The following is a 52782-nucleotide window of genomic DNA, read 5'->3' as shown; positions in this document are numbered from 1 at the left end:
CAACTACTGAACGCCCCAGCCCATACTGTTCGCGCATGGCGGTAAGTGCAGCCGCGGTACTGATACCTCCACCGTTGCGCGCCTGATATTCGAAGTTCGCATGCAGCAGTTGCTCAATGTCACTGGAGGTCGGCGCGCGGGTTTGTTCTCCGGTCTCCGTATCGACCCAGGGCGGGGCAATAGTGGGAGCCATTGGTGCCGCGGACTGCGAGAGAGGGTCACTCGGCTCTTGGGAAGGATCTCCGACGGATGCTTGGCCAGCATTCGGAGTGCGCGCCTCGGCCGTGAGATTCGCGGCCTCGGATAGGCTCCCTGGCGCTGCATTCGGGAACGGAACGGTAGCTTTCGGCCGGGAAGCGACTAATGCCTGTTGGTTAAAGCTATCGGAACCTGCACGTACCCCAGGCACCGCGTTGGGATTGGGCACCGGCGCGGACGGTTCTCCGATCACGCGGGGATCCAAGCCTCTCTGCTCAGGAGTGAGGACCGTTCCACCTGGCGTGACTATGTTCACCCCGTAAGCCGGCTCCCCATTCGACGGCGGCAGCGCCAGCTGCTGTGGCGGCAGTTCAGGTGGCGGCATCGCTGGTGGTTGCGGTCTCGGCGCAATACGGGATTGATGACTAGTAATCACGCCTCCCGTCGCCATGCCACCGCCCATCACCGCGCCCAACGCGGCGCCGGTGCCAGCGGCCTCCGGCACCCCCGCCCACGTTGCCTGGTTCGGATCAACCTGCTGCTGGCCGATGTTGCTTGAGAACTGCGAGCCACCTTCTTGGATGGTTTCTTCGATCGTTTCGCGCGCGGCACCCTGCAAAACCGCCAAGGGCTTTCGGACGAGTCCACGGGTAAAGATATCGGCTTCAAACGGTGCCGCGAAACGCCCAGCTGCTGCTGCGATAGGGGCAGTGATGGCCTGGGCTTGCATCGATGCGCCGCGCGCGATCGTTTCTTTTGCTGTGCTATCCGCTGTACCGGCAGCGATCATCCGCCGGTACTCAGGATTTGCGTCCCATACAGCCTGCGGCTGATCAATGGCCTGCTGATAAGTTTGCTGACCTGCGGCACCGGTCTCCATCAGGGTTGTGAGTCCTGTGGCTGTGGCAATTGCTGCTTTCCGCCCTGCAGCGCTCGCCGCGGCGCTGGCAGCCTCTTCACCCAAACCCTTGGCTACAGCGCCAGCCAACGCACGCTGCCCAGCCCGCGCTGCGGCCAACCGGGTGCCGCCACCCATGGTGACCAGATTCGGTACCTGCTCAGCAACGAAGTTTCCGAGCAGCGCCGGGGAGGTCAGGACCTTCTTGGCACTACCGAAGAAGCCTTCGGTCTGAGCCAACTCCTGCTTTTCATTCTTCAGTGCATCCGACTGTTTGCTCCCAATCCAGTCGCTGGCAGCTTTAACTCCAGCAGACACGGCTGCGTTTTCGGTGCCAGCCGCGTGGCCGAGCATGGCTTCGCTCGGCGTGCGCGGAATTTTCGCCGCCAGATCGTTCATACCAGCGACGCCGAGACGGTCCAGCACGCGCAGACCTTGCCTGGCAAGATTGTCGGGCCGCGTGGATGCTTTCATTTCAACCACGCCACCGATGATGTTTGCAGCGCCGCTTGCCACACCCAAAGCCGAGTCGCCAGCGACTTGGCCCCAGGAGCGCTCGGGACGCTTTGCGACAGGAAAACTTGGAGCGGCAGCCGATGGCTGCGGGCGCGCCGCATACTGGATGAAAGGATTAGTCGACCGCGCGGAAGAGCCAGGCGGTGGGGTGCCTGCGTTCTCTCTGTACTTATCGAACATGTTGTCGGCCATGTGTTACTGCCTCAGATAGCGAGCGGCTGCGCCTTGGCCAAACACTTCATCGAACTGCTGGCTGGCATTGGGGTTAGCACGGAGCGCAGACACGGCTTCTGCCGGCGGCGCGGGAGGCTGATTGGCGCCTCTGAGGCTGGAATAGAGCGGATCCGCATCGAGTGCGGCAACTGAGGCAGCCTTCGCTTCCGCGTCAGAGCTGGGGTCATTAACGATCGCGTTGTATCGATCGGTGTAGGACTTCAGGCGCTCGCCATCCGTCAGCTCGCCGGTCTGACGTGGCGCCTGCGGAGCTCGCACCGGCGCGCCGTCGGCGCCCGTCACCGGCCGCCACCCGCCATCAGGCCCGATGATCCCCATACTTCCATCGGCCGACACACTCACCTCGGGCCGGCGCGCAAGGCGGGAGATCTCCAGACTGGTATCGCGGCCAGCAGCGTTGTCCGCCAGCTGGGCGTTGACCTTGGATGCTTCCAGCTGCCTGTTGGCGGCGTTCTCCGCGCTCACAGCATTCGCTTGCAGCGAGGTGAGATCAGCCTGATCCTGCGTCCGCAGCGTCTGCATCCGCTCATCACGCTGCGCACCAGCCTCGCCCAGGATTGCTTGCGCAACAGCTGCACGGCTGCTTGGGCTGCCCTTCAGGCTGGCGCTGCCCATCGCTCGCGTCAGCTTGTCCACCAGCGTGTCGTTCGGATTCTGGATGACGGCGCCCTGCCGCCCGCGGATTGCTTGGGAAGCTGCAGGCCGAGGGGCAACGACTGTGGCAGCGGGACTCGCCACAGTGGCAGCTGCAGGCCTGGGAGCTGTCATGGTGGTAGCCGCCGGCGCAGCAGCCGGCGTTGCCTGGCCGCCGCCCACCATTGAGCCAACCCCAACGCGGCGATCGCCGCCGGTACCGAAACCAGCGTCAGCCAGCTGCACACCTTGCGCAAGCCCTTCTGCGGTGTCGCTGTAGACCGAATTGCCGGCAGCATCGACAGTGCGCTGAATGCCCGCTGGCGCCGCAGCAGCTGCAGCGGCCGGCCGAGACGCACCTGTCAAAACCCGGCTCGTCACGTCTTGGAAATCTTGCCCACGCCCCGATTGCCTGAGGGCCCCGTCAGGGATCCGCGCTCCATTTTCGATCATTGTCACCGCCGGCACTGAGGCAGCAGCAGGGCTCGGCGCCGCCGCCCGCGCGGGTGATGGGGCGACAGGGCCAGGCGTTCCAGTGTCCAACGATGGAATGCTGACGGGCTGCCCGGCGTTGGGCAAAGGCTGTTCGCCAGTGAACGCCCGACCTGCGTCGCGCACGAATCCCAACGAGGCCCTAATCGGTGCCGTTCCCGCCGATACCGCGGATCCAACCACGTTCGCCGCCCTTCGCTGGCCAGCACCCAATGCAGCGCGCGCGCCATTGAAACCCGAGCGCATAACCGTGCCGACGACGGTCCCCGGCGCAGGCCGAGCAGGCACAGTCGCGGGCGATGCGGCAGGAGAGGCAGCCACAGGCGCGACCCTGGCAGGCGCAGGAGCACTTCGTTGCAGCGATGCCATCCCCGCCCCTATTCCGTTCCAGGAAGAGCCTGGTACAGGGTCCTGCAACGGCCCTGACGGCAAGCTCGAAAGACCGGACGTCAACGCTGGCGTCGCAGACTGACTTGGCCTCGGGAAGCTGGTCATGACCGGTCCGGCGGATGCTGGTGGGCGCGGAGCGACAGCACCTGCTGCGCCCAGCCGGGCGAACCCCGGACGACTCGCTGTAGTTGCAGCCGGGGTTATGCCAGGCGTAGCACTTCGAGCAACTTCTTTTCGTGCACTCTCAAGATCGTCGGTAATGGCCATTGCCTTCTCCCCAAAAAGAAAGGACCGCCGGGGCGGTCCTGTGTGTATGTGGCGCGGCTTATTGGCCGCATGCTTGAGTGGTGTGCTTCATATCTGTCCAGAAGCACTTTTCAGGTTCTGGTTCGGGGGGGACGTCGCTCAGGTCATAAACGACACTGATGTTTGAAAGCGAAAGGTCAATTCGCGCACCTGTTCCTAAATCAGGCTGCGCTTCTATCGAAAACACGGTGCTCCATTCCTCAAGCGGGCCGTACGCTGGGTTGTCGAAATGGTCCTGAACGAGAATGTCGAAGTCGTAGCTGCGACTTTCCTCGGCTGAAATACTCCCCAATTCCACGAAGAAGTAAGGTGACACACCGAGTCTGAGCTGCACCAAGCCTGCCGTATCCGCAGACGCGACTGCAGTAAACGAACCCCGCATCCGCGTGATAAACACTCCCTGGGGCAACTCGGTGTTCAGAGCACCTTGATCCCGATAGCGGAAGTAGTCCCGCATCCCGTAGCCGGTCAACGAGGTATCGGGCATATCGATCGGGTTTGTGATCCAAGCGGTCATGCGTCGGATGTCTCCCCATTGAAGTTGAAACTTTGGCTGCAACTCGAGCTCTGGCCAACTGATGCCGAGACACCTGCGCTGTAGTTGACCGCTGACCAGCTGGCGGCAGTCAACTGGGCAGCCACCTTCAACTTGGTGTCATTCACCGACAGCAGCTGATCGGTCAAGAACTTCGCTTGCTGGAGCATCAGTTCGGCATTCTTGCCGCCGGCGTCCATCCTTGCCCGGCTTCTGGCGAGGCCCAATTCGAAGCTCCGATCGCTGGCAGCGGATGCCGCCTGTTCCACAGAAGCGGAAGCCGAATAGAGGCGTGCCTTGGCATCGACCAACGAGGACACAGCAGCCAAGCGCGAGCGCTCTGCACTGAGCTCGCTCTCCCGCTTTGCTATCAGCGCTTGCCATGCACTCAGCTGCTGGCCGAACTGCTGCGTGCGCAACCGCTCATGCTCCAGCTTCAGATTCTCCGACGTCGCCCAGGCATCCACACGCTTGGACTGAACATCCATCTGAGTGCGGTAGATGTCCGCCCGCTTGCCCTCGCCCTCGACGCTGGCGATGTAGCCCTGCCACTCGGAAACGTGCGCCTTCCAGCGGCTATCGAATCCATCTACTGCGGTCTTGTAGCGATCAAACACAAGTCGCTGTACGTCCGCCTTCGCCTTTACCGCCTCCACCTGGGTCCGGTAAAAGTCAGCCATCAAACCCACGGCACGGATCTGCTCGGCGTACAGGCGTACGCGCTGCTCGTTCACCTCTCCGCGCAGACGTTCGCCATCGAGCTGTGCCTTGAAGATCTCCACCTTGGCCAGCTCTGCTTGAATGCGGTCACGCATGACCTGGGCTTCGATCTGATAGCCCTGCATCCGGGTCTGGTAGACCGACAACCGGTACTGCAGCACCGTCATGGTCGCTTCGCGAGCGAACCGCGCGGCCTCCAGCGCAAAGCGCTGCTCCTCAACGTGCAGGTTGATATAGACCCCCTCCAGCGCAGCGCCCTGCGCGAGGGCCAAGCGCAGGTTCTGCAGGGTCTCTTCGTACTGCTTGATCACCGCCTCACGGTTGAAGTCGGCAATCCGGTCCTGCCCCCGCTGGCGGATCTCTCGCACCTGCGCAGTGAGTGTCCCGTTGGGCACGTTCCAGCCTCGCGAGCCAAACTCGGTGATCGCTTGCTCCACCTCCCTGCCGGTCTCAACCTCCTGGCGGCTCCGCCCCTTCTGGAAGATCGCCGCCTCGATCACCTCGGGGAGCGCAGGCTTTGACTGCAGCATCCGCTCGATCGTCCCGAAGAGCTGGTCCTTAAGCCTGCTGACATAGGCCTCCGGCTGGAAGGTCCAGTTGTCATCAAAGGGCGGCTCGACCAGCTGGGGCAGCTGCCCATTGAACTCAGGCAGGTCGATGTCCGGCAGGGTCGGCAGGTTCAGCTGCTCGAAGGTCGGCAGCTGGGGCAGCGGCGCGTCGGGGGCGACCGGCATAACCAGCGGTTCTGGGTCATCGGGCATCCTGGGAGCCACGATGTCTGGCCGAGTCGGCCTTGCACCAAAGGAGAGCGTGGGCATCTCCGCTGTGAACTCAGGGGCCGGCGCCCCCTCCACCGCTCCCGGAACAAAGACCGGCGGCAGCGCCACCTCGGCCGGCAACCGCATCTCAAAAGCTGCAGCGTCCAAAGTCGGCGCCAAGGGCCGCGTGAACGGCGTCAGCTGCCCTTCAAAGTCGAAGTTGACGTTGAACTCAATTGGGGAGATCCCAACGTCGTCCATATCCGTCAGCCCGTCGACCACCAACTTGTAGAGCTCGTCCCCCTTGTTGGTGAATTTCGTGTGGGCGTCGCCCACCAGGTTGTACGCCCCCGAGTTTGGAGGGAGGCACCATGTCGAGGCCATTTGTTGCTCCTATTACCCGCGCGTGCGGCGGCTCATTTGCGTCGGGTAGAACTGAATGGTCTGCAGATCAAAATCAGCGCCATCCACATTCTCTATTTCAAAATCCCAATCGACGGCTTTCATGCCCTTGCCGATCTTGGCGCGGGTCTCGCGCGAAACGGCAGCAGGCCTGGCCAGCACCTTGTAGATCGCCATATTCTTCTCGCCCGAGCGCTTGTCCACGAATATCGTTTTCAGCAGCATCTGGCCATCAGCTGCCATCCCGAAGAAGACATCGGAGAAGGATTTCTCCAATCGATCACCGAGATCGGACATTCCGAGCCGCAACCGAGCGCGAATCGGTTCACCCATATCGTCCCTGCCACCGAGGCGCGCTATGCCGCCGGCGTGAGCGCCGTAATACCGTCCCCCGATCTTGGCGAAGCTATTGAACGGATATTGGGAGTATGTGGACAGCGCCCGACTTTCTGTATTCATGACCCATGCCAGGAACTCGCCGGTGTCAAACGACAGCGCCATGCCCAATCCCAGACAATCAGCGATCTGGGCAGCGAGCTCGGCTTGATGAGTAGGCCGGGAGCCCAATGCGAACCCATCCCGCAGCAGCACCGTCAGGGTGTAGCTACCGCTGGTTTGTGCCGCAATCGTCAGACGCTCAAGCACCCGCGTAAACGCGGTATATAGCTGCTCCACCTTGTCGGTGACCTGCAGCGAATCAACCGCCTCTGCCAGGCGCAGCCACTCCGTCACTTCTCCAAGTACCACGGCGCTGGCGACCACCTGCAGTGCCTCGCCATAGTTGCTCGCTTCGCCACTGAGCACCACCCTAGCCAACGCCCTACCGAGCAGCGTGTGCTGACCGCTCAGCAACGTCGCAAAGGTGATGCCTTCTTCTGCCAAGGCATGGCGCACCACAGTAAGGCGCGCGCCAAACGCGAGGATGTCCTCCGACACGCCGGTGCCGTTAAAGGTCCCATTGGTGCCGGAGCCCAGACCGATGGGAGACCGACTCACTGCGGCATACAGCCGGGCAGCGCGCGCGTCCAATTGAATATCTTCCCGCGCAATTCCGAACCATTGGTCGCCGTAGGACGAAACCTCCGGCGGCTGCGCGACAAGCATTGCATAGCCTGTATTGCCAGCGCCCTGCAAACCAAAGGCCTTCACTCGCAGCCAACTGCGGCCGCTGATGGTGCCCGGCTTGCCAGCGAAGCCGCGGTGACTCAAGCGCAACAGCGCGGTGCCATTGGCCATGCCATGAGACACGGCCTCACCTTTCGCCCCGAGACGAAGCGTGTGCAAACAAGACAAGGGCGGCTGTGGAGTCGCCACCACCAGACTCGCACTCGCCGTGCCAGTGGCTCGAAGGCGCAATCGAGCACGTCCGAACACACCCGGCTCGGTGTACCCGTAGGCGCGGAGTTTCAGTCTGGCCACGCCATCTGCATGACGTGGCGCGCCGACAAGCTCCTCAAACGTGATGGTCACGTATCACCCCCGCCAGAGCTGCCAGGCAGGAGCTTTATCGTGCCCACGCGCTTCATGTTGATGTAACCCTCGTCGCCACTGTAAACACCAATTTTGTAGCCCCGCGTTTCGTCGAAAACTGCATCGAGCTCCTGCGTCGAGAGCTGCATCTCTTCGTAATTGATCACCGGCGACGGGCTCCACCAAAGTGGGTCCGTCGCCATGCCGCGCACTGCGACCGTTGTCACCCCATCGGCCGTAGACGGGGTAATGGGAAACTCCAGTTCCTCCACCCCCTCAAACTCCCCCACCGGCCAGTGCTCTTCGAAGATTGCATAGAACCGCTTTGGCTGTGGCGGCGGAATGCTCAGCGTGAGGTTTGTTGAAAACTCAAATGTTGCATTGATGGCGCTTGATGTCTTGAGCACGTTGGCAACAACACGGAGACCCTCACTTTCAAAAGCAGCCGCCATTTTCCCGATGGACTTCCTATCCCGGACATTCCCGGAGTTATTGTCAACATCGCCCGGCGTCATCGAGTAGTAGCGGGTGTCGCCAAGAACTTCTGTATCGTCTTCGATATTGAGATAAATAAGGGCAGATATCCCACTCGAAATACCATGGCCATAGGTAACCAGCAGGCGCCCCCCGTACAAGCTTTCGGCCAAAGCCGGGAACGGGAACGCCGCCCCCTGAATCGTCAGCACCAGTTGTTTCGCTGACTCTGCGCACATCCCTGTTTCCAGCGTCCCAATGGTAGCCAGCACTCCATCGCCCAGACTGTATGCCGCAGCGCCACCGCAGGAGTTTTCAGTCTCCAGTTGATAGCTTGCACCTGGCAAATCGAGCAAGTTAACCACCACAGGATCAGCAAAATCGGGCACTTGTAGACCCACGTCGGCGGCTATAAACGATGCTTCGAAACTGCCATCATCGCCGCCGTAGTAGATGACCGCACCAGCACCCGCAGGCTCTGGCGCAGCGCTATACGCGCCGATGGCATCGCTGGAGGCATAGAGAGCTGCGCCCACATGGATCGCGCCAACGGACGCCACCCGGCTGGTATATACCCGCCGAGATCCATGCAAGTAAGTAACTTCGCCACTAGCGCGCTGGATCTTGAACTGGTCGCCCCTTGCGTAGTTGGTGTCTGGAGTTTTCGCCTTTCCCGACTCGACCACCTGAAATTTTCCGCCGTGGAAATAGAGCGCATGAGTAAGGCGCGCTGGCAAAGACACGTCCTCAAGATCCGCCGTGAAGCCACACATCGCACCCGTTGGGTGGTCCATGTCGAAAGAGCAAACGCAGTCCCCGTCATGGGATGCCACGCTGTTTGCTCCGGCGTTCCAGCCGAGCAGCACGGATGTTTCGACCCGCGCAGGTCGACCAGATACCGCTGGCACATACTGCTGCTCTGGGTAAGTGGTGCAGTAAGTCGCACCGGGCGGGCCATCGACCACCCACGCCGTAGTACACACCCTGATGTACATGTCGACCACTTTGACCTCGCCGGTCACCGGATCGATTGCGCCGTTGGGATGACGCACCACCACGATCTCCCCGCCCGGCGGTATCAGCACGCCGCCGTTAACCGGGATTTCTATCCTGGAGCACTTCTTTTCCCAGTGCCCCGGCGCCGGCTCCTGCTGGCAAACGGTGAACTGCGCCCGATAAGGCACCTCCGGCGTGCTCTCGACCCCGGGGACAAGGGTGCGCTGGAAGTCCTTGGTGAGCATCAGCTCGCGTCCATGGCCACAACGAAGGTATCCAACGCCAACGTGTTTGCACCGTTGTCGGTCTGGTCGCCGCACGGTAGATCGGTCAGCGGACCGCCTGCGCTCCCCTGCAGGCGCGCCCCTGTGGCGATGTCGCGGCAGTCGTCGCCAGCGGCACCAAACCGCCAGAACGTCGGAGTGAGGGTCGTCATTGCGGCCTGGGCGCCATCGAAGGCAATCGTTGCTTCCCACGCCTCGGCGGGGTTCTTCACCATGCCCGGACCGGACGCCGGCGAGAAGGTCAGTCCCGTAGCGCCATCGTCCCCGACAGTGAACTCGGCAATTTGGGTGTGTGACGCGCCCAGGTCGAGGGCATCATCAGCGTCACTCGGTACCGGGCCGGCGAACAGATACAGGCGGCCTCCATCGAGGGTGCCCTTGATTGCGGTCAGCGCCAGTGCGGCGGTGGTATCGGAAATGGACATATTGGGGCTCCGTTACAGTGGGGGCAGAAGGAACCACCACGACGAAATGATGATCGACGTGGATGGCGTGATAGCCAGGAGGGGAAGGCGCATTTGGAAGTCACCAAGCGATTCATCGCCCAGGCCAATTGCGAAGTCGATGTACGAACCGTCGTCGACAGCTCTACGCAAGCGCGCCCAGCCTGCTTCGCCAACCGCCAAACCAGAAAGCGTCCACAACTGCGTCGCCTTGTTGGTCGCGTAGTGCTGGTGGCGGGTGAACTGCAGACCGCCTGGCGCTCCAATTTCAGCCAGCAAGGTACCGGTTGCCGGGGCGTCAGCGCTGGCCGGCTGCAGACCGCTGAATACTTGGATCTTCCCGCCGTTGAAAATTGACTCGAACGAGCTCGGGCCGAGAATGTGCTCTCGAAACTTGGTTGAGCAAAGCGTTGCCATCAGGCTTTCTCTCGTTCCTTGGGTTGGTCGGGGTGAGGCTTGCCGAGCGGCGAGAAGTACGGCTCGGCAAACACACCGCCAGTAAGGTCGGTCACATCGCCGCGTGTGAGGTAGGTGTTGTTGTCGTACTGCGCATCCGCCCGGTGGGCCGCGATCGAGTGTTTGGAGCCGATCGCGTTGGCGTATACCAGCACCACGTATCCGCTCGGGTCGTACACCGGATCCACAGTTGGCTGGCCGGAAGGGCCAGGCTGCCGACCAAAATAGGCAGTGGTCATCCAATACCGGTCTTGCCCAGGGAGCGAAGGCTCACCCCCGATGCTCAGGCCCCCAGCGGTATGCCCAGAGATCCCGTATCGGAGCTGCAAGGCAGTGAGCCAGCCCAGCCTGGCTACACCCTCCGAAAGGAAACCGGAGGTCTGGTAATAGACCCAGCCGCACACTGCATGGCAGGCCTTTGCGATACCTGACCCACTGGCCGTCACGTCGCCTAGCAGCTTCGTCAGAAGCTGATGGCTTGAGCAAGCAGCCTTGTCGCCCGCCGGAGACGTAGAGAACTCCGTTTCAACGCCCGCTTCCAATGCAGTGAGCCAGGCTCGATGGTCGCCCGTGAAGTTACCGCCCGCTGTGCGTGTAGCTTGGCGAATCGTGCTCAGGACATAGCAATCGTCGACGGGTGAGCCGTAGAGGATCGCGCAGTACGTTACTTCGGTCTCGGAGAGCCGGAGCGCTGGAAAGCGACGCGCCGGCGTCACATAGTCGAGCGCTGCTGGGCCCACAACTTCCAGCCGGATCTGCGCCCCACCCTCCTCGAAGATCACTTCGCCGGCTTCTTCCGTACTCACGCCGTGGAGGCCTACCCGGAAGATCACCTCCCCGGCACCCAGCGGCTCCACCAGCTCCGCGTTCTTGTAGAGCAACACGGGTTGGCGCGGGAGTTGAACGCTGACGAACTCGCCTGCCGCGTCGTCAAAGGTCCATCGGTTGTAGCCACGCACCAGCGACCCCGCCCACACCAGCTCCTCGCTGTCGTAGTCAGCCTCGTAGTAGTAGTGGAAGCTGGCCGGATCGACCTTTGTCTTCAGCTTGTACCGCACCAACGCAGTCCGATGGCCCAGATCGCTGTAGAGCTTGGACGCCCAGGCGTCAGCTTCCTGCAGGGGGGCCGCTGGCCGCACTGGATACTCCAAAGCATCGAGATCGGCCAGGAGCACAAGAAGGTGGCCGTCATGGATCGCCGCGGCCATCACCCGGTTGTACGTGCTTGCCTGGCCGCCAGCGTCGAACATCGAGAAGACCTGCATACCCAGCGCATACACGGTGATGCTGTAGGCCTTGCTGGGATGCCGCGCCTGCGGCCCGATGAAGATTGCAGCTGACCACCAGGACGTAACCAGCCCATCCTTGTTCCTGTGAAAGCAGTTCCCCCCGAAAAGCCGCTTGTTGTTGTCCATAACCTGCGGAAACACATCGAGGTAGGTCCCAGCATCGGCGAAGTAGCCCGGGGCCTTGGACGATGCGAAGTACGACCGCCACCGCATCTCTTCGTCGTGACTGAGGATCACCGGGGGCAGCACCCGATCGCCGGCCTGGTTGAACTCGTCGGCCCCGGCACACGTCAGGATGTCGTCAAAGACCCGGACGGGCCGTTTACCGCCGGGGCGCGGTGGCGGCACGATAGTGACCCGGTTGATGTCGCCAATCTTCTCGGCGACCACCACAGTGCCGTCGCGAGACCTGCGCTCCAGCTTGTGCGTGCCAAGCGAGTTGAAGGCGGCTTGTTCGAGCACCTCCCCCATCAAGCCTCGGGCAGTGGAAACGTGGGCCTGCGCCGCTTCACGGTCCCCGATGACTCGCACCATCAGCTCGCCGGCGTACCGCCCGGCCATCAGACGTCGCCTTCGTCCACTGCCGACAGGTCGTATTGAAGGGCGAGCTTGCTACCACCGCCCATGCCCGTCAGGTCGTCGGCAAAGCGACTGGCGGCGAACAGCCTACCGGTAGTGCTGCCCTTCCCTGAGGTGGTCAACAGGCCTACGCCGCGGATCGCGTAAGGCCCACCAGCGTTGAAGGTGAGCGTAGCCGCCCCCAGCGCTGCGGCGTTGGTCACCTGCGGGGTCACCGCCGCCACCGTCGTCCACGGCACGCGCGTGGCATTTGTGTACTGCGTGAACTCGGTGGCCACAGCCGGGAAGGTGCTGCCCTTCCAGCCAGCGGCGACGGCTACGTCACCACTAAATGGTGCAAGGTAGTGGGCAGCGCCGGCCGCGTGGTTGGCGATCAGGTTCAGGGTTTGAATCAACCCCTCATCGACCACTTTGTTCGCACCCAACGTGGCGGGGCCCAGCGAGCCGTCTTCGTTCACCGGGAAAGCGGTGAAGTGCCCGAATGTGACCATATTCGCGCCAGGCACATAGATACCGGCAGGGGTAAATTCGGCGGTGCGGTTCTTGATGGCGCGCATCGCATCGCGCGCCAAGGCTTCGTTTACACGTTCACGGTTCATGGGCTGCTCCTGGTGATTACCATTTGCCCGCTGGGCATGTAGACCCAGCGAGTTTTGTTTTGCCCACAAGTACGCAACCGCACTTGGAGCAGAAGATCTTTCGGTTTTTGCCGCCTGAGGCGAACGGGCACGCCTGACAAATGGCCATGCGCTCTGCCGCGACCTGCGAATCAGCGATCAATGTGGATGACATGAGCCACCGCCCTGTCGGTTACGGCCAGGCCTTGGTGCCTCGGAGCCTTCAGCGTGGTGATCACCTGCTGCATACCGTCGCGCTGCGCGAACAACGAAGCGCCCCGCTCAGCGTCGTGGATGGCAGCGCGGCCAGCATTGATGCTCTGAACAGAGCCGCCGGGCATGCCAATGACGTACGAGCCCCGCCGCGATAGCCAGATCGTGTAGTCGGCATCGTCAGGCATCCCGATAGCCTGACCAGGCACTCGCACGCTCGTGCCCGGCACCGCCCCCGCTGCATGCGCGTCCACCGGACTGAAATTGCTGGGGTCAGCACCAGCAAGCCAGTACGTTCTCTTGCCGGCGGCGATGAAGAGTCCAACGGCTGGCGTGCCCGCCCCAACCGGTTCAAGTAGGTCGATCCGATCGTCAAACCGAATCAGGTTGTGAGCCAAGTCCGTCATCCCAAAGCGAAGCGAGGGCGACCAGCGGAGCGTGCGACCGTCGGCCACCCAATGGCGGCCGTTGTGGATCCTTGTGATCTGGCCAGGTGGCAGCGGATCCAGCAGCTGCGTTGCAATCTTCACGCCCTCGGCAGCGGTGCCGATCAGCCAGGAGGCAGTGCCCGCCGGAACCCGGGCGGCTAGACGCAGCACCTGGTCGTCTGGCCCGCTCAAGTAGATCCCAACCTGCCCGCCTGCCGGCAGGCCCTGCAGCAAGATCCCCTGCAGGTCTGCCACTCGAATCTGCCGCGCCAGCTCGGCACCGGACTCTCTCCCGAGAGCATCCGTAACGGTGATTGCGAGCTGGTAGAGACCTGCAGGCAGCGCGTATCCGTCGACCAGCTCAACTGCGGGGACTGCTGGCGTTTCCGGCGCACCCCATCCATGAACGGATCGATCCAGAGCCATCAGCATTCCGCAGACGCTTGTATTGCTGAAGAACACTCGCTCGCCAACAGCGGCATAGCTCATCGGCAGGTTGCCGACGGTCTGGCCAAGCGGAGACACGCTTTCGTCAGCATCCAACGTGTGAAGCTGTCCGGCATCCACAAACAACCCGAACCCGAGCTCGTCGTGCGCCCAGAGGGAATGGGTGAGGACGCCGGTGAAACAGCTCTCGCTCCCCTGGCGGCGCTTGCCGTAGCCCGCTGTGGTCAGGTCGACGTTGTCTGCTTCGCGCAGCACGGTCGGCCGCCCGTTCTCATCAGTGGGCAGCCTCCCTTCTGGGGCAAGATTGTTCACGCCCGCGGGCCATGGCCCTGCCCGCGGCAACTCTTCCTCACGGATCTTCATGGGTTAAAACCAGTTCGGCTGAGTGCCGGTTACAGGGTCGATCGACAGCTCCTGCAGCGCGCGAGCTGTCGGGCGCGGGCCGAAATACTCCTCAAAGACGCCCATCTGCATGGCGGCCTCCTGCGGGCTGGATCGCTCTACGTCCTTCTTCATGAAGGCGCGGCCGCACGCCCAGTGCACCAGCTTGCGGTGGTGAATGGCGTCGATGACCGGCTCATCGTCATCACCCTCCATGACTTCGTCTGCCGCCGGCACGCGCCAGACGGTGAGCATCAGCTCAGAGGGCTCGCTCGGGATCGGTGACAGCGTGAGCGTCCTGCTCTGACGATCGCGCACCAGGTACTCAGGGCGCCCGGCTTCGGAGCGCCAATCACGACAAACGCCGTCCAGCGCTGCGGATGTCGTGCGCACCAGTGGCTTTCCCTGCGCATCGCCGAGTACCACCCGCCGAATCACGATGATCGAGGGGTGAAGCAGGTACTCCGCCTGCCCCGCCTTCAGCGCTATGCGGCAAATATCAGCCCGGCTGCTCTCCACAAGCAGCCGGGCCCGGATACACGCTTCCTCGACTGCCTCATTGAGGTGCTTGGTCAGGAGCTCATCGGACCAGAGGAAGGGCCCGACTTCATCGTCGAGGTCCTCGCGACAGTCCTCGATCAGCTGCCGGAGCGTGCGAGCTTCCATGTCATGCCTCGAGCGCGGCCAGAAGGAACTTCAGCGTGGTAGCACGCTGGTCAGCCTCGGGCTTGGCCTGCTCGATCTCCAGGGCGATTTTGATAACGGCCTTGTCGATGCCGCCCTTCTTCAGCTGGCCCTGCAGAGCCTGCCAGCTCAGGCCGTTCAATGCCTCGCCCTGCTCCTGCAGCTCCTTCGGCGGCGGAACTTGGCTATTGGCATCGCCGTTGGCTTCGCCGGTCGGATCATTTGCCGGCGGGAGGCTGCCGGTTCCCAGATCACCGCCTTCGCCGGTACCGGACGTTGCCGGCTGCGAGCCGGACACTGCCGCCACGGGCTTGGCCACGGTCGGCGGCAGCTCGGTCACGGCGATGTAGTACGCCTCGGGGATCTGCAGGAGGCGCTGAATGTGGTTGTTGTCCTCCACCACCGCGACGTGCTCGGAATCCGCGTTTGCCGGATCCACGGGCTTGAAGAAATAGACCTTGTCGCCCAAGTCGACAGGGGCGTTGGGGCGCTTGAAACGGCATGCGATCAACATTGTTGGTACTCCGAAAGCAGAAGGGCCCGCGAGTGCGGGCCCTTCTGTGGGTTGACGGACGGTGCTATCAGCCGGTGAACGTGGCCAGGCGCAGGATCAACTCGCCCTGACCAGTTGCCGGGGCGGTGCCCAGCTTGATGTAGACCGGACGGTTGACCGGACGGGAACCGATCGCCTCGCTCACCAGATGGCTAGTCAGCGGTACGAACGCGGCAGTGTCCGCCACGACTGCGGTAGCAGCGAGGATGGTGTTGTCGGCCGTTGCCGCACCATCGGGAGCATCCGGGACATAGATGCTGACGTTCTGTGCTGCCAGCTTGCCGCCGGCATCCAGCTTGGCGAACAGGCCGCTGCCCTGGGTGTGCAGTTTGTGGAAGGCCGGCAGCTCGCCGACAAGGACCAGGTCATTGTTCGCGCCAGCTTCGACCGGCCAGCTGAAGTCGTTGACTACCAGCTGGCCAGCGGCCGGCGCAGTGGCGCCGCTGTTGCGGCCAATCGCGAGTTTCGTTGCCATGTTGCTTCTCCTTCAGAGAACAGGATCCACCGCCGCCCGTCCATGGGCAGCGAATGGAAAGGGGTTAGACCGGGTTCGGGTTCGCCGCGGCGGTATCCAGGGCGATCGTGCCGAAGTCCTTGCCGTTGAAGCGGGTCTTCTTGATGCCGAAGATCGCGCCGGCGCAGATCTCGATGTCGTTGCCGTGATCCAACGGCACCTCGGACCAGTCGAAACGCAGGCCGTTGCCGGGCGAGCCAAACGCCAGCACCATCGCCTGGCGGCCCAGGAACAGCGCACGGGCCGCTGCCACGTTGTTGCCCGCGCCGAAGTCGTTGAAGCGCACCACCGACTTGTGCTTGTGCAGGATCGTGTTACCGATCATGCCCAGGTTGTCCTTGAAAATCGGGTTGCTCGCACCTTCAGCCGCGGCTGCAGCCTTCTGGATGTCGAGCCAGTTGCCCGCGTCAGTGGACGTCTTCAGGTCATGCGCCTGGAACGGGTGCATCACCACCACGAAGTGCTCACCGCCGGCGATGGTGATCGGCTGGATCTCCGCCACCTGCGTCGAACCACCGCCCTGCGACGCGGCCTTGGTGTTGGCGCGCTCGATCAACACGCGGCTCATCTTGCCCGCACTGGTCAACGAGGCCTTGCTGCTGCCATCGCCAAACAGGATGTGATCGGTATCGGGCGCTTCGAAGTTGTTGCCTGCACGCCCGGCGTAGTTCAGCGGGACGTTGTAGTCCTCATTGATGCCGCGGGAGCCGGAGCCGTACATGAAGAACAGCTCGTCGTAGAAGCGCGCCCAGAACTCGGTGAGGCGGTTGCGGCCGACCTTACGCAGGTCGTGGACGGTGCGCTTGCGGCTCATGCGGCCGCCGCAGCTCACGGGCTTACGCGCCTGGTCGATGAAGACCTTGTCGGTGAAGAAGTCGAGCTTCTCGCCCTTGCCCTCCGCCTTGGCGTCGCCTTCGATCACACCGCCGGACAGCTGGACCGACAGGTCGTAGCTGATGGTGTCGCCGGCTTCCTGCTCCAGATCGGTCTGCAGCATGACCGGCAAGGAGGTCTCCGACCCCTTGCCCATCATCTTGCGAGTCCAGTACGAGCTCTTGGAAACCGAAACCATCAGGTCTGCGGACCACAACTTCCGGGCTTTCGGGTCGTTCAGACCCACAATCGTCTGTGCCATGTTGCTTCTCCTTGGGAGATCACGGCACTTCTGCGCCTTCGTCGTTGACCCGCACTGCTGCGCAGGTATTCAGAAATTTCAGGCCCTGTTGGGCATAGGTCGTCTTGGCACCAGCCGCTCTGGTGACTGCTGCGCTGGGGCGTTGCTGGCTCTCGTCACGGTCACCGGCTCGTTCGATTCGACGATCACACGCGACCGCCGTCCGCTCTTCTCGATGAAGGTAATCGCGGCCCCGGATCCTGCCGGTATCAGCAGGACGTCACCTGGCTCGAGCGTGGTGTGCAGCTTGGGCATTGGCGCCTCAGTCGTCCGCGAACTGGCCCGGCAGATCCTTCAGGATCCGGTCGCGCTCTGCTTCGGACTTACCGGCCAGATACCCCTCGAGGTCCTCGATGCCCTGCTCAGCGGCAGCATCGACTGTGGCACGGGAAGACGGATCCGCAGCAGCCGGTACCGAGCTCAGCGTCTGCGGCACCTGATGGATCGGTGCGGCGCGATTGGGCTTGTCGGGCACCGGTGCCGGCGGCTGGTTCACCGCAGCTGCCGCGCCCAACATCCCCGCCTTTACCAGCTCCTCGCGCGCCTTCGTCAGGACATCCCAGTCCGTCAGCTGGACGTTGGCCACCGCCGCATCGTTCACTACCACTTCCATGGCGGTTGCCCACGCGGAGAACAGCAGCGGACTGGCAGCGATCACCGCGTTCTGGGGATCGCTGAGGAACTGGCGCTGCAGGTACGCCCAAGACTGATCCGAGTTCTGCTGGTTCAGCTGGGCCGTAATCTCGGCTCGGTCCTGGGCGCGCTCGAGCACGCTTCGCTGATCGCGCAGCTGTTCGTACAGATCTTCGTACTGGTCGTCCTCGACGTCGCCAGCCTTGTACTTCGCTTTGAGCCTAGTCAGCTGCTGGTTGATGCCTGAGATCTCGGTGTTGAAGTCGCGCGATTCCGGAGTGTAGGTCGGAACGAAGTGGGCCGGTGCCGCAGCAGCGGCCGGCGGCGACTGCACAGCCGCCGGCTCTGGGTTTGCTGCAGCAGCAGCGGCTGCTGGATCGACGGCAGCTGCAGTGCCATCGGTCGGCGCGGCGCCAGCATTGCCAGCACCACCGTCAACGGCGCCGGCAGCGGCCGGTGCGCCCTCGGCAACCGCGGCCCCGGTACCGGCCTGCGCAGCTTCGGCAGCTGCAGCAGTTGCAGCCTCATCGAGCAACTGGCGCTCGGCGTCGGTAGGCTCAAACTCGTTTGCGGCCAGAGCCGCGTTCTGATCAGGCTGCGACATGCGCGTTTTCCTCTTGGGATTGGGTGCTCATCAGGCGGTCAGCCGCCGGAGCAAGGGGGAGTAAAATTTCGAGGAGCTCGGCGAGATTGAGCGCGTCGCCCTTCGACTTGAGCTGCAGATTCTTGACCTTGGCCATGAGTTCCTCGCGCTTGGCTTCGTCCAGGCCAACCTTGGCCATGCGCTCGCGCAGCGCCACGTCCCGCTCTTGCTGCTCGGCCTGGTTGCGAGCGATCGCTTCTGGGCTGTTCGGGTCAATCTCGTCCTCGGTCTGACCGGTGATCTTGCGGATCCGCTTGACCACCTCGTCCTTGCCCGGCATATCGATCATGTCGAATGCGAGGTCGAGCAGCTGGATGGACATATCCGGCGGCAGCTTGCCCAGCATGTCGAAGAACTGCTCGGCGAAGGCCTGACGCATCGTCTCGCGGAAGTCCTGCTGGTCGACAACGAAGTCGGCGTGATTGCGGCTGATGTCGTTGTCGACCACCCAGACGTTGTTCAGCGTGTCCAAGCGCAGCTTGTTGATCGCCCGCCAGTCCACGCCCTTCTGCTCGCCCACAATGCGGAACTGCCGCTCTTCGGTCATGAATTGTTCGGTCAGCGACAACTGCTTCTCGCCGCTGATCTGGATGCCCAGGCGGTAATTGTCGAACAGCTCGGCCGTCGAAACCGCACCTTCTTGCTGCTTGGCCAAGATGGCCCGGCCGCTTGCGGCGTTGGTCTCCCGGCCCAGCATCTCCCGATTCACGCCCATGCCGTCATGGATGTGAGCTGCGTCGAGCTCCAGCAGCTTGATCTGGGCCTCGGCGACGTCCAGGTTGCGCTCGACTTTGATTCGCTGCAGGCCGCCGGACTGCAGCGGAATCACGCCGTTCGGCTTGGCCAGCTCGCGCTTGACCTCTTCGATACGGTCCTCGTCGATCGAGCCTGCCTCGTAGAACAGCTGATTGGTGCTGAGCGCCCACAGGAGCTTGCTCATGCGCTTGTTCAGATCTTCCTGCGAGTCACGGACGCCCCGGACCAAGCCGTACTCCATACCATCGCGATTTCGGCGATAGCACCAGTACGGGGTGTACGGGAAGTTGCCGTGGGCGAAGGGGCTGCGCTTGAGCTGCAAGAGCCCCTCTTCCGTGAAGATGGCGCACCACATTTCTTCGACCACCGCGTCCGTGATCGAGTAGATCTCCGAGCTCGATGCGGCCATCTCGGCTTGGGCAGCGGCGTGCTGCTGGTCGGCAGGGTCGAACCGCTCCCCTCGAAAGTCGCCCCCCCAGATCCGCCGGTGCGTAACGGGCTTGCGGAACCAGCATTCAAGCAGCCGCACGCGCAAGCGACTGCGCGTATCAAGCGACGTGCGGCCAGTGATCCTTCGCCCACTGACTTCGTGGCCACGGCTGTCATATCGCCGAAAGACCTGCGGCAGATCGATCTCGTCTTCCCACCCGGCGTCGTCGCCATCGAAATGATCGCGCGCCGCGCGGTTCACGATCTCGACCCGCTCCGGGAACATCGCCTCGGCGTAGTCTAGGTCCGCAAACTTCTCCCGGATTACGAACCTGCAATCCTTCAGATCAAGCGCGCGGCTGCACGGATCTCGCCGCATCTGCCGCCACGGTACGTGATTGACCATCACCGGCTCGTCTGAGCGGTCTGTGCGGATCGACTCTTCAGTCCAGCCACAACCGGCGATCGCGGCGTCCTTGAACGCCAACGAGCGCTCCCACGGCACGCGGTTGGTGTCGCTCAGGTACTTGAGCAACTCGCCCTTGACGGTGGCCAGCTCGACGTCGTCCTCCGAGCGCGGGTGCACCACCCCATCGATGCGGGTCCGACGCTCGGTGCCGATAACCCAGTCCAGGGCCATCTTGATCTTGTTGTAGGTCAGCGGCGCCTGGTGGCGCGCGGCCAGAACCTGCCGATCGGCGTCAGACCATTGGATATGGTCATAGAAATCGTAGTCGAGCATCTGCTCGATCCGATTGTCCAGGTGCGCGTCCAGAGCCGAGTAGTAGTAGTCCAATACCTTGGCGTGCACCTGCCTTGACTCACGAGAGTCGAGGAAATGCTCCGGAGCCTCCGGCGGCGCAACCGATGCGAAGTCAGCCATCCCCGGCACGTGAGCCGGCTGGCTGCGGACGTTCTCGATGGTCTGCATCAGTTCACCGCCTGTCCGTTGATCTTGACGGTCATGCCGAGCCGGCTCATCTCGGCCAGCCACTGCTCGCGGGTCTTCTCTTCCGGCGGACGCAGGTTCTTCACGTCTTCGCAGAACTCAAGGATCGCGTCGTGGATCCGGTGCCGATAGGGCGCGGCATCGATGCCATAGAGCGCAGCCGAAGCGTTGGCCAGGCGCGAGGTCATGTCTTCGATCCTGTGCATGCCACCGCGATCGCGGTCCTCGGGTCGGAACACCCAGAAGTCCCTGAACGGCACCACATAAGCCGGGCAGCCGGTGGCAGGACCTCCTGTGACGGGGTCCTCGGTGGCGATGCGGCGGTTCTCGTTGCGGATATACAGCGCCGCGTCGTCATCTCCGTCGCGGGTGATGTGGGTGAGATACAGCGACAGGTCTCCCTTCTTGCCGCACCACACAAAGCCCTCAGGCGCTAGCTGCAAGCTCATGCGCGCGCACCCAGCAGCTGCAAGGCAGCATCAAGCTCTTCACGCACAGCTGCAGCGGCCTCATCGGCCGAGAGCACATGATCCTCGACCACGGTGCCGTGCTTTTCCCCGCCGGGCAGGTAGCGGGTGTATGAACGCGCCTGCTGGATATGCAGGGTGAGCTGCTCGTCCTGCATCAGTGGCGCTCCCGCATGAGGTCCGCGTGGATCCGCTGCGCGATCAACGGGTCGGTGAAGCGAACCTCCTGGGCGATCCGTTCCCGCACCGTGCGCGTGGCCAGCTCGGTGAACTCTTGGCAGCCGCGGTAATCGACCATCGTTTCGTCCGGCCCGCGCCGCAACATGAAAGTCAGGCTTACAAGCTGGCCCTCTTCGGCAGCAGCCAGCAGCATGCCCAGCAGCTCCTCGAGCTCCTCTTTGGTGGGGTGATTACGCTCGCGCGCTGAAACGGTCATGCGGTTCTCCAGTTGTCGTTGTTCAGCGCTCGGCTCTCGCCAACTCGGCGCCCCGTACTGCTGACGTATCCCTGGGCGGCCTGACGGAAGCCGTCGGCCGGATTCGATGCCCAGTCATGCTTGGGCATGTCCGAGAAGGTCTCGGTCTTTTCGTTCCATGCCTTGTGGTACCGGCGCAGGCCCTCGAGGCCACCTCGTCCGTTCCCTGCCTTGGGCGGGCCGCAGCGCGTCTTGTCGAAGCGGCACCGAGGCAGCATGTTGCGCACCATGTCGATGCCCTCGGTGATGTCATCAATCCGCGGCACCACGATGATTGGCTTGATGCCCAGTTTGTTTGCCACCTGGACCCGGTTCTCGTTGGCCGACCAGTCCTCATTGGCGCCATCGTGTGGCCAGTAGTGCTTGCCGTACAGGTAGCCGCGCTCCTTCAGCACCTTGGCGTAGTGCGAGACACCAAAACCGGAATTTTCGTAGTAGTCCACGAAGTCCAGCCACGGGCCGTTTTCCTGCATGAACCAGATGACCGTGGTGTCGCTGCGGCCGATGTCCCAGAAAGTGTGGATCGGCACTGCCGGGTTGATCGGCAGCGAGGTGATCCGCCCTTCGTTTGTGGCCGCGGCCATCTCCTTACCGTAGTAAGCGCCCTCGGTTGACGCCTCGAAGGCCTCCTCCGGTGTCGACGGGTGCTCGCGCTTCATCTTGTCGCGCTGATCACCCGCCTTCTTGACGTACCAAGCCTTCTGACGGTCAGAGAGCTTGTAGTTCATCTCCGCCTCGACCTTGGCGAAGTAGAGCTCGTCTTCCGCACCGAGCTGAACCCCCTCAGGGTCCAGTTCGTTGATCGGGTCCCTGAACCACGGATAGAAATGGAACTTGTAGTCCATCACCGTGAGCTTCGCGGTGCCGGCGCGAACCTGTCTGTCCAGCTCCATCGCTGTCTGGCAACGATCGTAGAAATCGCCCGACGCGCCGTAGGCGGTCGATTCGATGATCACGATATTGCCAGGCGCGATCGCGTTCAATGCGCCGGACGACACTTCCTGCGCTGCCTCTGGCCGCTGTGCACACAGCGGGCCGTACTCGGAGATGTGCAGGAAGGTCAGCGTGCCGCCGCGATGCGACACCGAAACTTCGATGCTCGACCCGTTGGCAAGCTCCAGCACGCCGTCGCGCATGTCGCGGCGAACAGCTGGTCGAACAGCCTTCAACCAGTCCGGCAAGTTGTCATAGGCATACAGCACCTTCTTGCGAAAGAACTTGGCAGCGTCGCCGGCCGTGTGAGCTACCACGCCCGCCTGCGTGTTCTTCTTGAACAGCGCCATGTCCAGGGCGCGTATGCATGCCAAGGTGGTGATGCCGTGCTGTCGAGACTTCAGCACAAGGTTGAGCGTGTGCAGGTTGTCATCGAGGTCGGCCTGCACCTCGTTCACCTTGAACAGCACCTTCCGACCGTACTTGTCGGTGATGTAGTACAGGTTGTTGAGGCGCCACCAGCGGTCAGACAGCTTTTCGAGGAAGCGGCTCGCCTCCTGGTCCGTCAGCTCGGTCACCGATTACCGTCCCCGAGAGCTGGCAGGGCCTGTACCGGTGTCGGATCCATCCATTGCCTCGAGCAAGTTGCCCAACTGCTGGTGTACGGGAATGGGACCGCCGCCCGGCCCGCTGTGCTCCACCTTCTTTGAGAACATGCCGAAGTGCTGGCCGAGGGTCTTCACCGCGTCCAATCTGCTCACCAGCTTGATCTTGCGGGTCACGCCGACGAACTGACGCTCCTCACCGCGGCCCTCGTACTCTTCGAATACCTCGATTCCCTGAAGCAGGCTGGCCTCTTCCGGGGTCAGTTCGCACATTGGCTTGAGGTTCCCATTCGCATCGAACAGCGTGCGTATGTCGCCCAGTGCCATGAAAGCCAAGCGCTGGAGGACCGCCTCCTGGTCAACTTGGGTTGATGCGATCAGCGCCTCCTTCCGCTTTGCCAGATAGGCCTGAAGCTTCGCGTTGCAAAGGAGCCTTGCTGCTGCGGCGTCTGCCGACGGGCCGCGTGCTTTGTATCCAGCGCGCTCATAGGCTGCCCGGCCATTGAAGTCGAGCAGGTACTCGTCGGCGAATCGGCGCTGCTGGTCCAGCAGGCCGGTCTCGGCATCGATCTTCGCCACTCCTACGCCCCCAGCCCCAGCGCCAGCTCCGCAGCTGCAAGGCGCGCTTCAATGTTCGCCAGTGCTGCCAACCTTGCGGCACGCTCTCCGGCGGCAATGAAAGCCAGCAGCAGCGCCATGCGGAAGCTGTAGAGGTCACCGGCGGCCCTGTACTCCTGCACCACCTCCACGCCTGCATCCACCTGCTCGCGCACCAGGTCACCGAAGTCATCCACCACACGCGGCTGGAAGGACCAGCAGTTCAGGATTTCCGGGACCTCCGGCCACTCGTCGTAGCAGATGAAGGCATAGCGCATCGGATCGAGCCCGTGGGACTCCATCACTTCGATTGCCCGCTGCACGGTCATGCCAGGGTGTAAGCGCGCTTCGATCTCTCCCTTTGCATCAATGGCTTCCAGCCACTGGTACACACCGAGCTCATCACCCAGCGCAATGGCCGCCGCGATCTCTTGGTTGGTAAAAGCCCGTACCTGCGTCTTGTGACGGGCGTCCGAAGTGTTGATCGCGCTTGCACCTGCGAATACTTCTTTGATGCGCGCAACGGGAGCACCCACGTTCTGCACATTGTCCGTCCCAGGACGCCAGTGTCGATCTCCGCCCACCTGCAAGGCGACGGCAGTAGATACCCCGGCAGCTTTGGTAACGATCTGGAAACCACCAGCGTCGTCTGCACCATCGCGGAATCCAGCAAGCGCAGCTACTCGCGTAGCCTGGTGGTAATAATTAACAACTGCGAAAGATCCTACAGCCGTCGTCCGTGATCCTTGCAGGCTCAGGTGAGCGATGTTGTCCCCACTGATCCCAGCGCTGACCACCAACTCCCTGCCAGACCCAAACAAAGGGGTGGCTCCACCCACCCGGAAGTCGCCCGCAATGTCGCTGGCCGGCACACCGTCTCCGCGTAAGAATTGCGCGCTCGTCCCAGTCGGCTTTGGGTAGTACTGAGTGTGCGGGTCGCCGGTATTACCATGGTTGCCGGCGTGGTAGCAGGTGTTGCCGCTCCAAGTAAGGCCCGTAGTGGATGCAATCAGTTCGCCGATAGCACTGAGCCGGCCATCAGGGCGCAATCGGACTCGGCCGCCTGCATGTTCCACAAAAATTCCAACATCGCCGATGCCATTGCTCGCGTAATTAGCGAGACCTCCATTACGGCCACCGGAAATGCCCACGCCTATTATCGAAGACACTTTGCTGACGAGAAAGTCGCCCGTTTGTGTGGGGAGGTTTGTCAGCGCGGAAACATCGGCCTTCGAGCTTGGGTTTATCGAGCCCCAAGCATCGACGTATACAGGAAGGCTAGACAGCAACTCCCACGCGATCGTATCGCTGACAGGGAGTTCCTTCTTGCGGCCAGCGACCAGGACGAGGGGACGACGTACAGCCATGTCAGGCGATCGTCACCGGCTCGCCAGGCTCGAAGTCGAGCTCGGTCGCTGATACCGCCGTGCCGATGTACTGGATCACGCTGCCGGCTCCCGTCGGCAGGTTCGCGGCCAGCACCAAAGCGCCAGGTGTAGCGGCGGAGAGGTAGTACCGCGCGCCGGCGGTCAGGCCAGACAGGCCAGTGATGCGGCCTTCAAAGAACACTGTCGCATTTGCTGCACTGGTGACGGCAGCCAGTACAAATCCCACACCTTCCTTGCCCTCGGCCGTCGCGTCAGCCTTGCGCGCCTTTGCGGTGCCGGCATCGTTCCAGACGTTGACGATGTTGCCCGCGGCCAGAGCTTCGGATGCCTGCAGCGTCTTCGCGTCTTGGCCAATGCCAGCGGGCATAGTCGTTGGATCTAAGCGCCCATCGGCGCCCAGAATCGGGATCTTGTTGGCGCCACTGGTAGCGGCATTGAGCAGCGAGGGATCCAGTACGCCGCTGGCATTGGTCGACGGCACCTTCTCCGCATCCGCAGCGCCAGCCGACGTTACGATCGTGGCGATCATCTTCATGCGGCCAAGAACACTGGCGAGGAAACGGGGGGCGGCCATGGTCAGTTGTCCGTGTAGATGGGAGATTCGATGCGCACGCGCATGCTTGTGGCCGTGGTGGCAAAGCCAATCACAAGCAGGAATGCCGCGTCGGTGGGTGCTGACTGTGTGGGAATGCCGTCGGCGCCAGCAAAGATCGGCTCTTCTGGTGTCCACGCCCAGGACGGCTCAGTGATCACGCCGGCCGTCTGCACTTGCACGTCATCGCCGGCAACCGCCGCGCCCAGCGTCAAGCCAAGCACGTCATCGCCATGGTCAGGGTCGTAGGCATCGGCATAGCCAACAAAGCCGCCCGAGCTGCGCACCACGCGGTGACCGCCAATATCAGCCGCAGCCGGCAGCACAACAACCTCGCCCCCAGCTGGTCCCGGCGGTCCAATGGGCCCAGCCGGGCCCTGACCACCCTTGCCAACAACCTCCACCGCTCGGGTATCGGCGTTGGTCGCTATCACCGGCACCGGCCGATCGACTACCACCGCGTCGGTGCTTGCCGTGCTGCTTCCCGCGGTCGAGCGCTTGGCCACGACGACCACGCGCGGCGCACCGCCGTTCGACACGATCACCGGCATCAGCGCGTGACCTCGCCGCGGACGCTGATCGATCCTTCGACCAGCGGGATCACGTATTCCAGCCCGGGCCCACCCGGCCTATAGAGCTCCAAGCTGTAGGCCAGCTTGTTCTTCTTGAGGTTGTCGGGATTGAGCACGACGGTATTGGCCGCTTCAACCAGCAGCACCACGCGGCCATCAGTGGGGTCTGGTACCGACAGGCCGCCACCGGTGGTGGACAGCTCGAGCACAAGCGTCTCGGCATCCGTCAGTCCGTACCGACCATCCAGCGTCCGCACCTGCATGCGGGCCTCGTACCCAGTGAGGTCAAACGGCACCCCGCTGTCGTCCTGGTACTGGAAGTCATCCTCCCAGGTGGCGCCGCGCACCACCTGTAGGCTGAAGCTGGCCGGGGTCCTGCTCACTGCGTCAGATGCTCACGCGCGATGTCAGCTCGCGGTAGCGGCTCAGCACCAATTCCAAGCGCCGGCGTTGTGCATGCAGCTTGGTCAGCAGCTCGGTCTCGGAATCGAGGTTGGCGCTGGCAGTGGTTTCGCCAGCCCTCGGCGGCGCGGATGTCAGCACCGGAGACAGATCGCGCTCGAGCTTGCCTGCGACGTTGCTCAGCTCATCGGTCAAGTGGTCGATGTCGAAAATTGCTTGATCGACCTTGCTGACTGCCTTCGGATCCGACAAGCCCGCTGCGGAATTGTGATTCATCTTTCGTTTCTCCTGATCTGCGCCGTTGGCGCTCAAAGTTGAATGACGTCTTGCTTGTCCAGCCGCTGCAAGCACTGCTCGCAGGCCTTGCGGCGCACATCGCACTGGCGCAGCCGGTTGGCCAGCTGCTGGTTCACATCACCGCCGATCTCGTCCCAGGTGCTCGCCGCTGCTGGATCGCCGAGAACGCGAACGCCGGTGTCCTCACCCTCACCCACGCACGGCCGGAAGCACTGCGCATCGCACAGCGCCGGTACCGCCTCGGGCTTGGTGCTGCAGCTGCCCCACCCTGTCAGGAGGAGCAGCACAACGGATAGAACGGCCAAGCGCATGTCAGACGCGCGCCGGCCAGTGCCAGCGGCCGGGCTCGGTGCGGCCAGGCGCAGCTTCCGCCCTGGAAGTAGCCCAAAACACGTCGTTGCCGTCCAGAAACACCTGCAGGTTCGCCTGCTGGCAGGGCAGCACCCTCACCACCATGGCGGGCAGCACGTCGCCGGCGCTGACCGTGTTTCCGATGTGGGCCTGCGCACCGATGGACCACTTGTCCTCGAGGATCCTGTCCTGGATCGCCGCACCGTTGGTACGCACGCCGTTGATCTTGGCGGCATCTTCCAGGCTCAGCACGTAGTGCACCAACCTGCCAATGCTCAATTGGGCTGCGCCAGCACCCAACGCAGCTCCCAACGCCCGACCACTGACTTCACGATCACGCACCTGCTGCGCCATATCGACCGATGGCTTGGCCTGCATCGCCACGCCGGTCTCGGATTTGCCCACGCTCGCCGCCTTTTCCAGCGCAACCGTGTTGGTGTTCAGACCAGGGTTGTCCGGGCGCGTTACGCCGGCAGCGTCGGCCTCGGCATCCGCCTGGGTCAGCGCTGCCCGCTCATGCTGGCCGCGGGCGCGATTGACGCGGCCAAGCAGCACATTCGAGTAGCCGATCATGCACTTGGCCTGGGTGTCCAGATCCTTGCGCTCGTCCTCGGGCAGGCTCGCGTAAACATCGGTGCCTTGGAACTTGCCGAGCTTGTCGATCCTGTCGCCCAGTTGCTCGAGCTCAGCCACAAGGCGCTGCACGTGCGGCGGTAGGTGACCGATATCGCCCAGCGTCAGATACGCAGCATCGAACTGCGCTTGCGGCGACCAGCTGATGTAACCGACGTGGTCAGCATGGTTCGGCTTGCCGCCGTCCAGGTACTCGACCATATAGCCTGGATCATCGCCATTCTCGTCAGCCGGCAACGTCCAACCACGGTAGTCGTTGTAAGCCTGCCGCGTCATTGGCCGGCCCGTCACAATCTTGGTGCCAACGTAGTGGCAGCTCACGACAACACCGCCACGGTGGCGAACGCAATTGCCGTCAGACCGAAGGCCACGTACATGAGGGCCTTGCAGCGTTCGGTAAAGGCGCCGGCCTGCGCCTGCTCAATCTGCGCTTCGGCTAAGCGCTCCTGCTGTTGCGGACTCATCGTTTCTCGCTTTGGGGCCCAAGGCCCTCGTTGATGGCATCGACCCGGGCCTGACCCGGAGCACAGTTCTCGGCGAGCGGCTGCGCTGCAGCGGCATCGCGATAGACAACCCGCGTCCTTTCACCGCGCTGGGCGATCTGTTCCAGCCTGTCGAGCAGCTGGTCACTGTCCTTGGTTGCTCGCTTGGCCACCTCACCGGTGGCTGTCAGGGCTTGCGCGTAGGCCTTGGCCCGAGCATCAGCCGCGGCTTCGCGCTTGCTGCCGTACTGGTGGACGTTGAGCCACACCGACAAGCCCAGGAACACGGCCAGCAGCAGCACCCACTTCCACGCTGCCCACCAGGCTGCCCAACGATCAGCGAAGGCCATCAGCAGGGTCTGCCGTTCTGGCGGTGCGCTTCGGATCTCGCACGCAGCCCCATGATTGTTGCCAAGGCCAGAACCAGCAGGACCTGATCACCGGCGACTGTGGCCGGTGCAGTCAAGGCCCTGGCAATGGCGAGCGCACAGGCGGCAACGACGCAGAGCCTGGCCAGCTGCCGCGCGTGCCCGCATACGCACCGAGGCCTTACGCTCATGATGCTGCTGGCCAAGGTGGCCAGGATCGTTGCAGCAGCGCCAAGCACGAACAGCAACACCAGCAGGTTCTGCATGATCAGCTCCCAGCCGCTGGCTTCTTGGCTGAGCCCAACCAGCGGCGACCCTGTTCCCACAGAAACCGGATCGACAGGCCCAGTGCACCAGCCAGCGCTTCAGGTGGTGCTTTGGCTGCGGCTTCCCCGATGCCGAACCAAGGCACATGCGGCAGCAGCACCGCGGCTGTGCCGGCGAAGAACGCCATTGCAAAGATGCCGAACGCGATCTTCAGCGCCTTGTCCGGCGTCTGCTCCGGCTCGAAGTAGTAGGACATTGCCGCGCCGATCAGCGCGGCGGCCCAGCCCCACGGCGTCAAACCAAACAGGCCTGCAGTCGCACCGCCCGTCGCCAGGACCTTCGAGGCCGCAGCTGCAGTTTCGAGTTTCATCCCCTGTCCTCGGTCACTTCGGGTAGCTGGCAAACGGCAACTGGAAGTGCGGACCGTCCTTGAACGTGCGCCAGTCACCGCCCCATTCGATCGGCACGCCAACCTCGGTCGCTGCCCGCTTCACGGCTGCAGCAACCTGGTGGTAGAGCGGCCAATCCCAGCGCACTTCCCCTGCGACGTAAGCTCCAAGGTCGACGGCATGGCCCGTCAGGTGGCGGGAGTTCATGGTCTTGGAGGCGCCAGCAGCTACCAGTTGCTTCTGGCGCTCCAATATCCGCAGGCCTTCCAGCACAGTGAAGTCCACCGGCGTCAGCTGGATTGCGCGCTTCACGACCTTGACCAGATCCGGATGCACACCTTCCAGCCGCTGCAAGCTGCGCTTGCTCAGCACGAATGCCATGTCACTGCCTCTAATGGTGCCGGCACACCCTCCAGCCCGACCAAGCCCCCATGGCTCGTGCATCGACGGAAACCAGCAGCGTGCCTCACGGCAGGCCTGCAGGCTTACGCCTGCAGCTGGTGCTGTTGGATGTGATAACCGGCGTAGTGGTAGCGGGGGCGCGATTCGAACGCGCGACCTGCGGCTTATGAGACCGCCGAGCTGCCGGACTGCTCTACCCCGCAAACGGTTGAGGCCGCTGGCCAACCGCGGACTCCAATCCCGGTCAACCAGCGGCCTCAATGTGCCTGGGCACCCTACTTACACCGGTGCCCACGATGACAAAAACTACGTGGCAATCGGTCCCGTTGCAACTGCGGTTCCTCATGAGGAGATTTTCTTCCTCATGCGGAACAACTGCGGATACAAAGTAACAAAACGCCCTGCCCATTCTCAAAACCTGCGACCCCCTAACAAACCTTAACAACGGCAGCTAAGATCGCACCAGGACAACAGGGGAAACAGGAATGGAAACCGTACTCGGCATGACGGATCTGCAGATCCGGCTGTTCACGGCGATGGGGCAGATCGCAGTGGCAGGCATCGTTGGCTACATCGCCTGGCAGCAGTGGCGCACGGCACAGAAGAAGCTGAAAGCTGACCTTTTCGACAAACGATTCGCCGCCTACCGTGAACTGGTAGATGCAGTGGAACAACTATGTGCTATCCCGATGAAAGACGACCTCATATCCGAGAGCGATGCCGCCCTCCTGAGAGAATCAAGGATTAAAAGGCTTGGGCATGAATTGACATGGCTCTTCGACAACGCTGCGTCCGTTCACGTGATCAAATCGCTAGTTCCTAGGGTCGAGACCCTTATCGCGTGTCACATAGAGTGGATGCTCACTCAAGACAAGGTCAAAGACCAGCACCCTCGCATTAACGCAGCCGCGGAACGCAAGCTCATTCAAGCTGACCTGAGACGGCTGAGTGACTCAATAAGCCCTTACTTGCAGCTAAAGCACTAGTCGCAACGGTAGTCGGTGATGAACAGCCGCCCATGAAACTCCCGTCGCCCATCATTGAGCGCGGCCTGCAGTACCGCTGTCGCAGCGCGGTGCACATCGCAGTACGTTCCTCGGCGCATCTTGGCGGCCTTAGCCAGCGCCGCCCAGGTCTGCCGACGCTCGGGCCACACCAGTTCGTATGCGGCGTCGAATATGACCAGGCGCAGGCGCCACCGATCCCCCGGCGTAGCCAAGTCCAAAGGCCGCGGTCGGGCCTGGACGACCAAGCTGGCCACGGGCCCATAAGCCAGCAGGGATAAGTGCGCGATCGCAGGCCGTTCCGCGCGGGTGGCCACGGCCAGCGCCGCATGCTTCTCCAGCGCGTTGGGCATCAACGCCACAGCGGCGGCTATGTCTGAGCTGCCCAGCGGCGGCAGTGTGCTACGCCCCTCCACTGGCACGCGATAGCTCCCGCCCACCAATAGGCGGGCGATCAGCTCCAGCGGATCCCGACCTTCGTCCACCCATGGCTCGGCTTTGATCTTCTTGCGGGCCATGTCAGATCCTCTGCAGCTTGTAGCGCGCTTCGAGGCGCTTGAACTTCTCCACCTCACCCAGCAGCCTCGCGCGCACGCTGGGGTCCAGCTCAGCGTTGTGCTTCCTCAGCCACTTGTCTGCCTGGGCTGCAGCCCAGGCCTCCTTCGTCTCGTGACGCATGCCAGCCTTGGCAGCAGCCGGCTGGTAGCTTCCACCTGCGCGACGCGCGAGCTCCTGCAGCAGTTGCTCGAGAGGAATCTGGGTCAGGTCGACGGCGCTCATGCAAGTAGGATCCGGAAAGGGTAGTGATGCTCGACCTCTCGCTTCTTGATCCTGAACTCCTTGGTCTCGCGCCCCTTCACATCGACGAACTGCACTTCACCACTCTTCAGGAACACGACGAAGTCCAGGACATACTTAGTACCGCCCGGCAGATGCACCGGCACTTGACGGAGCCAGAAGTGCACCTCGCCGCCGCGCTGCCGCAGCTTCAGCTGCTCGTAATAGGCAGCCTCCTTCTTCGAATCGAATCGGATGCCGTCGACCACGGTGATCTTGTTGCCGTACTTCGATCGCTTCTGGCCAGGCGCTGCCGACGCATCGACTTCAGCCGGGCGCTGGGCACCTTTTCCTTCAAACAGCGCGCGCATCCCAGCCGGCATGTCCGCAACGCTGCTGAATCGGAGACTGCGATTGCTCAAAACAGCACTCCGCCGGCGAGGATCACCTTTGCCCGGTCCTTGATGCCTTCGACCTCTGCCTGAAAGCGCGCGGTAGCTGCGGACAGCTCGTCACCCACGAGGATCATGGCCATCAACTGTTCACGCGACAGGTGTGCCAGTGGATCCTGGCCCGCAGCCTGGGCGGGAGCGGCACCCGATCTCCCGCTGGGCGCAGTCGGCGGTTGGATCATGTGCAGGCCGTCCTCCAGCCTCCACGTCGGTTCGCTGCGTCCATGCCGCGTGTTCTGGCGTGCCGGCCCGCGCACGGCAATGCCTTCGTTCTGCAGGCTCCGCAGAACGCCTGCCACGCCTGCTGGGCTGATAGCTGCGCATTCCTTTGGATGCCCCTTGGCCAAGGCCAGGCCGGTGACAGCTTCGTGCGCTTCGGCCGCGGTCATGCTCTGGCTCGAATGCAACACGTACATAGTGGCCTGGCGGTGATACTGCCTCAGGTCGTCCTGGTTGATCATTTGCCCTCCGGCAGTGGACCGGCGTAATGCGTAATCGGAATCAGGCGCGCGCCCTCACGCCACACCGTTTGGCCTTTGGAGGCGTACAGCACCAAAGGCTTCATCCCGTACCCGTAGCAGAGATACCAGCCAGCTGCGGCCGTTGGCACCGCTACGGGCTTCGTTTGGAGCTCGATACGTGGAAGCGCAGCGGTCATGGGGTCACCTCAGCTGCCGCCACACCTTCCGAAACCTGCGCACCAGCGCTGCGAAACAGTTCGTCCAGCTCCCCAAAAGCGTTGCGTGCAACCTCAGGATCTCGGCGGCGGGACTCAGGCGTTGCATCGCTGCCATGTCCTGCCAATGTTGCGACAGGCAGCTTCGGGAGCTTTTCGCCACGCATCACCCGTTCCCTTGCTATCTCGTACGCATCACGAATCATGCGATCGGTTTTGTCCGTGGAGGCGTGCCGGTACCGGTAGCTGTCGATGCAGCTCCACACCAGGATTGAGAAGGCGCTGCGCTCACCAGACGACCTCAGCTCCATCTGCACCTGAGCAAGGGCTGGTACCCCAAGGCAGCGCGCGCGGAACTCTGGCAGCGTAGGCGGCCACGGATCCGCACTTGCCAGACAACTGACCAAACCATCAGCGAGCTGGGCAGGCGTTATGCCTGCAAGGCCTTTTGCCCACGTAAGCGCTGCACCCTGATCTGGATTCTCGCCAAACGCGCTTGTCCATCGATGGCCGTAGATCTCAGCCATGCGCACCCACAGCGTCCTGCGCGACGTGGAAGACACGGCCTTCGCTGTCTCGCTCTCGCTGCTCGCCTTCTTCGGCAAGTCGGCGCGTCCGGTCGGCAGTAGATTCTCGATGGCCTTCATGGGTAACTCCTGGTGCAACTGGCTTGGCACCAGCTGCGTGGCGTGAGCGGGCAGTGGCGATCGCCCAGTTGAATGGCTTCGTCACTGGGGGCGTTTTCTCCATGGCCTCTGCCACGGTTAGCGCGAGGGTCTCGGGCGTTACGCCTTCGGCCAGCGCCGCCAGCAGATCGGGGTGCGACGGGTTGGTGTGGACACAGCCGACCTGCCGAATCAGCAGGCAAGCACGCCCAGCATCGGTCGCCCCCTCAGCAATCTCCGGTGCTTGAAGAGGTGTATCTGGAGGATTAATGGGGATTGGGGATTGGGGAGCTTTCGCTCCGGGTTCGTCATGGGTTCCATTTTCAGAACCCAGCGAAAACCCATTGGGTTTTTTGCGGGTTCCTTCTTCCTCCCCAGTTCCAACACCAGCGCGCTCCCCAGCTCCGGGTTCCGCCTGCTTGCGCGGCCGGCCTCCCTTCTTGCCATTGGCTTTGGCCGCGTCGATCTTTGGTCGGGCCTTTTCGATCTCGCTCTCGCACCTGTACTGCGTCCACAGCCCCTCCTGCTGCTCGAAGAACTCCCCAAGCACCAGGTCGGTCGCGCGGCGTTCGGACGGCGTCATTGCACGCGCGATGGCGTGCCGTTGCGCGTGCGGAATCGGGCGCTCATTTGCGTAGTACCAATCAAGAAGGCGCGTGTATGCGCCGTCCTGCTCCATGGTTAGGTGCAGGGTCTTGGTCTGGTAATGCGCGGGGTATCGCGGGTAGTAATTCATGGCTCGACCGCTATCCCCTCGGACGAGCTGCAACGAACGAACGCATCAGGGGCACCCATCCCGAGCAACCACGGACGAACCGGTGCCGTATGGCCATTCTTGCGTGCTGAAGTGATGCCGCTGACCAGGAATGATCGGCAGCGCCGGTGGCGCATGCGGAGCAGCCTGAAGCTGAGCGAGCTGTGTGCTGATCCGCTCGAGGGCTTCTCCGTGCTGGACCTGCAGGTATGCGAGCTGCTCCAGCAGCTCCTGCTGGCGCTCCTCCGTAGGCAGGCGGCGCACCTCATAGCCAAGGTCAGCGGCCATGGCCAGAAAAAGCTCGTGCCGGCCGAAGCGCTTGGACAGCGCCCACAGCTCGCCGACCTTGAAGAACTCGGACTTGTTGGGGTTCAAGCAGCTGTTGAACTTCGCGATCGCGCTTTCCCACGTCGACAGCTTCTCCTTGTCCCAGAAGCCCTCATCCAGCAGGAATTGCACCATCTCGTTCTTGGTGCGCGCATCGACGTCGAGGGTGCGTTTAAGGGCGCCCAGCGCCTCACGCAGCCACGCTTCTGTTGTCCAGGTCATTTTGGAGTCCGTGGTTGATTGTGGGGCGCCTGGTCAGGCGCTGCCCTACTGCGGGTCGGGCGCTGCCGGACAGACCGACCACGGCGCGCGATGAAAAAATGGGAAGCGATACCAACTGCAGGGATGCCCGTGTGACAGATGCGAGCGACGAGATCCACATCGATGCCGTGGCGCGCCTTGGGTTCGTGCGGGCGCTGTTCCCCCTGCTCATTGACAGTCATCCGCAACCCGCCGTGCTGCTGCGGGCGCTGAAGGAGCGCGCTGGGAGGCTCGAGCGAATAGTCCGATCCGCCGACGCCAGCGCTGCAGAAAAGGCTCACGCGCGGGAATGTCTAGCCGAACTCCATGTACTGCTGGTGCGCCTGCAGCGCGCTCGAGCGCTTGTAGAGCGTGCTCGGCCACAAAAGGACCGCCCTCAAACGCGACCAGTTCGAGGCGATCCGGACCGAGCACCACAGCGGGAGCGCGACTGAGCTCCCGCCGGCGCAACTTGGATACCTCCTGCTGGAGACCAACCACCTGACGCTCGAGCTCTGCAGCCCGACGCGCGAGCGACTGGTTCGCGCGCTCCTGGGCCCCAAGCCGGCGAAGGATGGCCGCAGCCAGGGTTGGGTTCTTGATGTCCAAGGGTGGCTTGCTCACGCAGCAGCCCCGCTTCCTTGCCCTGCCCTATCCCGAGGATTGCCGAGGTTCTTGATGACCATCAGGCTTCCTCCACGGGGACGATGCGCCGTTGGTCGGGGTCCTCTTCCTGGTCGGGCGTGGCTTCCGCGGTTGCCGCTGACGGCGCAGCGCGCGGCGGAACTCCCTCGAATAGATCCAGAGCGTCAATTACCCGCTGCAGGCTATCCACGGTGGGATTGCCGGTGTGCCCCTGAGCCAGCTTTACCAACGAGCTGTAGCTGACCCCGGTCCGACGCGAAATCTCTGCGTAATCCCCTTCATGCTGACGGAGACGCTCTTTGGTTTGTTCAAGCAAGGTTAGGGCATCCATTGCCCAATGCTATCGGCATACCGATAGGTCCACAAGCCGCAAACGGATAACCGCTATCGGCAAACTGCTAAACATGAACGGAAGTCGTGAAATTGCGCTCGCCCTGGGCAAGAACCTGCAGCAGTTGATGGACCACCATCAGCTATCGCAGGCCCAACTTTCCAAGAAGGCCGGCGTCGGCCAGAGCACGTTGTCGAACTTGTTGGATCTGACCAGCCCGCTGGAAATCAACCCACGGGCTTCCACCATTTCCCAGCTGGCGGCGTATTTCGGCCTTCCGGCTTGGCAGCTTCTGATCCCCGAGCAACCTCTCGAGCTCTTGCTCAATGACGGCTTGGCCAAGCTTCTTGAGGGCTACAAGGACCTCCCTTCCCGGGGTAGGCAGCAGCTCGTGACGACCCTTGATGCAGAGCAACGCTATGCCGCAATGGAACGCCAGGCCACAGGCCGAAAGGCTTCGGCATAACTGAACCCACTACGGAGCGACCACGATGGGATTCTGGTCAACAGTCACAGGCACGGATGCGACGGCTGCCGCGGCGAACGCGGTCCTCATGGAGCACGCGCTTGCAGGGTTAAAGCCAAGCTCATACGCACCACTGGGCAGCGCTGTCAGGGCGATACTCATCCGCGCCCACGGCAATTCCAGCTCTGCGATCTTGAACCACCTGAACGGAGCCAGCCGAGCAGCGCAACTGAATCTACTCGCATTCGCGATGGCTGAACTCGATTGGCCGCCCCGTATGCCTGGAGAAAAATGGTTCCATATAAGCAACCCGTTCGTGGCCGCACCTGATCTGCCTGAAACTTGGGAGCGGGTGGAACAGGCGAGACGTCTGCTGCTCCGAAAGCACCCGGATGCCCCAGTCGTTCCCACTACCCGCTTCGTGTTTGACCAATCGTTTATTCCTCACGAGCCAGGCACGGTTCCGCCACCGCCATTGCCGCCAGCCCCAAGTCACCACAACGACAGTTTCCGGGCACGCCTTGAGCAACTAGCAATCGACTACAGGCAAGGCTACCTGCCGGACGAGCAAGTCTCCGATCTCGCTTGGGCCGAGGGCCTTCAGGAACCCGCTCAAGTGCCCGGTCTTGAGCCCTTGTACGTAGCAACAGACTTTCTCGACCCAGAGTCCAGCGCGTATTTGTTCTTCCACTTGCTCGGGGCTGGCGACGATTGGAGTGACCTCTACGGTCTTTATCGAGACGAGCTGCATGTCGCCGTTCTCCTTCAGGCAATCTCCAGCGCGCTTCACGAAGCCCGCCACCTGCAAACCGACGTATCCATTTCCGAACTCATGGAAGCCGTAAGGGGACGTGTGGCCGCCGTCGGCATCATTCCTCCCGCATAGCAGCTGCCGTCAACCGGCCCACCGATAGATCAAAGCGCATCGACCTATCGGTATACCGATTGACAACTGACTGAACTATCGGTTTACTGATAGCCATTCCACAGGGATGGCTATCGCATGACGCTTCTGTCTTCCTCGCTTTACCTCGCCCTCGGCGCTGGCGCCGCGGCCATTGCCGGCATCTGGGCTGCGCCGCAACCCACCCCGGCCACCGTTCCGCGTCTATCGGCTGAAGCAACCCGCGCACCTCACGTGCCGGCGAAGCTGGTGATCACCCATCCGCGCATCTGCGCCGCGGTGGCGGTGTACGACTTGGCCGACGCCAACGATTGGGGCCTGCGCACCACCGTGGCCAACACCGCCCTCAACCGCTTTCGCGACGGCGGCGCAGTGCCCGACTGCAGCGCGCGGCTCACCGCCCTCATGGCCAAGGATTTCTCATGGCCCCGCTGGCAGCTGGCGCTCGACGCCGTCGACGCTGTCATGAGCGGTGACTACTCCGTTTCCCCCGACGCTTGCGCCCGGGCCAACACGATCATCCCCCTGTCGATCGTGCCGGACTCCCCACCGGAAGCCGTACCCCCTGCGGCAGCCCGGGCGCAATGCGTCATCTATGACCTGGCCTTCGTAGAGGTGCGCCCGTGAGCGCCCCTACGGTCGAGCTGATGACCGAGCAGCGCGCGCTGGTGGTGGGTGGTGCTGCTGGCAAGATCGTTTGGCTCACGGTCGCCGAGTACAAGGTCTACGAGAAGCTCAGCGCAGACCTTGGCCAGTTCGTTACCCAGGCGATTCTGCACGCGGCGCTGTATGGCGTTGCCGATCCTCCGAAGTCCAACTCGCTGCAGGTCATCGTCAGCCGCCTGCGCAAGAAGCTTGCCGATGCCGGTGCTGAGCACAAGATCCTGGTCGTCTGGAAGGTGGGCTATCGGCTGACCACGGGCGGTGAGGCATGAGCGCGCCTGCTAAGTGCCGGACCGAACGCCCAAGCGAACGTCCATCGCTGGAAATACCGCTTCAGGTGGACCAGAGCACGCTACGGCTGATCCTCAGCCTCAACGCGCTGGGCGACCGCAAGTGGTGGAGCATGTCGCTCTGGTCGGGGTACGCGCCGGTAATTACCGCGCTCGCAGACGCGCCAGAAACGCCGCAGTTCCAACATGGCGATGACGCGGAGGATTGTGGGATCTGGCTCGGGCATGCCTTCGTGACCGTGTCCGCTGAGGCTATGGCCAGGGCTCAGACGTGGCTCGAAGGCCTGCAGGGCCGAGGTGTCGCCCCATGAGCGCGCCTTCTCTGTCCGGCGTCGACGCTCAGTTCGAGGCCATTTTCGGCCGCAATCTGCTGCCAGAGATCGCTAAGCCGGTACCGCTCGAGCACCAGTTCACTGAAGACGGCATCTGCAGCCACTGCAGCCACTGCGGCTACGAAGGCGCCGACTTCCACCACTGGAAGCACCACACGCCGGAAGGCCTGGCGTCGGATGCCAGCTGCCCGCCGTGTGCCTGATCGCCTGCCGAGCATTGCTCAGCACTTTGGCTGGTGCCTGCATCGCCGCGGTCCTGCCGGTGCTGCTGCTCAGCCTCCTCGCATGGAGCCCCTCCAGTGAATCAAGAGATTGGGTGTCTGAAGTACGGGTTGAACGCCGTTGTGTTCCGGAACTCGCGGGAGCGCACCGCCGAGGAGCGGATGAAGCGCTACTACGCCGCGTCGGTGGCTTATCCGCACCGCCAGCTGGCACTTCGCGAGCAGATCGGAGCCTCGCTACGTGCGGCATGGAAGGACGGCAAGCGCCCGAACCTGAAGCTGATCAGCCGCATGGTCGCCGCATTGGGGCGCTCATGAAGCTGTTCTTCGTCTACGCGCCGGGCATTGCCCGCCCTCATGAGGTGCTGGCCGAGGAGGAGGACGGCGCAGCCGCAGATGCCATCTACGCCTGGGGCATGACCGAACTGCCCGCCGGCACGTCCATCACTTCCGAGTCACCTGGAGACGCTTCATGTTCTTCCGCAACCTGACCATGTTCCGCTTCCCGGCGTCGGCCGACTTCTCGGTGATCGCCACGCTGTTGCCGCAGGTCCAGCTGAAGCCAGTTGGTGCGCTCGAGATGGTGTCCCGCGGCTTCATCTCCCCCTTCGGCCGCGAAGAGAAAGAGATCCTCTCGCACCGCATCGGCGATGCGCTGTGGCTGACCGTCGGTACCGAGTCGAAGATCCTGCCCAACACGGCGGTGAACGACGCTCTGGGCCGGAAGCTGGAGCAGATCGAACAGAACGAGGGTCGCAAGCCCGGCGGACGCGAACGCAAGCGTCTGAAGGATGACTTGCTGCACGAGCTGCTGCCGCGCGCGCTGACCACCAGTGGCCGCACCGACGTGCTGCTGGACCTCCAGCTCGGCTATGCCGTCGTCGACACGTCCAGCCGCAAGACTGGCGAGAACGTGATGAGCGACATCCGCGGCATGTTGGGCACCTTCCCGGCGATGCCGCTCAATGCCGAAGTGGCACCACGCTCGATCCTGACCAACTGGATTGCTGGCGAGTCGCTGCCCGATGGCCTGAGCCTGGGCGAAGAGTGCCAGCTGCAGGATCCGGCGCAGGGCGGCGCGGTCGTGAAGTGCCAGTACCAGGAACTGCGCTGCGACGAGATCGACAAGCATCTGGACGCCGGCAAGCAGGTCACCCGCTTGGCGCTGGTGCTCGAAGACAACCTGTCGTTCGTGCTCGGCGAGGACATGGTCGTTCGCAAGCTGAAGTTCCTGGACGGTGCGCTCGACAAGCTGGACCAGGTCGAGGAGGACAGCCGCCGCGCGGAGCTGGACGCCCGCTTCGCACTGCAGAGCGGTGAGATCCGCCGCCTGTTCCTGCTGTTGGAGCGCGTCTTCAAGATCTCGAAGGCGGGGGGCTGACCATGAAGCTCACCAAGATGTCCGACGTGGTCACCATCATCCGCGGCGGCGGATCCGTCCGGAAGACCGGTCAAGGCGGTCTGCTGGCGCTGTACGACGCCGACGGGAAGCAGGTCGACGCCTGGCAGAACGCCATCAAGGCAGCCGCAACGTTTCTCAGGTACGAACCGCTGGATCTGCCCGAGCCGGGTGCTGCCGCAACCACGACGATCTGCTTACGCGCTGAGCCCGAACGCCCAGTTTCCCCGACCGGCAAGCAGCAGAAGTTCGAGGTGCTGCGCGGCCGCGTGAAAGAACTTGCCGACTACTTCCGACTGGCCGGCAAGTGTCCCGAGCGGATCAGCCTCAGTCCTGCGGACTTCACCTACCTGCTCCGCAGCATCAACGCGCGCATTCGTGCAGACGCTCGCGCAGTGGCCCGCGCCGAGAACGAACGACGCAAGGCCGAAGGTGTCCGCGGCAAGCGCGTGAAGCCGGCCTACGTCGAGGCATGCGCCATGACCTGGGCGGGCATTCCACTTGTCGAGGGTCCTACGTATTCGAAGCACCGGTCCGTCGACCTCACGCCTACCCCCACCACCAGCGCATTGGCGCCGTAGGAGATCCACGCATGTTCCACCGCCCTCGCCTTCTGCTCGGCGTCGCACTTGCCTTGGGCACCAAGCTCGCAGGCAACCAGCCGATCCGTCCGCCGCAGCCGGCCCCGAAGCCTGAAATCAAGAAGGCCCGCCGGGTCGCTCGCTCCGAACGCTGGAGCGGCTTCCTCACTGATCGCCGGCGCTGGCTGATTCGCTGGGCCCCGAATGGCGGTGGCAATCGCGAACGCCAGCGCCGCTGCCGGCAGATTGCCGCCGGAACGCTCAACCGCTCCAACGGGCTTGTGCCCTTCAACCGCAACCACTGATCACCCCGTCCCGGCCGCGCCCCCACGGCCGGGCTCCATGGAAACAGGAGACACCAATGCTCGTTCTCACCCGCCGCGAAGGCGAAGTAATGCACATCGGCGACAACGTCGCCGTCACCGTCCTTGGCATCAAGGGCAACCAGGTGCGCATCGGAATCACGGCGCCGCGCGCTGTAAATGTTGCCCGCGAGGAGCTGCTCACGCCTGAAGAGCTAGCCAGCCGCCGGGAGGCCGAGCAGGCATGACTGAGCGCAGATTCAATCGAGCCGAGCGACGGGCATTGGCCGCCAAACACCGAGGGCTTCCGGAGGCATTGGTCGAAGTACCAATGCACCTGTGGCCAACGGCCATGGTCGGCCTGCAGCGGCCGCCTGAGCGGGTCTGGCGCAACCGCGACTTTCTGGTGCAGCAGTACGTCGAAAATGGCGCGCCGCCGCGTTTGTCCATCAATCGCGTGCGCATGTTGGGCAACGGCCGCTGGGCAGATGGAATCACCTGGGACGAGATCCAGAACCTCAAAGCCCAAGCCGGCTACGGGGACCGCTGGGCTGTGGAGATCTTTCCTGCAGCGCGCGACCTGGTAGACGTGGCCAACGTGCGCCATGTCTGGCTGCTCGACGATGCTCCCGAGTTCGCTTGGAGGCGCAATGAAGTTTCGCGCTCCGTGGACTGAGGACGAGGACGAGACCTTGCGCCTCAACTATCCCCACTTCCCAGCGTTCCTGATCGCACATGTGCTGGGCCGGCCGCGGTCGGCCGTGTATCGCCGTGCCGAGGTGCTTGGGCTCAGAAAGTCCGAAGATTTCGACGCGCACCCCCTTGCGCATCTGTGGAATGGGACGTGCGCGCCGGAGAGTATCGCTGCGCGCTTCCAGCCCGGGCAGGTCCCGCCCAACAAGGGGTTGCGTCGCCCAGGTTGGCACGCCGGCCGAATGAGGGAGACCCAGTTCAAGAAGGGACGGCCAGCCCATGAGGCCCGCAACTATGTGGCGATCGGTACCGAGAAGATCTGCCCGAGACGCAGGGTGCTGATGCGCAAGATCACGGACGACCCATCCATCTTTTCGGTCAAACGCTGGCGCCCCGTACACGTGATGGTCTGGGAAGCCGCCCACGGTCCAGTGGCCGACGGGCACATCGTGGTGTTCAAGCCTGGGCTGAAGTCCTTCGTGGCCACCGAAATCACCGCTGACCGACTGGAGCAGATCTCGCTCGCCGAGAACATGCGTCGCAACAGCTTCCACACCCGCTACCCGAAGGAGCTGGCCGAGCTCGTGCTGCTCAAGGCCCGCATCACCCGAAAGATCAACCAGCGCACGAAGGAGCAGCGCGATGAAGAACAAAGTCAGTGACGTCCGCGACCACCTGGTCGCGATGCTTGAGGCGCTTGGTGATGAGACCGCGCCAGCCGAAAAGATGGCCCTGACCATCGAACGCGCCAAAGCGACCTCGCAGGTCGCCAACACCTACATCGCCGCAGTGAAGATCGAGCTGGATGCAATCGAGCTCTTCGACGAAGTCGGCCGCACCACCGTCGCAGTGGATCCGCCGCCGCGCACCCCCGCCCTTCCTGGAGCCCGCTGATGTCTACCCCCCGCAACCCCATCCTTATTGGCCAGGCCGAGGTCATCGACGTGCTGCCGCCCGAGGTGCGCACCATGCTGCAGCGCCAGGGCATCTACTTGGCCAGCGACAGCGCGCGCCCGGGCTTCACGGTTCCATTGGTGGTCAACGCCGATGGCGTCTGGTCCATGGAGATTGACGGGCGACTGGATCCCGAACACTTCCACAAGACCGTGCGCATTTCGGGGCCCTTCTTCGCTCCGGGCGAGGAAATCGACCCAGTGACTGCCAAGGACGCAGCATTCGCTGCCGCTCAGATCGACGAGCACGCGGTTATGCACGGTCTTGCCGACCGAATCGTCGGCAACGCAGCCCCTGACGAAGATGGCCGGCTGGAAGTCGCCTATGCGATCGCGCGTTACCTGGGCTTGGACTGGCCCGCCGCAGCGCCGGGGATCGACCCGGCCGACCCGTGGCGCGGCCTGTACGCCCCAGAGCTGATGCCCAAGCTGGATGGCGTCAAGGACTGGAGCGCGATCCATCCGGATCTGCCGCAGTGGCCGAACCCGGAAGACGAAGAGCGCGCCCTTGATCCGCTGGTAAGGGCGCAGGGCTTCGCGTTCGCCGTGGTCGACGGCGAATACCCGGACGAAGACCATGTTGCAGATGAGCCCGACGCTTGCGCTTGGCTGGCCAACTGGAAGCCCGCCGCGCCGGCAGGCGACCACTGGCGCCTTGTGATGGTCCACGACACCGAGGACGGCCCTGCCGCCGTCTTCGTTCGCCCGCTTGCAACGACCGACGCCGGCTCCAAGGGCGACCTGCATCCGGATAACCTGGCCGTGGACGCCTTCGCAGCTGCGATGAAAGCAAAGCTGGCCGAGGCCCGCGCCAAGGGTCGTAGCGGCTGGAATGAGGACGAGCCCGGCATGCAACAACGGCTTTCAGACATGCTGCGCGATCACGTCGAGAAAGGCGATCCGCGCGACGTGGCGAATTTCTGCATGTTCCTGCACCAGCGCAGCGAAACAATCGCCGTTGTAGTCCGCAGCGATGCCAGCGTACACGCCAAAAAGGCACTCGCTCACCTGTCGAACGCATTGGAAGACCTCACTTCAAACCCCGACCAGCGCCCTGTACCGCTGATCCGCGAAGCCATGTGGCATCTGCAGCAACTGCAGCAACTGGCAGGAGCGGCTCAATGACCGCCCTATCCTCCCTCGACTTCACCATCGAGCGCCGCACCGGCATCGACGTCGTCGTGTTCGCCAACGATAGCTGCAGGCCGGCCATGGAGACTGAGGTCGCCATGTGGAGCCGCCTGGCCAGCTCGATCAAGCCGATCACCCACGTGGTTGTCGCCGACACCGAAGAGTTCGGTACCGTCGCCTGTGGCTACTCAGGTAGCTCGGACGAGATCGCCCGTGCGGTGATGGCCAAGGCATGCGCCCAAGGCTATTCCGGTTCCTATCAGGACCGTCTGGCCGAGCTCGGCTGGCGCGTCGAACCCGTCTACCTGGCCGTGCCGCCAGAGGTCCAGACATTCCAGGAAGGCGTTTCCGACTGGATGGCGCAATGCTTCGTCCCTTCCCTCTACAGCAACATGACGGAGCGTGGTGATCGACTGCTGGAGGAGGTGTTGGAGCTGCTACAGGCGCACGGCTACGACCCGTCCCGTGTGGCCACACTGGTCGACTACGTGTTCAACCGGCCCGTGGGGCAACCCGCGCAGGAAGTTGGCGGCGTCATGGTCACCCTCGCCGGCTACTGCTGGGTGGCAGGCTTGGACATGCACGCCGCCGGCGACACCGAGCTGGTGCGCATCACCCAACCCGAGGTGATGGCGAAGATCCGCGCAAAGCAGGAAACCAAGAACTCGCTCCACTTCGATTCACCGCTGCCAGGGCAGCCCGCCGCCAGCGCCGATACGGCGCTGCTAGACGCCGTCCAGCGCAACCACTGGAAGCTGGCTCCAGTGGATCTGCCGACCGGCCTGGGCGACGCAGACGTGGGCTGGCGAGTCATCGAGGAAGACATGTCTGCTCCAAGCGGACGGCGCGTGGTTCACGAGCACGCCACAGATGACGTCCGCGCAGCGCTCCGCTATGCAATTGATGCCACGAACAGCATCGCCGGAGAGGATTGATGTCCATTCCAGCATTTCCTCTCGCTTGGCCGGTCGGCTGGCGACGTACGGCAGGCGGCGCCCGTTCCAGCGCCAAGTTCGGCAAGCGCGTGCGAAGCAACCAGGGCAGCTGGAACACCAAGGCCGAACTCACGATCGCTCAGGCCATCGAGAGGGTGCGCACCCAGCTGAAGATGATGGGCATCCACGACGACGACCTGGTCGTGAGCACCAACCTCGAGCTGCGCCTTGACGGCTGGCCGCGATCCAACCAGCGCGAGCCATCTGACCCCGGCGTCGCCGTCTACTGGTCCGACCGCTACAGCCGCGGGAATCCGCCGCGGTGCATGGCAATCGACCGCTACGACCGGGTAGCCGACAACCTCGCTGCCGTGGCCGCCACGCTGGAAGCCATGCGCGCAATCGAGCGCCACGGCGGTGCCGAGATCCTCGAGCGGGCTTTCACCGGTTTTGCTGCCCTGCCTTCGTCAGCGCGCGAGCGGTGGTCGACCGTCCTCGATCCGCTCGACCCACAGGGGAGCTACCGGCGACTGCGCTCCAAGCACCACCCCGACAACGGCGGCAATCGCGAGCAGTTCGAGCGCGTGCAGCAGGCGTGGGAAGACTATCAACAGGAGGTATCGAGTTGAAAACCCTGACCGTTTCCGAATTCCGCGCAGCGATCGCCGCTCAAAAGGTTGATCGCGAAGACATCGCCTTCATCTGCCCACGGTGCGCGACGGTGCAGTCAGCTCGTAGCCTCATCGCTGCCGGTGCTGGCGTGGACTTTGATTCCGTCGAAAGGTACCTCGGCTTCTCCTGCATCGGTCGGTTCACCGGCGCCGGCAGCGCGCGGACGAAACCGGATGGCGCTCCCTGCAACTGGACTCTGGGTGGCCTGTTTCAGCTCCATGAGCTCGAGGTGGTCACCGAGGACGGAAAAGCCCATCCGCACTTTGAGGTGGCAACGCCTGAGCAGGCCCGCACGATCATCGAGGCCGCCGACAATGTCTGAAAGCGCAGTCATCAGCCCCTGTGGCGCTTATCGCTACGTCCTGACCAGGACATCAGAGGTCGTGCACCCAGATCGCGGAACGGCGCTGTTCCTCATGCTCAACCCGAGCACGGCAGACGCCACGCAGGACGATCCAACCATCCGCCGCTGCAGGGGCTTCGCCCGGTCCTGGGGATGCGCAGGCCTGACCGTGGCCAACCTCTTTGCCCTACGCGCCACGGATCCATCGGCGCTGCAGCGGCATACGGCCCCAATCGGGCCTGATAACGACGCTTGGCTGCGCAGGCTGGCGGCCGAGCACATGGACGTTGTGTGCGCCTGGGGCGCCCTACCATTTGCAGCGGCCAGGGCATCGGATGTCGCCCTGATCCTCCGAGCTGCTGGTGCCCGCCTATGGTGCTTGGGCACCACAAAGCACGGCGCGCCACGCCACCCGCTCTATGTCCGCGGCGATCAAACGCTGGTCCCGTGGGAGGTGTCCCAGTGAGCACTTCTGCACTTTGTGCTGTGTTCAAAACGAAGGCTGTCCCTGTTGCTGAGTACCGGAATGGTTACGGCACTGGGCCAGTGATCTGGACGTATCTCTCTGACCGCTATTTGGGCGGTAGGAACTGGGGGTCCGCAGGTGGCGAGCTCTGGGCGCTGGCCAAGGACGAAAGCATCCCGTTCAGTTTGCGAGCCGCACACGCAATGACCTTCGACCAAGCATTGGTACGCCCCACCGACTGCCTGAGCTTCGCCTGTTTGATTGAGGAAGCCGCGGCAATTCTTGAACAGTGGAACCCGGAATATGTGAACCATTTCGGGGCAATCGCATCCGACTTAAAAGGCATCCAACTGGATCATCGAGCGTTAGGCATGGGCCTGTGTTGCAGCTCTGTTGCCGACGTTTGGAGATCGTGGCAGGGCATCAAGACCGGCCGACGTCCGGTCGATTGTCTGGCATACATCACTGGCCGCGAATATGGGGTGTCCCATGGATGACCGGCAGCGCGCCAGGGAGTTGCTGGCGGAGGAATACGAGCGCGTCGGATCGGTGGAAGCTGCCCGGAGCTTGCGGGCCAACGATGCCATCTGGAACGACAGCGCGACGGTCGCGGCCATCGAGTCAGCACTGGCGCACGCCGCCCAACACGCCGCGCCAGAGGTGGGTCGCATTCTCGCGCTCCTGGAACAGTGGGAGCAGCGGGCCGCGAAGGCTTACCCAGTCGACGCCATGCTGATCAACAAGCACATCCGTGAGCTTGGCTCAGTCCTCCGTGGGGAGAACCTGCTCGATCAGCAGCGTGTCGCCGTCGTGGCCGACAGTTCGCAGGTTGTTCCGCCTGCCACACTCAGGGCACATGAAGTGCATCCCGAAGCTGTCGATAGCGGGCTCAACCTCGGTGAAGCCGGTGAACGTCTCGTGGCAGCGGATGCACTGGAGCATGCCTCCGGTGTACGCCAGAACTGTGACGGTTCGGCTACCGCGCTGGAGGTTCCGGTCTATGGCTGGGTAATCACTGGACCGAACGGTAGCTACTTCTGCCCCGCATCGGCCCGACATGTGATGGAGGCCAACTCAACCGATCTTTCCAAAGAGCTTGGGATCACTGTCGTGGAGGTCTACACACGAGAACTCGCCGCCCGCCCGCAGGGGGTGAAGGATGCGGGTTGATCAACGACGGGCACAGCTCGAACGTGTGCTGGACTACATGGCCTACGCGCACTCCAGGTGGATCGCTTGCGACAAGCAAATTGACCTGTTCAACGGCGACTTGTACGGGTTCTGGCACCAGCTCTGGCGGGCACTGGATGCTGAAGGCTGCCGCATCCTGCAGACCATCATGAACAGCCCGCAGGAGACGAGTCGATGAGCCGACGTTATGGCAGGAACCAGCGTCGCCGGGCTCGTGCCCACGCTGCCGAGCTTGAAGCTCGGGCCGAAGAACTGCAGCAACAAGCCTCCAGCACGCGGTCTGAGGCAAACACCTATCGCTGGCAGTTGGCAGACGTCCGCGAGGTTCTGGGCCCACACTTCATGGGGCTTCCACCGCAGATGCTCGGCGCAGAGATCTGGCGCCTCTACGAGTTGGACCGGGCCCGCCTGCCTGGCCCTGCGGATGACGCTATCGAAGTGCGCGCGATGACCTACGAAACCGTCGTCGACAGCGCAGACCCGACACACTACATGCACTTCCTGGTGCGCTTAGCTGGCGGGGAAGTGGCATACGCCATTTCCTCGGCTGCCTTGCGTAACGCACCAGCCGAAGTGGTTGCCCGCAAGATCGGCCACCAGCTGGCCACACGACTGGTCCGTGATCTCCGGAGGGCAGGCCTGCGATGAGCGTTGCGCAATCTCGAGGGTTGCCGAGGGCAGAGGGGGGCGCCAACGTGCTGACCGCGCCCCCTACCCAACTGGCATCGCCAAGCCCCCTGCCCACCCTCTATTCCGAGGATCAGGTGGCGGCCTGGCTCGGTGTATCGGTGAGGACGCTGCAGCGGCTGCGCAAGGCCGGCCAGATTCGATGGCGCGACCTGTGCGGCACCCCGAAATACACCTTGGAAGACCTCGAATGGCTGTTGACGCAAAATCTGAACGGACCGGTGACACCGACCGGATCGCCTACCGAATTACGGACGAATACGCCATCGTGCGCCGCGACGGGACCCCGCTCCTCTACCTCGAATGGCGCGAGAACGGGCGGCCGGTCCGGCGCTCTACACGCTGCGCAGATCTTGAGCAGGCAAAGCAAGCTGCCAGAAGGCTGATTCTTGAGTACGCGCAAGTGCGTGACACGCCCCCGGCGGACGCCGGCATCGCCGACGTGGTGGAACGTTACTACCTGCGTCACGGGCAGCACCTCGCTAGCGCAGAGACCGCCAAGCGCGCCAGCGACGTGTGGGCCGAGTTCTTTGGCCAAGACACCGTCGACACCCTCCTCCCGCCGCGCCAGCGCGCGTTCTTGAAGTGGATGATCGTCAACAAAGGCTGGACTGAGTCGTATGCCCGGCGCGTGCTTGGCGTCGGCAAGGCAGCCCTGAACCTTGCTTGGGAGGACCAGGAGATCACTCGGGTGCCGTTTGTCCGACTGCCCGCTATCGGCGCCGGATACCCGCACTACGCGAAGCGGGAGCAGCTGGTGCGGTTCCTCAATCAGGATATGCCCGACCACGTCTTTACCTACTGCATGATCCGACTCAACACGGGCTGCCGCGGGGACGCCACGTTGGACCTGCAGCCATTCCAGGTCGACACCCACATGGGCCTGATCAACCTCAATCCTGCCGGTCGCACCCAGACCAAGAAGTTCCGCCCGATCGTGCCCCTGACCGACTTCCTCGCCGCCTACCTGGGGAAGCTGCCCCGGGCCAGTCACTACGTGAACTGGCATGGCGAACAAATCGAAAGCGTGCGCACGACCTGGCGCAAGCTGCGCCAAAGCGCCGGGCTTCCCGCATGGTTCGTACCCAAGGTGATACGCCACACGGTCGGTACCGAGCTGCGGCGCCGCGGGGTGAAAGGCTGGGACGTCTCGGGCCAGATGGGCCACAAGAAGGGCGAGAGCTCGCCCACGACCGAGAACTACGCCAAGTTCGACCCTGAGTATCTGGCCGGGGCCAAACGCGCGCTGGATGACTGGATGTTGGAGTTGTCGGCAGAGGTGCCGAGGATGCGCGATGCCAGTGCGATGACAGTGGCCGTTTCGGCACCGGCAGAACTGCCGATGCCAGCTGATGCCAGTGCGATGCCACTGCAAACTGGCCCTTCAGACATTACTTCCACCGAAACCCCTGATACACCGAGGTTTAAGGTGGTGGGCGGTACAGGGTTCGAACCTGTGACCCCTACCATGTCAAGGTAGTGCTCTACCGCTGAGCTAACCGCCCTTCTCAACAACAATTAAGCGTTGCGAGGGCGCGTATCTTAACCCTGCTCTTCACGAAGAACAACCGTTTTCTGGAAATATTTCACACCCGGCCGGCTCAGCCCAGATTCGCCTCCTTCAGGCGATGGATCTGGTCGCGTATACGTGCGGCATCCTCGAACTCCAGGTCACGGGCGTGCTGGTACATGGTCTGCTCCAGCTCCTTGAGGCGTGCAGCCAGCTTGGCCGGCTCCAGCGGCAGGTAATCCGCCTCGGGCTCAGCCACGCGCCGGCCCTTGCCCTTCGCACTGGACTTGGGCGAGCTTTCCTCATGCGCCCCTTCCAGGATGTCGACGATGGGCCGCATCACCGACTGCGGCACGATGCCGTGCGCCTCGTTGTACTCCACCTGCTTCCGCCGACGACGGTCGGTCTCGTCGATCGCCGCCTGCATCGAGCGGGTGATCTTGTCGGCGTACAGGATCGCCTTGCCGCGCACATTGCGCGCCGCACGACCGATGGTCTGGATCAGCGAGCCGGTTGAACGCAGGAAGCCTTCCTTGTCGGCATCGAGGATCGCGACCAGCGACACCTCGGGCATATCCAGGCCTTCGCGCAGGAGGTTGATGCCGACCAGCACGTCGAACTTGCCCAGGCGCAGATCGCGGATGATTTCCACGCGTTCGACCGTATCCACGTCCGAGTGCAGGTAGCGCACGCGGATGCCGTGTTCACCCAGGTACTCGGTGAGGTTCTCGGCCATGCGCTTGGTCAGCGTGGTAACCAGCACGCGGTCGCCCATCTTGATGCGCTCAGTCGCCTGCGACATCAGGTCATCGACCTGGGTGCCAACCGGGCGGATCTCCACCTGCGGATCGATCAGGCCGGTCGGACGCACCACCAGCTCGGTGATGTCATCGCCCGACTCGCGCAGCTCGTACGGACCCGGCGTCGCCGACACATAGATGGCACGCGGCGAACGGGCCTCCCACTCTTCAAAACGGAGCGGCCGATTGTCCAGCGCTGAAGGCAGGCGGAAACCGAATTCGACCAGGGTTTCCTTGCGCGAACGGTCACCCTTGTACATGGCACCAATCTGCGGAATGGTCACGTGCGACTCGTCGATGACCAGCAACGCGTCAGGCGGCAGGTAATCGAACAGGGTCGGCGGCGGATCGCCAGCCGCCTTGCCGGTGAGGTGCCGCGAGTAATTCTCGATGCCGTTGCAGTATCCAACCTCGGCCATCATTTCCAGATCGTACTGGGTGCGCTGCGCCAGGCGCTGCGCTTCGACCAGCTTGTTCTGTGCGTACAACTGCTCCAGCCGCTCCTTCAGCTCGACCTTGATGGTCTCGACTGCCGCCAGCACACGCTCCCGCGTGGTCGCATAGTGGGTCTTTGGATAGATGGTGTAGCGCTGCATCTTGCGCAGGCTTTCGCCGGTGAGCGGATCGAACATGCTCAACTGCTCGATGTCACCATCGAACAACTCGATACGCAGCGCCTCGCTGTCCAGCTCGGCCGGGAACACATCGATCACCTCGCCGCGCACCCGGAAGGTGCCGCGCTGCAGCTCGTACTCGTTGCGGGTGTATTGCAGCTGGGTCAGATGCTTGATCAGGTCGCGCTGATCGATGCGCTCGCCCTTGGACAGGATCAGGCGCAGCGACAGATAGTCCTCCGGCGCACCGAGGCCATAGATGGCCGATACCGTCGCCACCACGATCGCATCCGGCCGCGACAGCAAGGTCTTGGTCGCGGCCAGGCGCATCTGCTCGATGTGCTCGTTGATCGAGCTGTCCTTTTCGATGAAGGTGTCCGACGACGGCACATAGGCCTCGGGCTGGTAGTAATCGTAATAGCTGACGAAGTACTCCACCGCGTTGTTCGGGAAGAACGCCTTGAACTCGCCGTACAACTGTGCCGCCAATGTCTTGTTCGGCGCCATCACCAGGGTCGGGCGCTGCACCTGCTGCACCACATTGGCAATGGTGTAGGTCTTGCCGGAGCCGGTCACACCCAGCAGGGTCTGCTTGGCGATGCCGGCCTCGAAATTGGCCACCAGCTTTTCGATGGCGGCCGGCTGGTCGCCGGCGGGCGAATACGGCGATACGAGCTGGAAGCTGTCGGACATGGCGAGTAGGACCTGCGTGGACCACTCAGTATAGCCAGCCCCGAGACGACGGCGCGGCAAGGGCTAACCCCATGTTCAGCCACCCGCTCCAGCGACACCGCCACCGCAAGGCTTTGGCGAGCATCACTGCTCCCAACCCCGATACCCGGCCCATGCCAGCCTCCCACCCAGACCGCAGGCGCCATCCAATTGCGCGCCAATACGGCGTCAGCATGGTCGAACTGCTCGTCTGCATCTGTGTGGCCGCAACGCTTGCCGGGGTGGCGGTCCCACAGTTTGCATCCATGATCGAGCGCAATCGCGCAATCGCCGCCAGCAACGCCGTGATGGCACAGCTCTACCTCGCCAGGACAACAGCAGTGAGCCGACGCACTGCAACCGTGCTCTGCCCGTCCCGCAATGGTGCTCAGTGCAGCAATGGCACCGACTGGTCGAAGGACTGGCTGATGTTTCTTGATCGCGACGGCAATGGCCGCCCCGACGCACCGACGGACATCATCCGCGCCGAACCGCCACCGGTTTCCGGCCTGCAACTATTCAGCACGGCCGGCAGAACCCGTATCCGGTATCTCCCTGACGGCCGCAGCAGCGGCTCAAACCTCACGCTATCCATCTGCGGCAGCGATGGCAGCCTGCTCAGCAAAGTGATAGTCAACAACGCAGGCCGCGCGCGCAGCCAGCGCGGCGGCAATGTCGACAGATGCACAAAATAGCCAAAAGGTGTTGCAACAATCTTCAGGGCTAAGTAGAATGCGCCTCCCCGCCCGAATAGCTCAGCCGGTTAGAGCACTTGACTGTTAATCAGGGGGTCGTTGGTTCGAGTCCAACTTCGGGCGCCATAGATTCAAACACTTAGGGTCGCGAAAGCGGCCCTTTTTGCTGCCCCACGTAAATTCGCACGTAAAATTCGCCCCTCCCTTGGGCAGACTCAGCCGCCATCTTTCGGCCCAGAATCTTGCGCAAAGCACTGCTGCGACCGCACATGAGAGCGGTAGCGACAGGTGGTCTCGCCGACTGCAAGCCCACCGACCCGCTCCCGCATCGCTATATCCGCAGCGCCTCTGCGGCGGGCGCGAAGCCCACCCATCGGCCCGTTCCGTCGATACCCCTTTCGGCTAGCAGCCGGCGGGCCACAGCCTGTACGTCGACATCACCGTGGTGGATCGCGAGCAGGAAGCGGGTGTCCAGCGCCGAGAGCTGCTCGGCGAGGTCGTGCTCCAGGCCTTGGCTTATCGCGCGGGGCATCGCATTGCTCCTGACAGGCGGGTGAACAGTGACGCTCAGGTGGCGGGCCCCCCCCCCCGCGGGGCCCCCCCCCCCCACGCCCCCCCCCCCGCCACCCCCCGGGCCG

Annotated in this window: 71 protein-coding genes and 3 tRNA genes (1 of these 74 only partly in view); 27 read left to right on the top strand and 47 right to left on the bottom strand. The window is 63.2% G+C overall.

Annotated elements, in window-relative coordinates; genetic code table 11:
• From QMX78_RS00760 to QMX78_RS00590, 35 genes are all read right to left on the bottom strand, one after another.
• Window positions 1-1804, bottom strand: partial view of a PLxRFG domain-containing protein gene (locus QMX78_RS00760; RefSeq protein ID WP_282265634.1) — the 5' end (the start) only. Its footprint begins 8636 nt before the window's first position; 1804 of the gene's 10440 nt are visible here — the first part of the coding sequence; it begins with the start codon at window positions 1802-1804; the stop codon falls past the left edge of the window.
• A gap of 3 nt (window positions 1805-1807) precedes the next feature.
• On the bottom strand, window positions 1808-2482 hold the full coding sequence (locus QMX78_RS00755) for a hypothetical protein (RefSeq protein ID WP_282265633.1): 675 nt from the start codon (window positions 2480-2482) through the stop codon (window positions 1808-1810).
• Between the two features lie 1204 nt (window positions 2483-3686).
• The gene (locus tag QMX78_RS00750; RefSeq protein ID WP_282265632.1) at window positions 3687-4184 is read right to left on the bottom strand and encodes a hypothetical protein; all 498 of its coding nucleotides are present in this window, start codon (window positions 4182-4184) and stop codon (window positions 3687-3689) included.
• On the bottom strand, window positions 4181-6064 hold the full coding sequence (locus tag QMX78_RS00745; RefSeq protein WP_282265631.1) for a hypothetical protein: 1884 nt from the start codon (window positions 6062-6064) through the stop codon (window positions 4181-4183). Before QMX78_RS00745 ends, QMX78_RS00750 begins: the two co-directional genes overlap by 4 nt.
• 12 nt (window positions 6065-6076) lie before the next feature.
• Window positions 6077-7318 carry a hypothetical protein gene (locus QMX78_RS00740; protein WP_282265629.1) on the bottom strand — a complete coding sequence of 414 codons (1242 nt, stop codon included), beginning with the start codon at window positions 7316-7318 and terminating at the stop codon, window positions 6077-6079.
• Between the two features lie 230 nt (window positions 7319-7548).
• On the bottom strand, window positions 7549-9267 hold the full coding sequence (locus QMX78_RS00735; protein WP_282265627.1) for a hypothetical protein: 1719 nt from the start codon (window positions 9265-9267) through the stop codon (window positions 7549-7551).
• Window positions 9267-9731, bottom strand: coding sequence for a hypothetical protein (locus tag QMX78_RS00730; RefSeq protein WP_282265625.1), 465 nt, complete (start codon window positions 9729-9731; stop codon window positions 9267-9269). Before QMX78_RS00730 ends, QMX78_RS00735 begins: the two co-directional genes overlap by 1 nt.
• A gap of 12 nt (window positions 9732-9743) precedes the next feature.
• The gene (locus QMX78_RS00725) at window positions 9744-10166 is read right to left on the bottom strand and encodes a hypothetical protein (RefSeq protein WP_282265623.1); all 423 of its coding nucleotides are present in this window, start codon (window positions 10164-10166) and stop codon (window positions 9744-9746) included.
• Window positions 10166-12055, bottom strand: coding sequence for a hypothetical protein (locus tag QMX78_RS00720; RefSeq protein WP_282265621.1), 1890 nt, complete (start codon window positions 12053-12055; stop codon window positions 10166-10168). Before QMX78_RS00720 ends, QMX78_RS00725 begins: the two co-directional genes overlap by 1 nt.
• Window positions 12055-12672 (bottom strand): hypothetical protein, encoded by a 618-nt coding sequence (locus QMX78_RS00715; RefSeq protein ID WP_282265619.1) that lies wholly within the window; start codon window positions 12670-12672, stop codon window positions 12055-12057. The genes QMX78_RS00720 and QMX78_RS00715 overlap by 1 nt, the downstream gene beginning before the upstream one ends.
• A gap of 170 nt (window positions 12673-12842) precedes the next feature.
• On the bottom strand, window positions 12843-14141 hold the full coding sequence (locus tag QMX78_RS00710) for a hypothetical protein (RefSeq protein WP_282265617.1): 1299 nt from the start codon (window positions 14139-14141) through the stop codon (window positions 12843-12845).
• A gap of 3 nt (window positions 14142-14144) precedes the next feature.
• Window positions 14145-14825 carry a DUF6682 family protein gene (locus tag QMX78_RS00705; RefSeq protein ID WP_282265615.1) on the bottom strand — a complete coding sequence of 227 codons (681 nt, stop codon included), beginning with the start codon at window positions 14823-14825 and terminating at the stop codon, window positions 14145-14147.
• A gap of 1 nt (window position 14826) precedes the next feature.
• Window positions 14827-15312, bottom strand: coding sequence for a hypothetical protein (locus tag QMX78_RS00700; RefSeq protein ID WP_282265613.1), 486 nt, complete (start codon window positions 15310-15312; stop codon window positions 14827-14829).
• 112 nt (window positions 15313-15424) lie between these two features.
• Window positions 15425-15871 carry a hypothetical protein gene (locus QMX78_RS00695; RefSeq protein WP_282265611.1) on the bottom strand — a complete coding sequence of 149 codons (447 nt, stop codon included), beginning with the start codon at window positions 15869-15871 and terminating at the stop codon, window positions 15425-15427.
• Between the two features lie 64 nt (window positions 15872-15935).
• The gene (locus QMX78_RS00690) at window positions 15936-17045 is read right to left on the bottom strand and encodes a N4-gp56 family major capsid protein (RefSeq protein ID WP_282265608.1); all 1110 of its coding nucleotides are present in this window, start codon (window positions 17043-17045) and stop codon (window positions 15936-15938) included.
• A gap of 301 nt (window positions 17046-17346) precedes the next feature.
• On the bottom strand, window positions 17347-18321 hold the full coding sequence (locus QMX78_RS00685) for a hypothetical protein (RefSeq protein ID WP_282265606.1): 975 nt from the start codon (window positions 18319-18321) through the stop codon (window positions 17347-17349).
• Window positions 18308-20476: a hypothetical protein gene (locus QMX78_RS00680; protein WP_282265604.1), complete on the bottom strand. Its 2169-nt coding sequence runs from the start codon at window positions 20474-20476 to the stop codon at window positions 18308-18310. Before QMX78_RS00680 ends, QMX78_RS00685 begins: the two co-directional genes overlap by 14 nt.
• Window positions 20476-20943 (bottom strand): hypothetical protein, encoded by a 468-nt coding sequence (locus tag QMX78_RS00675; RefSeq protein WP_282265602.1) that lies wholly within the window; start codon window positions 20941-20943, stop codon window positions 20476-20478. The genes QMX78_RS00680 and QMX78_RS00675 overlap by 1 nt, the downstream gene beginning before the upstream one ends.
• Window positions 20940-21119, bottom strand: a complete 180-nt coding sequence (locus QMX78_RS00670; RefSeq protein WP_282265600.1) for a hypothetical protein — start codon at window positions 21117-21119, stop codon at window positions 20940-20942. Before QMX78_RS00670 ends, QMX78_RS00675 begins: the two co-directional genes overlap by 4 nt.
• Window positions 21119-21397: a hypothetical protein gene (locus QMX78_RS00665; RefSeq protein WP_282265598.1), complete on the bottom strand. Its 279-nt coding sequence runs from the start codon at window positions 21395-21397 to the stop codon at window positions 21119-21121. The genes QMX78_RS00670 and QMX78_RS00665 overlap by 1 nt, the downstream gene beginning before the upstream one ends.
• Complete coding sequence (locus QMX78_RS00660) at window positions 21394-22947, bottom strand: DNA packaging protein (protein WP_282265596.1); 1554 nt, start codon at window positions 22945-22947, stop codon at window positions 21394-21396. The genes QMX78_RS00665 and QMX78_RS00660 overlap by 4 nt, the downstream gene beginning before the upstream one ends.
• A 3-nt stretch (window positions 22948-22950) precedes the next feature.
• Complete coding sequence (locus QMX78_RS00655) at window positions 22951-23553, bottom strand: terminase small subunit (RefSeq protein ID WP_282265594.1); 603 nt, start codon at window positions 23551-23553, stop codon at window positions 22951-22953.
• A 2-nt stretch (window positions 23554-23555) separates the two neighbouring features.
• Entirely contained in the window at window positions 23556-24938 is a 1383-nt protein-coding gene (locus tag QMX78_RS00650; RefSeq protein WP_282265592.1) for a tail fiber domain-containing protein, read from the bottom strand.
• Window position 24939: 1 nt separating this feature from the next.
• Window positions 24940-25533, bottom strand: a complete 594-nt coding sequence (locus QMX78_RS00645; protein WP_282265591.1) for a hypothetical protein — start codon at window positions 25531-25533, stop codon at window positions 24940-24942.
• A 2-nt stretch (window positions 25534-25535) separates the two neighbouring features.
• The gene (locus QMX78_RS00640) at window positions 25536-26102 is read right to left on the bottom strand and encodes a hypothetical protein (protein WP_282265590.1); all 567 of its coding nucleotides are present in this window, start codon (window positions 26100-26102) and stop codon (window positions 25536-25538) included.
• Window positions 26102-26506, bottom strand: a complete 405-nt coding sequence (locus QMX78_RS00635; protein ID WP_282265589.1) for a hypothetical protein — start codon at window positions 26504-26506, stop codon at window positions 26102-26104. Before QMX78_RS00635 ends, QMX78_RS00640 begins: the two co-directional genes overlap by 1 nt.
• 4 nt (window positions 26507-26510) lie before the next feature.
• Window positions 26511-26801 (bottom strand): hypothetical protein, encoded by a 291-nt coding sequence (locus QMX78_RS00630; RefSeq protein WP_282265588.1) that lies wholly within the window; start codon window positions 26799-26801, stop codon window positions 26511-26513.
• Between the two features lie 32 nt (window positions 26802-26833).
• A complete protein-coding gene (locus QMX78_RS00625; RefSeq protein WP_282265586.1) occupies window positions 26834-27133 on the bottom strand; it encodes a hypothetical protein in 300 nt (99 codons plus the stop codon).
• 1 nt (window position 27134) lies between these two features.
• Entirely contained in the window at window positions 27135-28082 is a 948-nt protein-coding gene (locus QMX78_RS00620) for a hypothetical protein (RefSeq protein WP_282265584.1), read from the bottom strand.
• A 41-nt stretch (window positions 28083-28123) separates the two neighbouring features.
• Window positions 28124-28270 carry a hypothetical protein gene (locus QMX78_RS00615; protein ID WP_282265582.1) on the bottom strand — a complete coding sequence of 49 codons (147 nt, stop codon included), beginning with the start codon at window positions 28268-28270 and terminating at the stop codon, window positions 28124-28126.
• On the bottom strand, window positions 28267-28638 hold the full coding sequence (locus QMX78_RS00610) for a hypothetical protein (RefSeq protein WP_282265581.1): 372 nt from the start codon (window positions 28636-28638) through the stop codon (window positions 28267-28269). The genes QMX78_RS00615 and QMX78_RS00610 overlap by 4 nt, the downstream gene beginning before the upstream one ends.
• Complete coding sequence (locus tag QMX78_RS00605) at window positions 28638-28922, bottom strand: hypothetical protein (RefSeq protein WP_282265578.1); 285 nt, start codon at window positions 28920-28922, stop codon at window positions 28638-28640. The genes QMX78_RS00610 and QMX78_RS00605 overlap by 1 nt, the downstream gene beginning before the upstream one ends.
• A 2-nt stretch (window positions 28923-28924) precedes the next feature.
• Entirely contained in the window at window positions 28925-29293 is a 369-nt protein-coding gene (locus QMX78_RS00600) for a hypothetical protein (protein WP_282265576.1), read from the bottom strand.
• A gap of 13 nt (window positions 29294-29306) precedes the next feature.
• Entirely contained in the window at window positions 29307-29693 is a 387-nt protein-coding gene (locus QMX78_RS00595; protein ID WP_282265574.1) for a M15 family metallopeptidase, read from the bottom strand.
• Between the two features lie 147 nt (window positions 29694-29840).
• Window positions 29841-29917: transfer RNA gene (locus tag QMX78_RS00590), tRNA-Met, on the bottom strand.
• 282 nt (window positions 29918-30199) lie between these two features.
• Here QMX78_RS00590 and QMX78_RS00585 point away from each other — a divergent pair.
• Window positions 30200-30700 carry a hypothetical protein gene (locus tag QMX78_RS00585; protein WP_282265572.1) on the top strand — a complete coding sequence of 167 codons (501 nt, stop codon included), beginning with the start codon at window positions 30200-30202 and terminating at the stop codon, window positions 30698-30700.
• Here QMX78_RS00585 and QMX78_RS00580 read toward each other — a convergent pair.
• The 8 genes from QMX78_RS00580 to QMX78_RS00545 form a co-directional block, all read right to left on the bottom strand.
• Window positions 30697-31236: a hypothetical protein gene (locus QMX78_RS00580; RefSeq protein ID WP_282265570.1), complete on the bottom strand. Its 540-nt coding sequence runs from the start codon at window positions 31234-31236 to the stop codon at window positions 30697-30699. The two genes, QMX78_RS00585 and QMX78_RS00580, sit on opposite strands and share 4 nt — an antisense overlap.
• Before the next feature lies 1 nt (window position 31237).
• A complete protein-coding gene (locus tag QMX78_RS00575) occupies window positions 31238-31498 on the bottom strand; it encodes a hypothetical protein (protein ID WP_282265568.1) in 261 nt (86 codons plus the stop codon).
• Window positions 31495-31917, bottom strand: a complete 423-nt coding sequence (locus tag QMX78_RS00570; protein WP_282265566.1) for a DUF1064 domain-containing protein — start codon at window positions 31915-31917, stop codon at window positions 31495-31497. Before QMX78_RS00570 ends, QMX78_RS00575 begins: the two co-directional genes overlap by 4 nt.
• Entirely contained in the window at window positions 31914-32408 is a 495-nt protein-coding gene (locus tag QMX78_RS00565) for a hypothetical protein (protein WP_282265564.1), read from the bottom strand. Before QMX78_RS00565 ends, QMX78_RS00570 begins: the two co-directional genes overlap by 4 nt.
• A 193-nt stretch (window positions 32409-32601) precedes the next feature.
• Window positions 32602-33150, bottom strand: a complete 549-nt coding sequence (locus QMX78_RS00560) for a hypothetical protein (protein WP_282265562.1) — start codon at window positions 33148-33150, stop codon at window positions 32602-32604.
• On the bottom strand, window positions 33143-34024 hold the full coding sequence (locus QMX78_RS00555; RefSeq protein ID WP_282265560.1) for a DUF1376 domain-containing protein: 882 nt from the start codon (window positions 34022-34024) through the stop codon (window positions 33143-33145). Before QMX78_RS00555 ends, QMX78_RS00560 begins: the two co-directional genes overlap by 8 nt.
• A 45-nt stretch (window positions 34025-34069) precedes the next feature.
• Window positions 34070-34591 (bottom strand): phage regulatory CII family protein, encoded by a 522-nt coding sequence (locus QMX78_RS00550; RefSeq protein ID WP_282265558.1) that lies wholly within the window; start codon window positions 34589-34591, stop codon window positions 34070-34072.
• A gap of 703 nt (window positions 34592-35294) precedes the next feature.
• Window positions 35295-35585, bottom strand: coding sequence for a hypothetical protein (locus tag QMX78_RS00545; protein ID WP_282265556.1), 291 nt, complete (start codon window positions 35583-35585; stop codon window positions 35295-35297).
• 73 nt (window positions 35586-35658) lie between these two features.
• Between QMX78_RS00545 and QMX78_RS00540 the strand changes: the two genes are divergently transcribed.
• The 24 genes from QMX78_RS00540 (at window position 35659) to QMX78_RS00425 (ending at window position 47775) form a co-directional block, all read left to right on the top strand.
• Window positions 35659-36051: a helix-turn-helix transcriptional regulator gene (locus tag QMX78_RS00540; protein WP_282265554.1), complete on the top strand. Its 393-nt coding sequence runs from the start codon at window positions 35659-35661 to the stop codon at window positions 36049-36051.
• Between the two features lie 250 nt (window positions 36052-36301).
• The gene (locus QMX78_RS00535) at window positions 36302-36937 is read left to right on the top strand and encodes a hypothetical protein (RefSeq protein WP_282265552.1); all 636 of its coding nucleotides are present in this window, start codon (window positions 36302-36304) and stop codon (window positions 36935-36937) included.
• 117 nt (window positions 36938-37054) lie between these two features.
• Window positions 37055-37582, top strand: coding sequence for a hypothetical protein (locus QMX78_RS00530; protein ID WP_282265549.1), 528 nt, complete (start codon window positions 37055-37057; stop codon window positions 37580-37582).
• Window positions 37579-37890 (top strand): helix-turn-helix domain-containing protein, encoded by a 312-nt coding sequence (locus QMX78_RS00525; RefSeq protein WP_282265546.1) that lies wholly within the window; start codon window positions 37579-37581, stop codon window positions 37888-37890. The genes QMX78_RS00530 and QMX78_RS00525 overlap by 4 nt, the downstream gene beginning before the upstream one ends.
• Window positions 37887-38219 (top strand): hypothetical protein, encoded by a 333-nt coding sequence (locus QMX78_RS00520; RefSeq protein WP_282265544.1) that lies wholly within the window; start codon window positions 37887-37889, stop codon window positions 38217-38219. The genes QMX78_RS00525 and QMX78_RS00520 overlap by 4 nt, the downstream gene beginning before the upstream one ends.
• Window positions 38216-38443 (top strand): hypothetical protein, encoded by a 228-nt coding sequence (locus tag QMX78_RS00515; RefSeq protein ID WP_282265542.1) that lies wholly within the window; start codon window positions 38216-38218, stop codon window positions 38441-38443. The genes QMX78_RS00520 and QMX78_RS00515 overlap by 4 nt, the downstream gene beginning before the upstream one ends.
• 96 nt (window positions 38444-38539) lie before the next feature.
• Entirely contained in the window at window positions 38540-38779 is a 240-nt protein-coding gene (locus tag QMX78_RS00510; protein ID WP_282265540.1) for a hypothetical protein, read from the top strand.
• Window positions 38776-38952, top strand: coding sequence for a hypothetical protein (locus QMX78_RS00505; RefSeq protein WP_282265538.1), 177 nt, complete (start codon window positions 38776-38778; stop codon window positions 38950-38952). Before QMX78_RS00510 ends, QMX78_RS00505 begins: the two co-directional genes overlap by 4 nt.
• The gene (locus QMX78_RS00500) at window positions 38934-39842 is read left to right on the top strand and encodes a recombination-associated protein RdgC (protein WP_282265536.1); all 909 of its coding nucleotides are present in this window, start codon (window positions 38934-38936) and stop codon (window positions 39840-39842) included. Before QMX78_RS00505 ends, QMX78_RS00500 begins: the two co-directional genes overlap by 19 nt.
• Before the next feature lie 2 nt (window positions 39843-39844).
• Window positions 39845-40441 (top strand): hypothetical protein, encoded by a 597-nt coding sequence (locus QMX78_RS00495; protein WP_282265535.1) that lies wholly within the window; start codon window positions 39845-39847, stop codon window positions 40439-40441.
• A gap of 11 nt (window positions 40442-40452) precedes the next feature.
• A complete protein-coding gene (locus QMX78_RS00490) occupies window positions 40453-40746 on the top strand; it encodes a hypothetical protein (protein WP_282265533.1) in 294 nt (97 codons plus the stop codon).
• A 56-nt stretch (window positions 40747-40802) separates the two neighbouring features.
• Complete coding sequence (gene csrA / locus QMX78_RS00485) at window positions 40803-40991, top strand: carbon storage regulator CsrA (protein ID WP_282265531.1); 189 nt, start codon at window positions 40803-40805, stop codon at window positions 40989-40991.
• A complete protein-coding gene (locus QMX78_RS00480) occupies window positions 40988-41419 on the top strand; it encodes a hypothetical protein (protein ID WP_282265529.1) in 432 nt (143 codons plus the stop codon). The genes csrA and QMX78_RS00480 overlap by 4 nt, the downstream gene beginning before the upstream one ends.
• Complete coding sequence (locus QMX78_RS00475) at window positions 41394-42098, top strand: HNH endonuclease (RefSeq protein ID WP_282265527.1); 705 nt, start codon at window positions 41394-41396, stop codon at window positions 42096-42098. The genes QMX78_RS00480 and QMX78_RS00475 overlap by 26 nt, the downstream gene beginning before the upstream one ends.
• A complete protein-coding gene (locus QMX78_RS00470) occupies window positions 42079-42330 on the top strand; it encodes a hypothetical protein (RefSeq protein ID WP_282265526.1) in 252 nt (83 codons plus the stop codon). Before QMX78_RS00475 ends, QMX78_RS00470 begins: the two co-directional genes overlap by 20 nt.
• Entirely contained in the window at window positions 42330-43514 is a 1185-nt protein-coding gene (locus QMX78_RS00465) for a hypothetical protein (RefSeq protein ID WP_282265524.1), read from the top strand. Before QMX78_RS00470 ends, QMX78_RS00465 begins: the two co-directional genes overlap by 1 nt.
• Window positions 43511-44455, top strand: a complete 945-nt coding sequence (locus QMX78_RS00460) for a hypothetical protein (protein WP_282265523.1) — start codon at window positions 43511-43513, stop codon at window positions 44453-44455. Before QMX78_RS00465 ends, QMX78_RS00460 begins: the two co-directional genes overlap by 4 nt.
• Window positions 44455-45084 (top strand): J domain-containing protein, encoded by a 630-nt coding sequence (locus tag QMX78_RS00455; RefSeq protein WP_282265521.1) that lies wholly within the window; start codon window positions 44455-44457, stop codon window positions 45082-45084. The genes QMX78_RS00460 and QMX78_RS00455 overlap by 1 nt, the downstream gene beginning before the upstream one ends.
• A complete protein-coding gene (locus QMX78_RS00450; protein WP_282265519.1) occupies window positions 45081-45449 on the top strand; it encodes a VVA0879 family protein in 369 nt (122 codons plus the stop codon). Before QMX78_RS00455 ends, QMX78_RS00450 begins: the two co-directional genes overlap by 4 nt.
• Entirely contained in the window at window positions 45346-45936 is a 591-nt protein-coding gene (locus tag QMX78_RS00445) for a DUF1643 domain-containing protein (protein WP_343239136.1), read from the top strand. Before QMX78_RS00450 ends, QMX78_RS00445 begins: the two co-directional genes overlap by 104 nt.
• On the top strand, window positions 45933-46433 hold the full coding sequence (locus QMX78_RS00440) for a hypothetical protein (RefSeq protein WP_282265515.1): 501 nt from the start codon (window positions 45933-45935) through the stop codon (window positions 46431-46433). Before QMX78_RS00445 ends, QMX78_RS00440 begins: the two co-directional genes overlap by 4 nt.
• Window positions 46426-47106, top strand: a complete 681-nt coding sequence (locus tag QMX78_RS00435; protein ID WP_282265512.1) for a hypothetical protein — start codon at window positions 46426-46428, stop codon at window positions 47104-47106. The genes QMX78_RS00440 and QMX78_RS00435 overlap by 8 nt, the downstream gene beginning before the upstream one ends.
• Entirely contained in the window at window positions 47096-47305 is a 210-nt protein-coding gene (locus QMX78_RS00430) for a hypothetical protein (protein WP_282265509.1), read from the top strand. The genes QMX78_RS00435 and QMX78_RS00430 overlap by 11 nt, the downstream gene beginning before the upstream one ends.
• Window positions 47302-47775, top strand: a complete 474-nt coding sequence (locus QMX78_RS00425; protein WP_282265507.1) for a hypothetical protein — start codon at window positions 47302-47304, stop codon at window positions 47773-47775. Before QMX78_RS00430 ends, QMX78_RS00425 begins: the two co-directional genes overlap by 4 nt.
• 112 nt (window positions 47776-47887) lie before the next feature.
• On the opposite strand, the gene QMX78_RS00420 is transcribed toward QMX78_RS00425, so the two are convergent.
• The 3 genes from QMX78_RS00420 to uvrB all read right to left on the bottom strand — a co-directional run bounded on the left by QMX78_RS00420 (window position 47888) and on the right by uvrB (window position 51431).
• Complete coding sequence (locus QMX78_RS00420) at window positions 47888-48823, bottom strand: hypothetical protein (protein ID WP_282265506.1); 936 nt, start codon at window positions 48821-48823, stop codon at window positions 47888-47890.
• Between the two features lie 421 nt (window positions 48824-49244).
• Window positions 49245-49319, bottom strand: a tRNA-Val gene (locus QMX78_RS00415).
• A 96-nt stretch (window positions 49320-49415) separates the two neighbouring features.
• Window positions 49416-51431 carry an excinuclease ABC subunit UvrB gene (uvrB, locus tag QMX78_RS00410; protein ID WP_282265504.1) on the bottom strand — a complete coding sequence of 672 codons (2016 nt, stop codon included), beginning with the start codon at window positions 51429-51431 and terminating at the stop codon, window positions 49416-49418.
• 212 nt (window positions 51432-51643) lie between these two features.
• On the opposite strand from uvrB, the gene QMX78_RS00405 reads away from it, so the two are divergent.
• Together QMX78_RS00405 and QMX78_RS00400 are read left to right on the top strand one after the other, a co-directional pair.
• Window positions 51644-52144 carry a GspH/FimT family pseudopilin gene (locus QMX78_RS00405; protein ID WP_282265502.1) on the top strand — a complete coding sequence of 167 codons (501 nt, stop codon included), beginning with the start codon at window positions 51644-51646 and terminating at the stop codon, window positions 52142-52144.
• Between the two features lie 49 nt (window positions 52145-52193).
• Window positions 52194-52270, top strand: a tRNA-Asn gene (locus QMX78_RS00400).
• A 205-nt stretch (window positions 52271-52475) separates the two neighbouring features.
• Here QMX78_RS00400 and QMX78_RS00395 read toward each other — a convergent pair.
• Entirely contained in the window at window positions 52476-52676 is a 201-nt protein-coding gene (locus QMX78_RS00395; RefSeq protein WP_282265500.1) for a hypothetical protein, read from the bottom strand.
• Window positions 52677-52782 lie beyond the last annotated feature (106 nt).

This window comes from Stenotrophomonas sp. PS02298, assembly GCF_029959445.1.
Taxonomy (GTDB): domain Bacteria; phylum Pseudomonadota; class Gammaproteobacteria; order Xanthomonadales; family Xanthomonadaceae; genus Stenotrophomonas.
This window is presented reverse-complemented; position numbering and strand designations above follow the sequence as displayed.

Excerpts from the sequence above, each read along its gene's own strand:
- QMX78_RS00455 (WP_282265521.1), top strand. The coding sequence starts at position 44,455 with ATGTCCATTCCAGCATTTCCTCTCGCTTGGCCGGTCGGCTGGCGACGT.
- QMX78_RS00540 (WP_282265554.1), top strand. The coding sequence starts at position 35,659 with ATGAACGGAAGTCGTGAAATTGCGCTCGCCCTGGGCAAGAACCTGCAG.
- QMX78_RS00735 (WP_282265627.1), bottom strand. The coding sequence starts at position 9,267 with ATGCTCACCAAGGACTTCCAGCGCACCCTTGTCCCCGGGGTCGAGAGC.
- QMX78_RS00645 (WP_282265591.1), bottom strand. The coding sequence starts at position 25,533 with ATGGCCGCCCCCCGTTTCCTCGCCAGTGTTCTTGGCCGCATGAAGATG.
- QMX78_RS00650 (WP_282265592.1), bottom strand. The coding sequence starts at position 24,938 with ATGGCTGTACGTCGTCCCCTCGTCCTGGTCGCTGGCCGCAAGAAGGAA.
- QMX78_RS00595 (WP_282265574.1), bottom strand. The coding sequence starts at position 29,693 with ATGGCATTCGTGCTGAGCAAGCGCAGCTTGCAGCGGCTGGAAGGTGTG.
- uvrB (WP_282265504.1), bottom strand. The coding sequence starts at position 51,431 with ATGTCCGACAGCTTCCAGCTCGTATCGCCGTATTCGCCCGCCGGCGAC.
- QMX78_RS00555 (WP_282265560.1), bottom strand. The coding sequence starts at position 34,024 with ATGAATTACTACCCGCGATACCCCGCGCATTACCAGACCAAGACCCTG.
- QMX78_RS00705 (WP_282265615.1), bottom strand. The coding sequence starts at position 14,825 with ATGGAAGCTCGCACGCTCCGGCAGCTGATCGAGGACTGTCGCGAGGAC.
- QMX78_RS00515 (WP_282265542.1), top strand. The coding sequence starts at position 38,216 with ATGAGCGCGCCTTCTCTGTCCGGCGTCGACGCTCAGTTCGAGGCCATT.
- QMX78_RS00545 (WP_282265556.1), bottom strand. The coding sequence starts at position 35,585 with ATGGATGCCCTAACCTTGCTTGAACAAACCAAAGAGCGTCTCCGTCAG.
- QMX78_RS00730 (WP_282265625.1), bottom strand. The coding sequence starts at position 9,731 with ATGTCCATTTCCGATACCACCGCCGCACTGGCGCTGACCGCAATCAAG.
- QMX78_RS00465 (WP_282265524.1), top strand. The coding sequence starts at position 42,330 with ATGTCTACCCCCCGCAACCCCATCCTTATTGGCCAGGCCGAGGTCATC.
- QMX78_RS00685 (WP_282265606.1), bottom strand. The coding sequence starts at position 18,321 with ATGTCGCAGCCTGATCAGAACGCGGCTCTGGCCGCAAACGAGTTTGAG.
- QMX78_RS00395 (WP_282265500.1), bottom strand. The coding sequence starts at position 52,676 with ATGCCCCGCGCGATAAGCCAAGGCCTGGAGCACGACCTCGCCGAGCAG.
- QMX78_RS00430 (WP_282265509.1), top strand. The coding sequence starts at position 47,096 with ATGCGGGTTGATCAACGACGGGCACAGCTCGAACGTGTGCTGGACTAC.
- QMX78_RS00750 (WP_282265632.1), bottom strand. The coding sequence starts at position 4,184 with ATGACCGCTTGGATCACAAACCCGATCGATATGCCCGATACCTCGTTG.
- QMX78_RS00715 (WP_282265619.1), bottom strand. The coding sequence starts at position 12,672 with ATGAACCGTGAACGTGTAAACGAAGCCTTGGCGCGCGATGCGATGCGC.
- QMX78_RS00675 (WP_282265602.1), bottom strand. The coding sequence starts at position 20,943 with ATGAGCTTGCAGCTAGCGCCTGAGGGCTTTGTGTGGTGCGGCAAGAAG.
- QMX78_RS00690 (WP_282265608.1), bottom strand. The coding sequence starts at position 17,045 with ATGGCACAGACGATTGTGGGTCTGAACGACCCGAAAGCCCGGAAGTTG.
- QMX78_RS00585 (WP_282265572.1), top strand. The coding sequence starts at position 30,200 with ATGGAAACCGTACTCGGCATGACGGATCTGCAGATCCGGCTGTTCACG.
- QMX78_RS00600 (WP_282265576.1), bottom strand. The coding sequence starts at position 29,293 with ATGAAACTCGAAACTGCAGCTGCGGCCTCGAAGGTCCTGGCGACGGGC.
- QMX78_RS00565 (WP_282265564.1), bottom strand. The coding sequence starts at position 32,408 with ATGATCAACCAGGACGACCTGAGGCAGTATCACCGCCAGGCCACTATG.
- QMX78_RS00710 (WP_282265617.1), bottom strand. The coding sequence starts at position 14,141 with ATGAAGATCCGTGAGGAAGAGTTGCCGCGGGCAGGGCCATGGCCCGCG.
- QMX78_RS00460 (WP_282265523.1), top strand. The coding sequence starts at position 43,511 with ATGACCGCCCTATCCTCCCTCGACTTCACCATCGAGCGCCGCACCGGC.
- QMX78_RS00615 (WP_282265582.1), bottom strand. The coding sequence starts at position 28,270 with ATGAGTCCGCAACAGCAGGAGCGCTTAGCCGAAGCGCAGATTGAGCAG.
- QMX78_RS00475 (WP_282265527.1), top strand. The coding sequence starts at position 41,394 with ATGAAGTTTCGCGCTCCGTGGACTGAGGACGAGGACGAGACCTTGCGC.
- QMX78_RS00435 (WP_282265512.1), top strand. The coding sequence starts at position 46,426 with ATGGATGACCGGCAGCGCGCCAGGGAGTTGCTGGCGGAGGAATACGAG.
- QMX78_RS00520 (WP_282265544.1), top strand. The coding sequence starts at position 37,887 with ATGAGCGCGCCTGCTAAGTGCCGGACCGAACGCCCAAGCGAACGTCCA.
- QMX78_RS00695 (WP_282265611.1), bottom strand. The coding sequence starts at position 15,871 with ATGGCAACGAAACTCGCGATTGGCCGCAACAGCGGCGCCACTGCGCCG.
- csrA (WP_282265531.1), top strand. The coding sequence starts at position 40,803 with ATGCTCGTTCTCACCCGCCGCGAAGGCGAAGTAATGCACATCGGCGAC.
- QMX78_RS00580 (WP_282265570.1), bottom strand. The coding sequence starts at position 31,236 with ATGGCCCGCAAGAAGATCAAAGCCGAGCCATGGGTGGACGAAGGTCGG.
- QMX78_RS00665 (WP_282265598.1), bottom strand. The coding sequence starts at position 21,397 with ATGACCGTTTCAGCGCGCGAGCGTAATCACCCCACCAAAGAGGAGCTC.
- QMX78_RS00445 (WP_343239136.1), top strand. The coding sequence starts at position 45,346 with ATGAGCTCGAGGTGGTCACCGAGGACGGAAAAGCCCATCCGCACTTTG.
- QMX78_RS00680 (WP_282265604.1), bottom strand. The coding sequence starts at position 20,476 with ATGCAGACCATCGAGAACGTCCGCAGCCAGCCGGCTCACGTGCCGGGG.
- QMX78_RS00625 (WP_282265586.1), bottom strand. The coding sequence starts at position 27,133 with ATGCGCTTGGCCGTTCTATCCGTTGTGCTGCTCCTCCTGACAGGGTGG.
- QMX78_RS00535 (WP_282265552.1), top strand. The coding sequence starts at position 36,302 with ATGGCTGAACTCGATTGGCCGCCCCGTATGCCTGGAGAAAAATGGTTC.
- QMX78_RS00725 (WP_282265623.1), bottom strand. The coding sequence starts at position 10,166 with ATGGCAACGCTTTGCTCAACCAAGTTTCGAGAGCACATTCTCGGCCCG.
- QMX78_RS00575 (WP_282265568.1), bottom strand. The coding sequence starts at position 31,498 with ATGAGCGCCGTCGACCTGACCCAGATTCCTCTCGAGCAACTGCTGCAG.
- QMX78_RS00480 (WP_282265529.1), top strand. The coding sequence starts at position 40,988 with ATGACTGAGCGCAGATTCAATCGAGCCGAGCGACGGGCATTGGCCGCC.
- QMX78_RS00610 (WP_282265581.1), bottom strand. The coding sequence starts at position 28,638 with ATGGCCTTCGCTGATCGTTGGGCAGCCTGGTGGGCAGCGTGGAAGTGG.
- QMX78_RS00425 (WP_282265507.1), top strand. The coding sequence starts at position 47,302 with ATGAGCCGACGTTATGGCAGGAACCAGCGTCGCCGGGCTCGTGCCCAC.
- QMX78_RS00720 (WP_282265621.1), bottom strand. The coding sequence starts at position 12,055 with ATGGCCGGGCGGTACGCCGGCGAGCTGATGGTGCGAGTCATCGGGGAC.
- QMX78_RS00505 (WP_282265538.1), top strand. The coding sequence starts at position 38,776 with ATGAAGCTGTTCTTCGTCTACGCGCCGGGCATTGCCCGCCCTCATGAG.
- QMX78_RS00670 (WP_282265600.1), bottom strand. The coding sequence starts at position 21,119 with ATGCAGGACGAGCAGCTCACCCTGCATATCCAGCAGGCGCGTTCATAC.
- QMX78_RS00620 (WP_282265584.1), bottom strand. The coding sequence starts at position 28,082 with ATGACGCGGCAGGCTTACAACGACTACCGTGGTTGGACGTTGCCGGCT.
- QMX78_RS00630 (WP_282265588.1), bottom strand. The coding sequence starts at position 26,801 with ATGAATCACAATTCCGCAGCGGGCTTGTCGGATCCGAAGGCAGTCAGC.
- QMX78_RS00405 (WP_282265502.1), top strand. The coding sequence starts at position 51,644 with ATGGTCGAACTGCTCGTCTGCATCTGTGTGGCCGCAACGCTTGCCGGG.
- QMX78_RS00530 (WP_282265549.1), top strand. The coding sequence starts at position 37,055 with ATGACGCTTCTGTCTTCCTCGCTTTACCTCGCCCTCGGCGCTGGCGCC.
- QMX78_RS00605 (WP_282265578.1), bottom strand. The coding sequence starts at position 28,922 with ATGCAGAACCTGCTGGTGTTGCTGTTCGTGCTTGGCGCTGCTGCAACG.
- QMX78_RS00495 (WP_282265535.1), top strand. The coding sequence starts at position 39,845 with ATGAAGCTCACCAAGATGTCCGACGTGGTCACCATCATCCGCGGCGGC.
- QMX78_RS00560 (WP_282265562.1), bottom strand. The coding sequence starts at position 33,150 with ATGGCTGAGATCTACGGCCATCGATGGACAAGCGCGTTTGGCGAGAAT.
- QMX78_RS00640 (WP_282265590.1), bottom strand. The coding sequence starts at position 26,102 with ATGCCGGTGATCGTGTCGAACGGCGGTGCGCCGCGCGTGGTCGTCGTG.
- QMX78_RS00740 (WP_282265629.1), bottom strand. The coding sequence starts at position 7,318 with ATGGCCAATGGCACCGCGCTGTTGCGCTTGAGTCACCGCGGCTTCGCT.
- QMX78_RS00470 (WP_282265526.1), top strand. The coding sequence starts at position 42,079 with ATGAAGAACAAAGTCAGTGACGTCCGCGACCACCTGGTCGCGATGCTT.
- QMX78_RS00490 (WP_282265533.1), top strand. The coding sequence starts at position 40,453 with ATGTTCCACCGCCCTCGCCTTCTGCTCGGCGTCGCACTTGCCTTGGGC.
- QMX78_RS00745 (WP_282265631.1), bottom strand. The coding sequence starts at position 6,064 with ATGGCCTCGACATGGTGCCTCCCTCCAAACTCGGGGGCGTACAACCTG.
- QMX78_RS00420 (WP_282265506.1), bottom strand. The coding sequence starts at position 48,823 with ATGCCAGTTCACGTAGTGACTGGCCCGGGGCAGCTTCCCCAGGTAGGC.
- QMX78_RS00500 (WP_282265536.1), top strand. The coding sequence starts at position 38,934 with ATGTTCTTCCGCAACCTGACCATGTTCCGCTTCCCGGCGTCGGCCGAC.
- QMX78_RS00550 (WP_282265558.1), bottom strand. The coding sequence starts at position 34,591 with ATGACCTGGACAACAGAAGCGTGGCTGCGTGAGGCGCTGGGCGCCCTT.